This is a genomic window from Mesorhizobium sp. M1E.F.Ca.ET.045.02.1.1 (genome assembly GCF_003952485.1).
Classification (GTDB): Bacteria; Pseudomonadota; Alphaproteobacteria; order Rhizobiales; family Rhizobiaceae; genus Mesorhizobium.
This window is the reverse complement of the sequence record NZ_CP034447.1, coordinates 229,686-287,356: the sequence shown is the minus strand read 5'-3', so window position 1 is coordinate 287,356 and position 57,671 is coordinate 229,686. Positions and strand designations below refer to the sequence as shown.

38 protein-coding genes and 23 pseudogenes are annotated in these 57,671 nt (G+C 59.3%); 37 read left to right on the top strand and 24 right to left on the bottom strand.

Annotated elements, in window-relative coordinates:
- Positions 1–524: 524 nt before the first annotated feature.
- The 3 genes and pseudogenes from EJ070_RS36820 to EJ070_RS01380 all read left to right on the top strand — a co-directional run.
- Positions 525–721: pseudogene (locus EJ070_RS36820) on the top strand (hypothetical protein); the annotation flags it as partial.
- 405 nt (positions 722–1,126) lie between these two features.
- Positions 1,127–2,470 (top strand): MATE family efflux transporter, encoded by a 1,344-nt coding sequence (locus EJ070_RS01385; RefSeq protein ID WP_245455138.1) that lies wholly within the window; start codon positions 1,127–1,129, stop codon positions 2,468–2,470.
- 162 nt (positions 2,471–2,632) lie between these two features.
- Positions 2,633–2,770 (top strand): annotated as a pseudogene (locus EJ070_RS01380) (IS110 family transposase); the annotation flags it as partial.
- Between the two features lie 11 nt (positions 2,771–2,781).
- Here EJ070_RS01380 and EJ070_RS01375 read toward each other — a convergent pair.
- Positions 2,782–3,186, bottom strand: a pseudogene (locus tag EJ070_RS01375) (transposase); the annotation flags it as partial.
- 150 nt (positions 3,187–3,336) lie between these two features.
- Between EJ070_RS01375 and EJ070_RS01370 the strand changes: the two are divergent.
- Positions 3,337–3,544 (top strand): annotated as a pseudogene (locus tag EJ070_RS01370) (IS66 family transposase zinc-finger binding domain-containing protein); the annotation flags it as partial.
- Positions 3,545–3,927: 383 nt separating this feature from the next.
- Here the strand turns inward: EJ070_RS01370 and EJ070_RS01365 are convergent.
- Entirely contained in the window at positions 3,928–4,689 is a 762-nt protein-coding gene (locus EJ070_RS01365) for a class I SAM-dependent methyltransferase (protein ID WP_126038346.1), read from the bottom strand.
- 930 nt (positions 4,690–5,619) lie between these two features.
- Here EJ070_RS01365 and EJ070_RS01360 point away from each other — a divergent pair.
- Both EJ070_RS01360 and EJ070_RS01355 read left to right on the top strand, forming a co-directional pair.
- Positions 5,620–6,918, top strand: coding sequence for a serine hydrolase (locus EJ070_RS01360; RefSeq protein WP_126038349.1), 1,299 nt, complete (start codon positions 5,620–5,622; stop codon positions 6,916–6,918).
- A 53-nt stretch (positions 6,919–6,971) separates the two neighbouring features.
- The gene (locus tag EJ070_RS01355) at positions 6,972–8,162 is read left to right on the top strand and encodes a Xaa-Pro peptidase family protein (protein WP_126038352.1); all 1,191 of its coding nucleotides are present in this window, start codon (positions 6,972–6,974) and stop codon (positions 8,160–8,162) included.
- Here EJ070_RS01355 and EJ070_RS01350 read toward each other — a convergent pair.
- Positions 8,159–8,956, bottom strand: a complete 798-nt coding sequence (locus tag EJ070_RS01350; protein ID WP_189350306.1) for a hypothetical protein — start codon at positions 8,954–8,956, stop codon at positions 8,159–8,161. The genes EJ070_RS01355 and EJ070_RS01350 overlap by 4 nt on opposite strands.
- Here EJ070_RS01350 and EJ070_RS36630 point away from each other — a divergent pair.
- Positions 8,919–9,011: pseudogene (locus EJ070_RS36630) on the top strand (AAA family ATPase); the annotation flags it as partial. The gene EJ070_RS01350 and the pseudogene EJ070_RS36630 sit on opposite strands and share 38 nt — an antisense overlap.
- Here EJ070_RS36630 and EJ070_RS01340 read toward each other — a convergent pair.
- Positions 8,981–9,373, bottom strand: a complete 393-nt coding sequence (locus tag EJ070_RS01340; RefSeq protein ID WP_126038358.1) for a hypothetical protein — start codon at positions 9,371–9,373, stop codon at positions 8,981–8,983. The pseudogene EJ070_RS36630 and the gene EJ070_RS01340 overlap by 31 nt on opposite strands.
- A gap of 607 nt (positions 9,374–9,980) precedes the next feature.
- Between EJ070_RS01340 and EJ070_RS01335 the strand changes: the two genes are divergently transcribed.
- Positions 9,981–11,198: an acetyl-CoA carboxylase biotin carboxylase subunit family protein gene (locus EJ070_RS01335; protein ID WP_126038361.1), complete on the top strand. Its 1,218-nt coding sequence runs from the start codon at positions 9,981–9,983 to the stop codon at positions 11,196–11,198.
- A gap of 531 nt (positions 11,199–11,729) precedes the next feature.
- A pseudogene (locus EJ070_RS01330) lies at positions 11,730–12,115 on the top strand (IS21 family transposase); the annotation flags it as partial.
- Between the two features lie 370 nt (positions 12,116–12,485).
- On the opposite strand, the gene EJ070_RS01325 reads toward EJ070_RS01330, so the two are convergent.
- From EJ070_RS01325 to EJ070_RS01315, 3 genes are all read right to left on the bottom strand, one after another.
- Positions 12,486–13,844, bottom strand: coding sequence for an MmgE/PrpD family protein (locus tag EJ070_RS01325; protein ID WP_126038364.1), 1,359 nt, complete (start codon positions 13,842–13,844; stop codon positions 12,486–12,488).
- Between the two features lie 600 nt (positions 13,845–14,444).
- Positions 14,445–15,812, bottom strand: coding sequence for a diaminobutyrate--2-oxoglutarate transaminase (gene ectB / locus EJ070_RS01320; RefSeq protein ID WP_126038367.1), 1,368 nt, complete (start codon positions 15,810–15,812; stop codon positions 14,445–14,447).
- A 20-nt stretch (positions 15,813–15,832) separates the two neighbouring features.
- Positions 15,833–16,831 (bottom strand): L-histidine N(alpha)-methyltransferase, encoded by a 999-nt coding sequence (locus tag EJ070_RS01315; protein ID WP_189350303.1) that lies wholly within the window; start codon positions 16,829–16,831, stop codon positions 15,833–15,835.
- A 463-nt stretch (positions 16,832–17,294) separates the two neighbouring features.
- Between EJ070_RS01315 and EJ070_RS01310 the strand changes: the two are divergent.
- The 3 genes and pseudogenes from EJ070_RS01310 to EJ070_RS36815 all read left to right on the top strand — a co-directional run.
- Positions 17,295–17,531 (top strand): annotated as a pseudogene (locus tag EJ070_RS01310) (transposase domain-containing protein); the annotation flags it as partial.
- Complete coding sequence (locus EJ070_RS01305) at positions 17,504–17,713, top strand: hypothetical protein (RefSeq protein ID WP_245455139.1); 210 nt, start codon at positions 17,504–17,506, stop codon at positions 17,711–17,713. The pseudogene EJ070_RS01310 and the gene EJ070_RS01305, both read left to right, overlap by 28 nt.
- A gap of 63 nt (positions 17,714–17,776) precedes the next feature.
- Positions 17,777–17,941 carry a hypothetical protein gene (locus tag EJ070_RS36815; protein ID WP_245455140.1) on the top strand — a complete coding sequence of 55 codons (165 nt, stop codon included), beginning with the start codon at positions 17,777–17,779 and terminating at the stop codon, positions 17,939–17,941.
- A 124-nt stretch (positions 17,942–18,065) separates the two neighbouring features.
- On the opposite strand, the gene EJ070_RS01295 is transcribed toward EJ070_RS36815, so the two are convergent.
- From EJ070_RS01295 to EJ070_RS01275, 4 genes and pseudogenes are all read right to left on the bottom strand, one after another.
- Positions 18,066–18,521 carry a hypothetical protein gene (locus tag EJ070_RS01295; protein WP_126038373.1) on the bottom strand — a complete coding sequence of 152 codons (456 nt, stop codon included), beginning with the start codon at positions 18,519–18,521 and terminating at the stop codon, positions 18,066–18,068.
- Between the two features lie 371 nt (positions 18,522–18,892).
- On the bottom strand, positions 18,893–19,267 hold the full coding sequence (locus tag EJ070_RS01290) for a hypothetical protein (protein WP_126038376.1): 375 nt from the start codon (positions 19,265–19,267) through the stop codon (positions 18,893–18,895).
- Between the two features lie 67 nt (positions 19,268–19,334).
- The gene (locus tag EJ070_RS01285) at positions 19,335–20,969 is read right to left on the bottom strand and encodes a HAMP domain-containing sensor histidine kinase (RefSeq protein WP_126038379.1); all 1,635 of its coding nucleotides are present in this window, start codon (positions 20,967–20,969) and stop codon (positions 19,335–19,337) included.
- 543 nt (positions 20,970–21,512) lie between these two features.
- Positions 21,513–21,786 (bottom strand): annotated as a pseudogene (locus tag EJ070_RS01275) (site-specific integrase); the annotation flags it as partial.
- Positions 21,787–21,928: 142 nt separating this feature from the next.
- Here EJ070_RS01275 and EJ070_RS01270 point away from each other — a divergent pair.
- Positions 21,929–22,192: pseudogene (locus EJ070_RS01270) on the top strand (nitrilase-related carbon-nitrogen hydrolase); the annotation flags it as partial.
- Positions 22,193–22,205: 13 nt separating this feature from the next.
- Entirely contained in the window at positions 22,206–22,619 is a 414-nt protein-coding gene (locus EJ070_RS01265) for a hypothetical protein (protein WP_126038385.1), read from the top strand.
- A 45-nt stretch (positions 22,620–22,664) separates the two neighbouring features.
- On the opposite strand, the gene EJ070_RS01260 is transcribed toward EJ070_RS01265, so the two are convergent.
- Positions 22,665–23,666: a GlxA family transcriptional regulator gene (locus tag EJ070_RS01260; protein WP_126038388.1), complete on the bottom strand. Its 1,002-nt coding sequence runs from the start codon at positions 23,664–23,666 to the stop codon at positions 22,665–22,667.
- Between the two features lie 126 nt (positions 23,667–23,792).
- Here EJ070_RS01260 and EJ070_RS01255 point away from each other — a divergent pair, with 126 nt between their 5' ends.
- From EJ070_RS01255 to EJ070_RS01220, 10 genes and pseudogenes are all read left to right on the top strand, one after another.
- Complete coding sequence (locus EJ070_RS01255; RefSeq protein WP_126038391.1) at positions 23,793–25,043, top strand: sarcosine oxidase subunit beta family protein; 1,251 nt, start codon at positions 23,793–23,795, stop codon at positions 25,041–25,043.
- 9 nt (positions 25,044–25,052) lie between these two features.
- Positions 25,053–25,343 (top strand): sarcosine oxidase subunit delta, encoded by a 291-nt coding sequence (locus EJ070_RS01250; protein WP_126038394.1) that lies wholly within the window; start codon positions 25,053–25,055, stop codon positions 25,341–25,343.
- On the top strand, positions 25,340–28,273 hold the full coding sequence (locus EJ070_RS01245) for a sarcosine oxidase subunit alpha family protein (protein ID WP_126038397.1): 2,934 nt from the start codon (positions 25,340–25,342) through the stop codon (positions 28,271–28,273). Before EJ070_RS01250 ends, EJ070_RS01245 begins: the two co-directional genes overlap by 4 nt.
- The gene (locus EJ070_RS01240; protein WP_126038400.1) at positions 28,266–28,829 is read left to right on the top strand and encodes a sarcosine oxidase subunit gamma; all 564 of its coding nucleotides are present in this window, start codon (positions 28,266–28,268) and stop codon (positions 28,827–28,829) included. Before EJ070_RS01245 ends, EJ070_RS01240 begins: the two co-directional genes overlap by 8 nt.
- A pseudogene (locus EJ070_RS37570) lies at positions 28,826–29,113 on the top strand (tetrahydrofolate dehydrogenase/cyclohydrolase catalytic domain-containing protein). Before EJ070_RS01240 ends, EJ070_RS37570 begins: the two are co-directional and overlap by 4 nt.
- Before the next feature lie 95 nt (positions 29,114–29,208).
- A pseudogene (locus tag EJ070_RS37565) lies at positions 29,209–29,409 on the top strand (bifunctional methylenetetrahydrofolate dehydrogenase/methenyltetrahydrofolate cyclohydrolase); the annotation flags it as partial.
- Between the two features lie 70 nt (positions 29,410–29,479).
- A complete protein-coding gene (locus tag EJ070_RS37560) occupies positions 29,480–29,683 on the top strand; it encodes a hypothetical protein (RefSeq protein WP_348632936.1) in 204 nt (67 codons plus the stop codon).
- A gap of 71 nt (positions 29,684–29,754) precedes the next feature.
- Positions 29,755–30,639, top strand: a complete 885-nt coding sequence (gene purU, locus EJ070_RS01230; RefSeq protein WP_126038403.1) for a formyltetrahydrofolate deformylase — start codon at positions 29,755–29,757, stop codon at positions 30,637–30,639.
- 75 nt (positions 30,640–30,714) lie between these two features.
- A pseudogene (locus EJ070_RS01225) lies at positions 30,715–32,069 on the top strand (Glu/Leu/Phe/Val dehydrogenase).
- Between the two features lie 371 nt (positions 32,070–32,440).
- Positions 32,441–32,949 (top strand): annotated as a pseudogene (locus tag EJ070_RS01220) (methionine ABC transporter permease); the annotation flags it as partial.
- A gap of 53 nt (positions 32,950–33,002) precedes the next feature.
- Here the strand turns inward: EJ070_RS01220 and EJ070_RS36625 are convergent.
- Positions 33,003–33,740 (bottom strand): annotated as a pseudogene (locus EJ070_RS36625) (zinc-binding dehydrogenase); the annotation flags it as partial.
- Positions 33,741–34,383: 643 nt separating this feature from the next.
- Here EJ070_RS36625 and EJ070_RS36060 point away from each other — a divergent pair.
- Positions 34,384–34,656, top strand: coding sequence for a hypothetical protein (locus EJ070_RS36060; protein ID WP_189350299.1), 273 nt, complete (start codon positions 34,384–34,386; stop codon positions 34,654–34,656).
- A 423-nt stretch (positions 34,657–35,079) separates the two neighbouring features.
- Positions 35,080–36,474: an aminotransferase class III-fold pyridoxal phosphate-dependent enzyme gene (locus EJ070_RS01200; RefSeq protein WP_126038409.1), complete on the top strand. Its 1,395-nt coding sequence runs from the start codon at positions 35,080–35,082 to the stop codon at positions 36,472–36,474.
- 274 nt (positions 36,475–36,748) lie between these two features.
- On the opposite strand, the gene EJ070_RS01195 is transcribed toward EJ070_RS01200, so the two are convergent.
- From EJ070_RS01195 to EJ070_RS37555, 7 genes and pseudogenes are all read right to left on the bottom strand, one after another.
- Complete coding sequence (locus EJ070_RS01195; protein WP_126038412.1) at positions 36,749–37,447, bottom strand: glycoside hydrolase domain-containing protein; 699 nt, start codon at positions 37,445–37,447, stop codon at positions 36,749–36,751.
- Between the two features lie 111 nt (positions 37,448–37,558).
- On the bottom strand, positions 37,559–38,131 hold the full coding sequence (locus EJ070_RS01190; RefSeq protein WP_126038415.1) for a glutamate acetyltransferase: 573 nt from the start codon (positions 38,129–38,131) through the stop codon (positions 37,559–37,561).
- 137 nt (positions 38,132–38,268) lie between these two features.
- The gene (locus EJ070_RS01185; RefSeq protein WP_126038418.1) at positions 38,269–38,511 is read right to left on the bottom strand and encodes a hypothetical protein; all 243 of its coding nucleotides are present in this window, start codon (positions 38,509–38,511) and stop codon (positions 38,269–38,271) included.
- A 7-nt stretch (positions 38,512–38,518) separates the two neighbouring features.
- The gene (locus tag EJ070_RS01180; RefSeq protein ID WP_126038421.1) at positions 38,519–39,253 is read right to left on the bottom strand and encodes an AraC family transcriptional regulator; all 735 of its coding nucleotides are present in this window, start codon (positions 39,251–39,253) and stop codon (positions 38,519–38,521) included.
- Positions 39,254–39,499: 246 nt separating this feature from the next.
- On the bottom strand, positions 39,500–40,453 hold the full coding sequence (locus tag EJ070_RS01175) for a LysR family transcriptional regulator (protein ID WP_245455203.1): 954 nt from the start codon (positions 40,451–40,453) through the stop codon (positions 39,500–39,502).
- Positions 40,454–40,939: 486 nt separating this feature from the next.
- Positions 40,940–42,364 (bottom strand): trehalose-6-phosphate synthase, encoded by a 1,425-nt coding sequence (locus EJ070_RS01170; protein WP_245455141.1) that lies wholly within the window; start codon positions 42,362–42,364, stop codon positions 40,940–40,942.
- 224 nt (positions 42,365–42,588) lie between these two features.
- A pseudogene (locus tag EJ070_RS37555) lies at positions 42,589–42,724 on the bottom strand (LLM class flavin-dependent oxidoreductase); the annotation flags it as partial.
- A 134-nt stretch (positions 42,725–42,858) separates the two neighbouring features.
- Between EJ070_RS37555 and EJ070_RS01165 the strand changes: the two are divergent.
- The 5 genes and pseudogenes from EJ070_RS01165 to EJ070_RS01145 form a co-directional block, all read left to right on the top strand.
- Positions 42,859–43,029 (top strand): annotated as a pseudogene (locus EJ070_RS01165) (Tn3 family transposase); the annotation flags it as partial.
- A 1,773-nt stretch (positions 43,030–44,802) separates the two neighbouring features.
- Positions 44,803–44,994: a hypothetical protein gene (locus EJ070_RS01160; protein ID WP_126038427.1), complete on the top strand. Its 192-nt coding sequence runs from the start codon at positions 44,803–44,805 to the stop codon at positions 44,992–44,994.
- Between the two features lie 680 nt (positions 44,995–45,674).
- Complete coding sequence (locus EJ070_RS01155) at positions 45,675–46,175, top strand: ProQ/FinO family protein (protein ID WP_245464783.1); 501 nt, start codon at positions 45,675–45,677, stop codon at positions 46,173–46,175.
- A gap of 14 nt (positions 46,176–46,189) precedes the next feature.
- Positions 46,190–46,915: pseudogene (locus tag EJ070_RS37380) on the top strand (phosphocholine cytidylyltransferase family protein).
- 25 nt (positions 46,916–46,940) lie between these two features.
- Positions 46,941–47,354 carry a CDP-alcohol phosphatidyltransferase family protein gene (locus tag EJ070_RS01145; protein ID WP_126038430.1) on the top strand — a complete coding sequence of 138 codons (414 nt, stop codon included), beginning with the start codon at positions 46,941–46,943 and terminating at the stop codon, positions 47,352–47,354.
- A gap of 74 nt (positions 47,355–47,428) precedes the next feature.
- On the opposite strand, the pseudogene EJ070_RS01140 reads toward EJ070_RS01145, so the two are convergent.
- Positions 47,429–48,061: pseudogene (locus EJ070_RS01140) on the bottom strand (TCP-1/cpn60 chaperonin family protein); the annotation flags it as partial.
- Between the two features lie 532 nt (positions 48,062–48,593).
- Between EJ070_RS01140 and pmtA the strand changes: the two are divergent.
- A pseudogene (pmtA, locus tag EJ070_RS01135) lies at positions 48,594–49,188 on the top strand (phospholipid N-methyltransferase PmtA).
- Positions 49,189–50,824: 1,636 nt separating this feature from the next.
- Positions 50,825–51,918 (top strand): annotated as a pseudogene (locus EJ070_RS01120) (HPP family protein).
- On the opposite strand, the pseudogene EJ070_RS36800 reads toward EJ070_RS01120, so the two are convergent.
- Positions 51,890–52,702, bottom strand: a pseudogene (locus tag EJ070_RS36800) (transposase family protein); the annotation flags it as partial. The pseudogenes EJ070_RS01120 and EJ070_RS36800 overlap by 29 nt on opposite strands.
- 301 nt (positions 52,703–53,003) lie before the next feature.
- Positions 53,004–53,474, bottom strand: coding sequence for a hypothetical protein (locus tag EJ070_RS36055; RefSeq protein WP_189350296.1), 471 nt, complete (start codon positions 53,472–53,474; stop codon positions 53,004–53,006).
- Between EJ070_RS36055 and EJ070_RS01105 the strand changes: the two genes are divergently transcribed.
- The 4 genes and pseudogenes from EJ070_RS01105 to EJ070_RS36790 all read left to right on the top strand — a co-directional run.
- Positions 53,473–54,003 (top strand): DUF1612 domain-containing protein, encoded by a 531-nt coding sequence (locus EJ070_RS01105; RefSeq protein ID WP_126038438.1) that lies wholly within the window; start codon positions 53,473–53,475, stop codon positions 54,001–54,003. The two genes, EJ070_RS36055 and EJ070_RS01105, sit on opposite strands and share 2 nt — an antisense overlap.
- A gap of 245 nt (positions 54,004–54,248) precedes the next feature.
- Positions 54,249–55,529, top strand: a complete 1,281-nt coding sequence (gene repA, locus EJ070_RS01100) for a plasmid partitioning protein RepA (protein ID WP_126043858.1) — start codon at positions 54,249–54,251, stop codon at positions 55,527–55,529.
- Between the two features lie 542 nt (positions 55,530–56,071).
- Positions 56,072–56,245, top strand: a pseudogene (locus EJ070_RS36795) (IS110 family transposase); the annotation flags it as partial.
- 140 nt (positions 56,246–56,385) lie between these two features.
- Positions 56,386–56,882, top strand: a pseudogene (locus EJ070_RS36790) (IS110 family transposase); the annotation flags it as partial.
- Positions 56,883–57,168: 286 nt separating this feature from the next.
- Here the strand turns inward: EJ070_RS36790 and EJ070_RS37375 are convergent.
- Complete coding sequence (locus EJ070_RS37375; RefSeq protein ID WP_281015622.1) at positions 57,169–57,369, bottom strand: ATP-binding protein; 201 nt, start codon at positions 57,367–57,369, stop codon at positions 57,169–57,171.
- Between the last annotated feature and the right edge of the window lie 302 nt (positions 57,370–57,671).

Genomic DNA, 57,671 nt, shown 5'->3' with positions numbered 1-57,671 from the left:
CCCCAGCCGGACTCTTATGTCAGGCATAAACCACTAGGTCGGGCGCGTTGCGAGTGGCCCCAGCATTCCGAAACACGTAAGAAGCCGCCCATTAACGTAAATCTCGCCCATCGTCCAAGAGGCTACAGAGGCACATGCGTCCTCAATGATTTTGGGCGTTATCAACTTAACTCGCGTTCAGGGTTTGCGGCATAGACCGATGTCATGAACACCGCAACCGTTACAACCGCCATTCGTCCCCGGCTGCTACTCAGGGCGTCCAGAGAGGCTGCTTGTTGGTTGGCCCGTCCTTGATCGACAGGTCAGGCACCACGGCCGCTGGCTCCTTCCTCCTCGTACATTGCCGCCTCACGACATCGTCCTGAGCAGAATTCAGTTGCAATAAAAGCTCAAAATAAAATTGCAGGATTTTTATGAATAAAGCTCATCGGCGATGGTACAGTCTTGGCAGAACTCCCGATTTGACACGGCTAAGGAGTGAAGGAACCGCTCTTGTCTCTGGAAGCGAATATAAATGACAACTTATAGTATCCTGCACGGCTCTAGTGCAAAGTACGATAAAAAATGCGCTGGCGGCCAAGCGTCTCGGTCTTTATCCGCAACTGATCCGGCCCTGTACGACTACCTCTCGGGAATTGAGGCAAGCCGTTTCGATAAAGACGATGCCGATGCGCTGATCCGCGAATGTTCGCCGCCACGGATGACCTATGATCTTGCTGGGACTACCATCGATACTAGGACAGGGTTCGGCTGGCCACGACTCTTCCGCATCCGGCAAAACAAGTGCTCGGCTGTTGCCAAATCGCGGCACTCAGCAGCGAGAACTCGGCCGCTTCGCCAACGCTGTGGTAGTGGGATGCAGATAGATCCACGGGCCATGAGCCTTGTAAGAGACTTCGTCAATGGGGGCATCTGCCGGTAGCGCGATCGACCAAAGTACCTCGCCCGGCCATCTCTTCGAGACCGGCAGTCCGATGTTACAGGCGAAATAACAGGGACGCAAAAAGTGTCACAGACCCGTCAAACTCGCGTCCCTTAGACATCTCAATCTCCCAAGTTTGGCCTGGGGCTGCGTGCCATGCCACTGGCAGACAAGAGGTCGCAGCAGATCCAGTAGGAGACGACCGTGCAAGGAAAAGCGCCGCCTGTCGGCTCCAGGCCATTCCAGGTCACCAACCGGCAGGTCCTGACGATCGCTATTCCCATGGCGCTCGCCTGCCTCACTACCCCGATGATCGGCTTCATCGACACGATTGTCGTCGGCCAATTCGGCGATGCACGGCTGATTGGAGGTCTTGCGGCCGGAGGCGTGGTTTTCGATATCATCTTAACGAGTTTTAGTTTCCTGCTCTCCGGTACGACCGGATTAGTCGCCCAAGCTTTGGGCAGGGGCGACGCTCTGGAAGCAAGGGCAGTCCTTTGGCGGGCAATTGTCATCGCCGCGGGTTCAGGGTTGGCATTGGGCCTGCTCGCCCCGCTCATTGCGGTGATCGGCGAATGGTTCATGAACGCGGACCAGCCCGTGACCACCACGATGGGCCTATACATCCGCATCCGCCTAATCTCGGCGCCTGCCTCTCTTATCAACTATGCGATTCTCGGATACTTTCTGGGCTGCGGCAATGCAGCCATCGGACTTATCCTGCAGCTTCTCCTCAGCGGGGTGAGTACCGCGTCATCCATCTTCCTGGGTCTTTACCTCGGGTGGGGCGTTGCAGGCGTCGCCTGGGGAACTGTGTGTGGAGAGGCCGCCGCCGCGATGGCCGGCATCACCATCCTCTTTGGGCGCTTCCGCGCGATGCCAAAAATGGCGCGGCCGCACACGTTCAAGATGGGGGCAATGAGGCAATTGCTTCGCCTCAACGGCGACATGATGATCCGTTCCTTTGTGCTATCGGGAGCATACGTCCTGTTCGCGCGGCAGGGCGCCCAATTTGGCACGTTGACCTTGGCCGCCAACGCGGTGCTGATGCACTTTTTCCTGGTTGCGTGTTATTTCCTCGAGGGGTTCGCAGCGGCCGCCCAGCAACTCGCCGGTCGGGCTTTTGGAGCCCGTGATCAGCGGGCGTTCTTGCGCACCGTCAAGCTGACAACCGGCTGGGGATTCGCACTCGCTAGCCTTCCCTGCGTCTTAGCCTTCACATTCGGCGAACAGTTACTGGGCACGATAACGAAGTCACCGGATGTGTATGCGGAGGCAGTTATTTATCTTCCTTGGGCTGCCTTCGGGAGCTTGAGCGGCGCGCTGGCCATGCAGATGAACGCCATCTTCATCGGCGCCACCTGGTCGCGCGACATACGCAACATGATGCTCATATCTTTCGCCGCCTTTATCGCCGCTTCGCTCGCGTTCAGGCCGGTCTTCGGCAACCACGGACTCTGGGCTGCTCTTCACATTTTTCTGATTGTGCGTGGCGTAAGCTTACTATCGGTTATACGTCGCCGTGTCCGCTCTGCGTTCGCAGGATGATTGTCGATCGGCTACTTAGCAATGTCAGAGCTCGGTTGCAGGAGCTGGGCCGCATGGGAGGGCACTGCATTTTCGGGCGCGCGAGCTGTCGGCATGATGTGCGGCTGATGCCGCTGGCCTATGTGAAACCTTACGTCCAGAAGAATGATGCTGCGGACGCAGAAGCGCTTCGTGCCGAAGGCGGGCAATCCGAGATTGCGCACGACGTTGATCCAATTGGCCTGGCTGTTGTTGCGGCGCCAGCGGAATTCGGCATTGGCGGTGGCGCGCAAGCTGCTGGTGGCACTGTGGAAGTATTAAGATCGGTAGTCGCCCAGCCTGGCCGCCGCTGCAAGACTTTCCTGGAGCAGCGCCATCAGCCGCTCTTCCCCCATACGCAGCCGCCAGCGCGTCAGTGAAGTGCGGTCGAAGGGCAAACGGTACTGGAAGAACTCCTCGCCGCAGAACAGCTGGTAGCAGGGATTCTCCAGCCAGCGTTCCCACAGGCTTTCGTCGGACAGCATCGACTTGAGAATGGCCGTCCCGCCATTAGCCGTGTCGGCAAAGGCGGCCGGCCAGGATCGTCGTCATAGACCTCGCCGAGCCGCTCTTCCAGGAAGCGCCAGTCGATCGTCTTGGCCAGCTTCACCAGCGCATGATCCATATTGAGGATGTGATCCGAGCCGGGACCGCAACAGATCCGTCTGGCCGCTCTCGCGCCGTTCCTTCGATCGCATCGCTTCTCTTCCCTCGCTGCTTCGTCAACAAGCGCATCCAATTTGCCGGAAATCGAAGCCTCTAAGCCACGAAATTCGGCAATCTGAAACCTGAAATCAGGGGAAATTGTTAAACAGAATCAAAGCACTCTGAGTTCTTCACGGACGACGATGGAGCTCACCTTTGAAGAACTGGAGAGCACAGCGACGGAAGACGAGATCGCCGCCGAACAGGCCGCGGCCGGACCACCGAGGTGGCGCAAGCTGGGTGAGGAGATCACCGAGACCCTGGAGGTGGTGCGCGGCAATGGAAGGTGATCCAGCACTGCGGGAGAAGTTCACCTGCCGCGACCGCGAGGCGATCAGCCAGGCTCCGGCGTCGTCGGTCATAACCCGCGAGACTTGGTGGAAGGGTTGGCTTCAGCAACCGAATCCTACGTCAAATCAACCGCTTAAAAAACATCCGCCAGCCTCTCCAACACGCTGTCACGCATAAAACGGAGCATGTAACAACTGCGAAAATAACTGTCGCAGTTGCGAACAATTGGCTTTTGCCTCGATCAATCCGACCCACTCCAAGAGGTCCACGATCAGACGTTAGGCGGACAGCGGAGCCGCTTTTCGCTGTACATTCCAAATGAGACAGGCCAAAGATTCAATCGCCGCCATCACGATTAGGCGCGCCTAGCCTTGGCGTAGCACCTGCCTGGATGTCCTTGCCGCCGCAACAGATTTTCCGCATAGTAAGACACGCTACCGGTATTATTTGCGCGCGACAATGACGAGGCGCGGACCATCGGATGTAAACGCTGCGCCTTCCTCCCCATAAGCGTCAACACTTTCGAATCCCGCGCTTCGCAACATGCGAGCGTATTCGGCAAACCCATAGAGTCTGATATAAAGATGCGTTCGTCTAACGCACCCATTACGGACGATGAGCCTGTCGCAATGCCGACGACCGGTTAGCACCTCATTGCTCATCATGTCGATTCTTAGATCGCCCTTTCGCTGCACAACGTAGCAGGTAGGCGCCTCGTGGCTTGGTACAGCGAAACTATTGACGGAATCGATTAGCAGACGCCCGCCTTTTCGAAGTGAAGCAGCGGCTTCACCAAGAACTCTCTCATTGTCCGCGTCACCGAAATAGCCAAATGTGGCGTACCATAGAAAGGCCGCGTCAAACCGATCCCGCCAGGGAAGTGAACGCATGTCGCCTAGAACATACTCGACATCCACCCGGCGTTCAGCCGCATCCGCTACGGCCTCTTTCAGCAAGATCGGCGAGATATCCAATCCGGTTAGCCGCGCTCCTTTTTCCGCCAACCGGTTGGTAATCCGCCCATAACCACATCCGAGTTCAAGAACTGGGCTGCCTTGTACGAGAGAAAGAAGGTTCCAAATTGCGTCTGCTTGCCTGTCACTCGCTTCAGGCGGATTTACGACATCACCAAAATACAAGTAATCTTCATTAAAGTATACATTAGATTCATCCGAGGGCCTACATTTATTTTCTAGGTCGGTCATAAGCGCAGATCTCCACTGTCAATCTCCCGTCACGTGTACATTTAGCATTTAACCGGCGAATCGAAAGTAAAAAGTTGTTATTGTTTTTTTTCGTTTGTTAACTTATCGACTGCTACCAATCAGGAAGCCCGTGATATTTCTGCGGATTGGCTTTTCCAGCTATCAACTTCGCAAGAAACGGCAAGTCGGCGATCTGTTTTCTTGCGACTTCCGATTTGGGTTTTGTTGCGGGCCGAAGCACGATTCACGGCGTCTGTCGCGACAAATCGGAGCCGGCAGATGTCCAGGACTGAACGGAGCGAGGCAGGAAAGCAAGATCTGTTCCGGTTCCGGACGTGTCGTGTAGTCCTTGACCGGTCGGAACGTATGGCAATCCGGGCAAACCCGGCGAAGAAGGGGCATACGTCTCCGCCCATGATTCACGACCACGTTCTGCAGCGCTGCCATGGTCTTCTTTGCTGATGGACTCCTCGAGTCTAACAACCGTGTTTGGCCCCAGAGAAGTTACCGGTCTCTCATGGCCGCTCTTGAATCGCGGCAACCACGTTGCCGTTGTCAGGCGGAAAATCCACTTATCGTTTCTGTCCAGATCCCCCAAGCCAGCTATAAAGTTCCTTCGACATTCGGCGTCCGACCACGATGTGCTGTAACCGGCGATGAAGAGGTCGGCAGTGGTGAGGTTGACTATGACGTCTCTCACATCCGTTTTCCCGGCGATGTGACGCTTCAAGCGATCAGTCGAATGGTTGGCGCCCGTCTTAGTGTTCGACGCGAACGTTCTCTCCGAAAACCTTTTCGTTTTGGAGGCAATCTTCGGCAAACCTTACTTTGCCTGTGGTGCTACTAGATCCAGCCAGACGCACATTCACCACTTACATTTGTGCGAGTGGGCGATTTGGCTGGACGGCTGTAATGGTAAAGCGAAAATCTATGACAGAATACGGATCGAGTGCATCTCTCGGCAACGTAACGGAAGGCATGCTCGATTTCGGCGGACAATGCTATCCCGACGCCCGTGCGAGCGATCCGCGTTCGCTAGGGTGGATGCAAGGTTCTCCGCCGCCCGCGGATAAGCAGATTTCGTTCGAGGGTGGCCGCTTTCTGGATTTTCCAGAAATCCGGTGGAGCCTTTCGCACATGCGGGAGCTCGTGCCGACTGTGTCTGTGCGCCGCGGCGCTAATGCACCGCTCTCCTTTGGCGCGCCATCCGCCGCTGACGCCGCGGCAGTGGAAACGTTGATGTTCAGCGACATCAACGGTCGCGTCCGCCGCTTTGATGAGGCGCTGTTCGACACCTATACTGACGGAATCGTGGTTCTGCACCGCGGACGCCTCGTCTTTGAGCGTTACTTTGGCGCGCTTGAGCCACATCTGCCCCATGCCTGCTTCTCGGTTACCAAGTCTTACGCGGGTACACTCGCCGCAGTTTTGGTGCACGAAGGCGTGCTCGACGACAGTAAGCGAATCCCCTACTACCTGCCCGAACTGCGCGGCACTGCCTGGACAGATGCCACGCTCCGCCAGGTGATGGACATGCAGACCGGTCTGGACTATTGCGAAGACGAGGTCGGTGAGCAGTCCAGCTCCTCAATTTACATGCGAGCCTGCCGCACCCGGCCCCGCCCGGTCGGCTACGATGGCCCGCAGACGTCGTGCGACTATCTGCGCAGCGTGCGCAAGGAAGGCCTGCATGGTGAGGTCTTCGCATATAAAAGTGTAAACACCCAGGTCATGGCTTGGGTGATGTCACGTGTGACTGGCCGGTCATTTGCGCAGTTGCTGCATGATCGCCTTTGGCGCCCGCTCGACTGCGAGGAGAACGGCTATTTGGTCGTCGATCCCGCTGGTATCCCCTCTGCAAGCGGCGGCTTGTACGCAAACCTGCGCGACCTCGCGCGCTTCGGCGAATTGATCCGACACGAAGGTGAATGGGATGGCAAGCAGCTCATTCCTTCCGGTGTCGTGGATGATATCCGTAGCGGCGGAGAGACCGCAAAATTCAAGGACGAGGCATTGCCCGGCTACTCCTACCGCAACATGTGGTGGGTGAGTCACAACGAGCTCGGGGCTATCGAAGCGATGGGTATCCATGGACAGCGACTATACGTCGCGCCCGGAGCGGAGATGGTGATCGCGCGCTTTGCATCGCATCCAATGGCTTCTTCTGTGTTCAGTGATACAATTACCATTCCGCAAATGTTGGAGGTGGGACGGTTGCTGCGAGGCTAATCGCCTACCATCCCTGACGGCTGCTAAGTCCGGGAAGAAGGAAAAAATCCAGTATGGACTACGAGCAATTCCTCCAAGATTACATGAGCCGGCCAGTCGTCAAAGAGATTGCGTTTCCGGAGTCAGAATTTCAGCTCCGAATTGGTGAAGTCAGGAAGGTGATGGATGAGAAGGGCCTTGACGCTCTCCTTGTTACGTACGCTCCCAACGTGAGCTATTTGAGCGGTTACCAAAGCTTCGGCTCGGGCTGGTATTCCTGTCTGATACTGCCTCGTGAAGGTGAGCCCATTCTCCATATGCACGAATTGGAAATCGGGCCCGCCATGCTCACCTCGTGGGTGAACGACATCCGCGTTATTAAATGGTCATACGGAGGAGAAGCGGAAGGGCTCGCAAGCATCCTCAAAGAGCGGAGCTTGGAGGGGTGCCGGATTGGAATCGAGCCCAAAAGGGCCGGTCTCAGCATCGATCTCTACGAAGGATTGAAACGTGCGCTGCCCGATGTGACGTTCATTGACGCGTCAGGGGTGGCTGCGCAACCGCGGATCATCAAATCACCGGCAGAGGTGGATTACATGCGTCAGGCGGCTCAGATCACGAAGAAGGGTGTTGATGCTGTATTGCCGGTGATCAGGCCGGGGGTCACTGACAACCAGATGGCGGCGGTTCTCTATCACACGCTTATCAGCGAGGGTAGCGAGTATTTCAGCACGCAGCCTATCGTGTCAGCAGGTCAAAGGAGCGGCATCTGGCATACCACTTTCAGGCGTACGCCCGTTCAGACTGGGGACACTGTGATCCTAGAGTTTGGCGCTGCTTACCAGCGCTACACTAGCGCGATCATGCACGCAGTCTCCATCGGCAAGCCTTCCTCGGCGGTTGAGAGATCGTCGAAGATCATCAACGAAACGCTTGACCTGCTATTTGAAGCGGTTAAGCCGGGCCGCACCGCGCACGACGTCGCGCGGGAAGTCGGCGTCGGGATGAATGAGATCAGTCCCGTACCAATTGTATTAGGATACTCCATCGGGCTGGGGTTGCCTCCGACGTGGGGCGAAGACCTTTACTTCATCCGCGAAGGGATTGACCTAGAGCTGAAGCCAGGCATGACCTTCCACTCCCCGTTAACGGACCGAACGCCTGGCACGCCGGGGGTAGGTTTCAGTGAGACGTGGGTCGTTACAGAGACAGGATGCGAGATCCTTACCATACATGACCGGCAGTTGACCGTGGTCGAGGTCTAGCTCGGATATCTCACACTGTCTTTCGGCGTAGACTCTGGTGCGGCGACTTTGTGAGCGCGTGAGTTGCAGCCAAGCGTAATCGCCGCGCCGAGCGGTTGTTGTGGTTTGGTGATGTCCTTGCTGTCGACGGGAAGGGGTGGAAGGGCGCTCAAGTGGCTGCCGCGAGCCTGGCATATGTTCTTCCTGAGCATCCGCATGCCCGCGGCGTTGAGTTCGACCACTCTGCTCCGCAGCCGCTCCAGATCAACATAGTCGCCATAGGTGTGGACCCGCCTTTGGAGAGCATGCTCGCTGGTCGCTCCAGTTTGCCACAGGATCTTGCGCCAGACCTGGCCCTGGAAGCGCTTCTGGTCGAGGACGACCTCGCCAATGATTAGGCGCAGGATACCCTTTCGCTCGGCCGATGTTGTGGAAGGGGCGTGCCAGATGCCAGGCAGGTCTTCTCCCAGCTTTTGAAGCGCTTGGCGGTCGGATTCGCTCAACACCAGGGGCTCGTTAGACCGCCTTCGTTCATAATCCTGTTCGATCGCCTCGGCCACGCGCAGCTTCTCTTCCCAGCCGCGCTCCAACGACCGGGCCACCAGGCGATTTTCCAGCTCGACCGCATCATATTGGCGTCGTGCTCTTTCCGCCTCATAGCGTGCCCGCTCGCGCCGTAGCGCCCACTGCCGCTCAAGCTGCCGCGTCTCCTTTTCGATCTGGCCCAGCGCGGCGATGGCGATAGCGATCTGGTCCCCCCGTCGAGAATGGTGGCGGCATTGGATGTTTGGTAACCCAACTTTGGCCGACGCCATTCTGGATCGCCTCGCTCACAACGCCTATCTCGATCTCACCGGTGAAAGCATGTGAAAACAGCGCCCGCCGATCGCAGCCGAAAACACCGAAGCTTGACCTGAAACCAAACCCAACCCAAACATCAACAAGACAGGATCAGACCGAAAAATGGCCGCCTTGAAATCGGAATGGTGGCCGGCTTCATCGGAATACGCACTCATCAGCCGCCGACAGACCTCTTCCTTGCGAACGAGACCGAGAAGCTGCTTCGTCAGGCGGACGAACTCTCCCAGCTTTGTGGCGAGGATCGTTAGCAGCGGCTCCATCAGCGGCATTACAACCGGATCTGTGCCGGCCAACTCGCGCACACGACCGGCGAAGGCGGTTCGCGGACGGCCTGCCCAGCTAGACGGCCCCCGCAGGATCGCCCGGATCACGTTCTCGACATGCGCACTTCATTTAGCACCGTGAGGCGGGCGACGATACGGAAGCTCCGCCCTTGGTACCCGTCCAACTCCGGCCGTCGCGGCGAGCCCAGTTCCATGCTGGGCAGACAGTCCAAGTTCCCATGTTCCGTCCAACCTTCATGCCCGTAGCGGGAGCTTTACCCCAGGCGATGCGGAAGACCAGGGCAATGAGAGCTTCCCCGTCTCGAACGCGTTGTCCGCGCCCTGCAGTGAGGATAGACGAGCCCCACCGCGTCTGCTTCTTACCTCCCACGCCATCGCGCGGCTTGGAGGCGTTACCGGTTGAATCCGAGACTTCCAGCGCTCACTGCGTTATCTCGCCATAGACATTTGCGGCAGCGGCCTGCGGCGGATGGATCCGCACCCGGTACGGTTCAGGCCGATCTGCTTATGACACTCATCCGGGAACGTTTCTGCAACAAAATCTTCGAATAAAGTTAAACAATCTTTGCGGCCGGATTTCGCTTTCAGTGGTATATCCCCTGGAAAATTCGGTTAAGGTATCCGATTTGATGCGAATGTCGAAAAATGGATCCTAATTTACTTCATGTTCACTGCACAGGACGGAGATATATCAATGGCAGTAAGAGCCATAATCCTGCTTGGAGGAGCAAGTAACAGTCCGCTATACGTCCAAGCGGCCAAGCGTCTCGATCTCCATCCAATTACCCTCTCAGCCGATCCAGAGGTATACGAATATCTCGCGGGAATTGAGGCGGTCCGTGTCGACGAACACGACATCGATGCTCTGATCCGCGAATGTTCCCTGCTAGGAGCGACCTATGACATAGCTGGCATTGCCAGCGCCCAGGAGTCGGTCAATGCGGCGGTTGGCAAGCTCTGCCAATACTACGATCTGCCGGGACCGGACCCCGCAGCGATTGAACGGTGCTGCGACAAATTCGTTCAACGTCAGCTACTCGCGGACGCGGCCGTTCCAATACCTGCCTATCGCTTGGCGGCGAATGCGAACGACGTAGAAAGCTGTGCTGCGAAGATCGGTCTGCCGGTGATTGTTAAGCCAGCCGTTGGCATCGGTAGCAGCGGCGTCCGATTGTGCCGCACCGTCGATGAGATTGCTGAACATACTGATTACCTGTTGGGTGGGGAGCACATATGGCGGTCTTCGCCAAAGATACTAGTCGAGGAATTCGCTCAGGGCCCCCATTATAGCATTGAAACAATTGGGAATGAGGTCGTTGGAATTGGGACCATCGACTTCGGCCCCCCCCCGCATTTCGTCAGTCGGGAGTACATCTATCCAGCCCCGCTGACCGATGACGAGCAAAAGCGTATCGTCGGTATTTCGTTGAGCTGTTTGCGAGCTCTCGGCCTTGGCTGGCAACCAACGAACATTGATCTACGGTGGACGAGGTTTGGACCAGTCGTCATTGAAGTCAATCCGCGTCTTGGTGGCACGCCCGTACCCCAACTGGTTCAGCAGGCTTACGGTGTTGATCTCGTTACCGAGCACATCAAGCTTGTCATCGGGAACGAATGGAATTTGCGTAGAAGGTATTCGAATACTGCTGTCGCGCGGTTTCTAGTTCCTGATCGCGATGGCATCCTCGATTGGATCGACGGCGACCGTCGCGCGGCAAACCTATCGGGTGTGGCCGAGGTCAAGTTTTACGTTGAACCCAAGACGCGGATCGTTAGGAAGGGCGATTACCGAGACAAGATTGGACATATCATCGCCGCTTCGCCCACCCTTGCTCAGGCCAAGGTGACACTCCAACGTGCTGTCGACTTAATCGATTGGTCGATCACTCCATATCCGTCACTTGGCGACTAGGAACAATGCCCTATCCCGACCTTGGTGCAATTGCAAATTAGAAGCATGAACGGGCTGAGCTTTGCAGCAAGAAGCTGAATTGGGACGCATGGGAGGATCGGCACGCTACAGATCAGCGGCCGAACTGCGAATGGCGATTTCACGTTGTCTCCATCGACTGCTTGACGCCGCCGCTTCCGAAGACATGCGTCCGGTGTTGATGCTCCACCATGCCATGTTTCTCGGCCATCAGCCAGACACGCTTCAGATTGGACCCGTAGCGGCAAGGCCGTAGATCGGGTCGTTGGCCTTGTGCACGACCTCATCGCATCGTCGAAGCAGATGACCGGAGCCAGCGGCCCAAATGTCTTCTCCTGGGCCATCGTCATGTCTCTCTGGAGTGTCGCCGTCAAACAGAGTGTCCTACTATCTCCATAACAGCGGCTAACCCCCGTGGGTCGGTCAAATCCCCCGGGGTATGGTCTGAAACTCCCCTCTGACGATCACCGGAAGGCTACTGGAGAGAGCGCTAGCCGTTAAGGCAGGACGTTTATTTTTCGCCCCTTTCATACAGCGGGGGGCCAGGAGTTGAACGTCTTGAAGGCACATCTGCAAGCACCGTACTATCATCACTTGATCGCAACACCAGCCAGCGCGAGATTCAAAGGCTGACGGGTGTCGATCGCAAGACGATTCGGCGTTACCGAGCGCAGCGGGCTGGTGCGGAGGCAAATTCCCCCGGGAAGTAACCACCGGCTCGGCAACCTCGGAGGACCGAATTCCTCCACCCCGACCATCGGCTTTTGGGGTCGGGAGGGATGGTCACCAGCAGCCTGGCCCGCTCGGCCTGTGAACCGGATCGGGCGTGGATAAAAGAACAGGTCCGCCTGAAGCGAAATGCCCAGGCGATTTACCGGGACTTGGTCGATCAGTTTGGGACTATCCGTCCCTACACTGCAGAGAGATATTGGGCTTCTGACTCAGCGATGGGCAGTTTACGTTGGGCTGCTTGAACCGCATCCGCCGACCCACACCCGAAAGCATTGCGCGCTCGATGATCGCCAAGTGATCAGTGGCATCATTCGTGCGGGTGGGCCGGCGGACGCCGGGCGGCGTTCCGTCGGTCTGGGATCGCGTAAGAAGATCGGCGCGCATTTTCTTGGGACCGGCGCTCTCTTTGGTCTCCGTCTCTTGCGCCGTTGCTCAGCGGTTCTCCTGACCATTCATAGAGATTCGCGGTATGGATCGAAAAGAACAGCCGGCGGAAAATAATTCCGGCCAACCCCGTAAATCTGGCCGCGGCGAAGATCAGTGATCAAGTGGCGCAACGGTCAAGCCGATCAGACGGCTAAGCCCTTTACTGTCCAATCGATCGAATGACAGCGCCATCGCTTCCATCTCCTCGGCCCTGCCCTCGCTGATCAAACCGTTCGTGAAATTGACGTATTTGCTGTGGAACTCTTCCGCGCTCATAGGATTGTCGCGATCGCCTTTCGGCGTGCGCGGCTCCGACATGATTTGGCGGCCGTCCTTTAGGTAAAGCGTGACGTCGGCCCAGCGCTTGCCCACGCTGATGCGGGTGTAGTGCTCGGTTTCAACAAGCTCGGTGGCATTGGAAATGCGTCGGATTTCTTCATCTTGCAGAACCTCCGGCAAAAGCTCCTGCGGCCCTATTTTGCCACGCACGATCATCGTCGCAACCGGGAACGCGATCGAATAGCTCATTTCGTCCAGCGTCTTCGGGTTGTGACCAGCAAGCCGAACGGCATAGTGAAACGTCTGAATCCGGACGCGCGTGATATCCTTGCTGGAAAGGTAGTTGTCATGCATCAACTCGCGCGCGGCATCGATCGATGGATGCGCCCAGCGACAGACCGGATAGGGTTTGTATGAGGTATCTTCAGCGACACGCCAAGCCTCTCCGAGATCATACCACCACGGCTCGGCGCTGGCCCCCTCGGCCGTGATCGCCGGCGCGCCAGTGAAGCCGAGGTCAGCCAAATAGGCTGCCATGACGCCCGATGGCGCACCCCAGCCGACGCCGTCGCGCAGCATGGTTGGAAAATCGATGCAACGCATCATTTGGCTGCGAGGACCGTGATATTCTGCAATGCCCGCTGCATGGCGCGTCTGCTCCTGGCTGAGCCCCAGCAGTCGGGAGACTCCCGCCGCCACGCCGACCGCTGTCCACGCTCCTGAAGTGTGGTAGTCGGAGACGGTGCCGTGAAGCGTCAGACCCGCGCGGTAGGCAACCTCATAAGCAACGGCCAGCGCAACCATGAATTCCCTTCCAGAAATTGCGGCGCCCGAAGGCCTAAGCGAATCCGCTACAGCAAGCAGCGCAGGAAACACCGCCGAACCGGCGTGACCCTTGCAGGGGCTGTTGTTGTCGTGGCCATCGATCGAATCAATGGTAAAAGCGCCGGCGAATGCCGCTCCCGCCGGGCTGACGGGGCGCCCGTCGAAAATCATCCTGGCCGCGCCGATTTCAGGCGACGAGCGCCATAGGCGATCGGCAATCTCCCTAGTGATCGACGAGATCTGCGTGGTTGCGCCCACCACCGCGACGCCGAGCGTGTCTGCAAAACTACGCCTGAGAATGGCACGGACCTCCTCGGGAATGGCATCGTAGGTCAGGCTACCGGCAAATTCGGAAAAGGTGATCATGTTAAACCTCGCACAATCTCTGATGCGGCCTTCAACGGGCCAATTCCTATGATGACAGTATTTTCTAGGGACGCCCCCATCCTAGATAGTTTCGACACCGCATAACTTGGCAAATTGCGATGCCGTTAGAAGGCGGCTTCACCATCGGTCGACGTGCCGGATCCGCTTGTCGATGAGCCCTGCGCTGGCCTACGATGCGGCGGCGATCTTCGATTGGGGCTGTCCCTGCGGCTACCCCTCGGCGCAGATGTACGAACAACGCGCGGATTAAGGTCACGGCCCTGATTTCGACCCCTCTTCGTCCGGCGCCGACGCGAGGTTGCGATCAAAGCAGAGTCGCCACGTGCCATTCGACATTTTCCTTCTGAATCATGTGGATCCAGAACCCGTCGAAACCGGCCTTACGGATGACGATGATAGGAAAGCATCGTCTAATTCGCGACCGCGCTTTATTCCTGACTGCGAAAACCGCGTCGGCAGCCCAGCGGCATCGCCGCCACGGACCATGCGCTTAGACATCGCTGTCGGTTGCCCGGTGACAGCAACGTGATCAGTAAGGTCGATTGGCTCAACTCCATCGAAACGAATCATTGCCCATGATTAGTACAGATCGGGTTTAATACTTCGACTGGGGTAGACATTTCCACTCTGTCGCGGAACTGGGCGATATCCTCCAATTGGGAACTGACAGTCCCCGCTCCCGCTGCGGCCTACAGCCCTATTCGCTCGTTCGGGGCAGAAAGTAGTGCTGATGGTCGAAAGAAGCACATTAATTCCGGAGACCAATTCTTCATCCAAGATCGTCAGCGGGGGCATTAGCTTGATGATCTCGTCGGATGGCCCGCACAATTCAACGATGAGTTTCCGCTTGTATGCTTCGGCTTTTACCTGAGCAGCCAGCTTCTTATCAACGATGTCAAGCCCAAGCATCAAACCGCATCCCTTAACAAGGTAGCCGAGAGGAGCACCGAATTCCGACAACATTGCTCTGGCAATCCTGCCCTTGCGACGGATCTCGCTTTCAAAGCGTTTGTCAGACCAATACTTTTGTAGGGCAGCAGTGGCCGTGACGAAAGCATGATTATTACCACGGAATGTACCATTGTGTTCACCGGGACCCCAAATGTCGATGTTTGGGGCAATCAAGACTAGAGACATCGGAAGACCGAATCCCGAAATCGATTTCGCCATTAAGACAATATCCGGACGAATGTCGAAGACCTCGAAGGCAAAGAATGGGCCTGTGCGGCCACAACCGGTTTGAATCTCGTCGACTATTAGGAGCGCGCCATGGCGCCGGGCAATCTGTTCTATTTCTTTGACCCAGTGAAGCGTTGGCACATTTATCCCGCCTTCGGCTTGCACAATCTCGAGAATGACTGCGGCTGGTCGGTCTATCCCGCCGGACGGGTCACTCAACTGTTTTCGCAGCAATTCAGCCGTATCGCAGTTGAGCCCGAGATAGCCATCGTACATCGCGCGATGAACGCCGTGGAGCATGGAAGCGGATGCTCCCCGGTGGTAAGAATTCGCCGTAAGGGCTAACGCACCGAGCGAACAGCCATGAAAAGCGTTGGTAAACGCGATGATGTTGCTGCGACCGGTCACCTTGCGTGCGAGCTTGATGGCAGCCTCAACGGCATTGGCGCCGGTGGGGCCGGTGAATTGAATTCGATATTCAAGCGATCTTGGACGCAAGATCAACTGTTCGAATGTGTCGATAAACTCCTGCTTGGCGCGTGTGCGGAGGTCGAGCCCAAGAGCAATGCCATCGTTTGAGATATAGTCTTGAAGGGCAGACTGCATCACTTGGTCGTTGTGTCCATAGTTTAATGACCCACACCCGGCTAAAAAGTCGAGGTATTTGTCACCGGTCTCGGCGATCAGATAACTCCCCTTCGCTCCGACGAATATTGCAGGGTAGAAGCGACAATAGCTCCGCGCTTCCGATTCAATGTCCTCTTTCATCGCATTTTCTCCAGGGGACGTCATGATTCGAGTTCTGTCGGCTCTGCACCGAGTTGAAACAGAGAAACCGCATATTGCTGGCACGAGTCCGTCCAATGCTGAACCGGCCGGAAATTATACAGGCCGAGCAGCTTGTGGAACACATACAATTCAACCTTCCGCATGATCTCCGTCCTAATCATCTCTCCCTTCTCGAGATGCAAGGAGAAATTCAGATTTTTTAGATTGATCATTTGTTCCTGCGTTGCTTCCAGATGGCTCTCCATTCGATAAAGCGATTTATTATGGAATGCCACGTGTCGAAACTGGAATAGATCAAAATCTCCACCGAAACGCCAGTTCAAATGTTGTAGGACACATAAGTTGGTCAGAATAGCCGTTTGATTATTGTAGGCCGCCTCTAGGATTTTCGTTTCTTTGTCCAAATCCATCCCGACCAAAAGATAGTCGCCAGAAGACAAAGCCGATCGCGCCGATAGGAGGAGATCATGCAATTCGTCATCGTGCATGTTCCCCATAGTGCTGCCGAGGCAAACTAAAAGCTTTGGTCCAATTAGATTGGCGACTTGCGCGAGTCCGGTTTGGTAGGTCCCGACAATTCCTAAGAAGTCCAAATCGGTTGTCACGGAGAGAATGTTCTCAGCCGCCCTCTCCAAGATCGAGCGATTGATGTCGATGGCAGCGTAAGAAGTGCGGCCGTGTTCCTTCAAGTATGCGTCAAATAAAAGAGTCGTTTTCTCCGCGTTTCCAGATCCCAGCTCAACGATGAAGATAGGACCTGTGATGTCGGCTATGGACGATGCATGTTGGGATAGTATGTCCTTTTCTGTTCTGAACAGGTAATATGTTTCCTCGTGACAGAGACGTTCAAATAGGCGAGAACCTGCATCATCGTAGTAATAAATGGAGTTCACGCTGCGCGGTGATTCCGATAAGGACGCCACCAATAGGTCGCCCTTGAATAACGTTTCTTCGGGTACATCCGCGCCGAGGATCTCATATTTATTGCGTGTAACCACTGCGGTTGTCCCGGGACGATGTCGAGCCATAGAGATAACTCCATTCAATAACGGTGTACTGGGGATGCGTACGGAACGGCATGCGTATTGACGTTGTCACCAAGGGCATGAATATCGTCGGCAGCTCCCGCCGCTTCATAAAAAGGTAGCTTCAAAAGTCGTGCCAATTTCGCCGATAGAGCGTTGGAATGTCTATTTCTGAGTGTTGTTCAATGACTTAAATGGGGTGCAGTGGGAGCCAAGCCGTTAACATTGTGTCGAGGAGCCGACAGACCCGACAGCAGGTGTCGGTTGTCGGTGTTGGTTGCGTGAATCAAGTGTTGGAAGAATGGGCGGCTCATTAAGCTGCTGATCAGGAAGCCTCGCCATTGCGCTGTATCAGTTCGAGGGCTGGTTGGGGGTTGGTCGCGCTATCGTGACGACCGCCTAGCCCGTTGTCGGGGAGCCGGGAGCTCAAGACGGGTCGTGGCTCTTCGCCGGTTCCGAGCGCGGCGCTGCCCGGGCAGCCGCCATGTCCACGCTCATTACGACGGCAAAGCTCAACGATGTCGATCCGTTGGCCTGGCTGGCCGACGTGCTCGCGCGCATCGCCGGCATCCCACATAGACGGCTTCCTGAATTGCTACCGTGGGAATGGAGAAAGCCCGATCACAAGCGGCAGCCGCCTGAACCATGGCAGCGATCGCCCACGTCTTCATGATCCGGCGCGTCGCTCAAATTCTGGGCCAGGATGAAGACCTGCTGTGGGACCTGTCGGACCAACTCGAGCCTGAGGATGGTAAGCTGTGGGTCTCGATGGAATCGCAACCCCTGCCTTTAGCGACTTCGGCATCGAGGCCCTTCGCAAAATCATTCGAGACCCAGCTCGATCCAACTGGCTAACAGGCGACAGCTAGTTGTCCCTTCAAATCCGGCACGCCGCGGTCACTACCGGGTGCTTACTTTTTGAAGCACTTCGGGCTCGATACACTCCGCGACCTGCCTGATCTGGAGGCGCTTGAGGACGCGGGCTTGCTGAACGGGAACAGCGGTGCGGCCACGACGATGCCAATCGGCGCGATGGCTGAAGACGATTTCGGCAACCATGATGACGAGGGTGTCACCTCATGAAATCGCGGCCAGCCCCGATGCGGGCGGGTTCCCGCGGTCGAACCCAGAAGGGTCTCCGCATAGATGTCAGCAATGAGTTCCGCAGACACGTATCGCTAGTCCGCCGCCGTAGTACTGGGGGGTGTCACAACGGCCTTTTCAACAACGCCAGAGTCCGCGATTGGCGGGGGGCGTTGGCGGCGACGAATACGGAATCGTGCTCGACCTTGATGAGGATTCCGCCATTCTGGTTGTTGTGCTTTGCCTCTGGGTTTCGCGTGATGAAACCCAGCAGAGGTGGTTTTGCGCCGTCCGCAGACTTGTCGGGCGAGCGGATCTCGCTGTATCCACCGGTGAGCTTGCCTAGCGGCAGGCCCCTTTGCAGAAGCCGCGCTAAGGTGTCAGTTGATTTGAGAGCTTTGAGCGGATCCTTGCCTTTCGGCATGACCTTGACTTCGGGAATTGCGGCGATCGCAGCCATCAGCTCATCGATGGCAGCCTCCGTCATGACGAGGCGGGCATTCTCGGCATTGTCCTCGTCTCGTCCGAGGTAACAGACGGCTCCATCCTGAGCGAGCGTCGGCAGGTTGAGCGTCTGCACCGTCTTCGTGTCGTCGAAATACGATGGTGACCGTCACAGGAAACGTCGCCGGCATTTTGGCTGGCAAACCGACTCGGCCAAGGCGCGTAAGCAGCGATTGTTGCAGATCGAGAGCGTAGTTCTCCCGCATTCGCTGAAAGAGGAAATAGGCGACGTCCGCGGCTAGCATCGTTCTGATGGTGGCGCGGCTCTCGGATCGCAAGTCTTTGGCGTCCCATTGTAGCCGAATGGCGCTGCATCCTCTAAGCGGCCGAGAGGCGTGGTGAGGGTATTGCCATAGTCCCACGACGTGTGTGTCAACGGGCTGACATCGCCAGCCAGCAGAAGAATTCGTTTCGTGCCCTCTTCGCGCACAAGATCGCAGGCGGGCGTCATGACGATGAATGCGTCGCGAACGTCTTTGTCCTGATTGGGTGCGGGATAGTCGCGGCGCAGGAAAACATCGCGAAGGCAATCGAGGGCTCGAGCTTGTTGGTCACTACGCCGAGGCGCGCTCGATGCTGCCACACTGTCTGATGAACGAGATGCTGGAGGTCGCTCGTTCCGGCAATATGTGGTGCGGGATAGAGGCTGAGGTCGACATCCTTGAGTGCACGGGCTGCCTCAATGGTGGGGCCATCGGCCTCGATCTCAAACTGCAGGGCGCTGTCGAAGACGTCGACGAGGTAGCTGCCAAGCGGCTGCCCTTCGAAGTTCAGAAGCAGCTGGCTGATCTCACCATAGTCCGAGAGATCGAGCCTTCTCACACTCTTAAAGAAGCGCGCCGTCGCCCCTCGAGGCTCGCTTCGTAGTTGGAGAGGAAGGTTGCGATCTTTAACGCGTCAGCGAGGTGCGTGGCCAAGCGTTCGAGCGTGCGTGGAAGATTATCTGCCTTAAGCAAGTCGTCCTTGCGGTAGAACCTAAACAGGGCGCCAAGCAGCTTCGCCTGGTCGCGGAAATGGGCCCGCTTGTCATTGAGTAGGTTGCTGCGTGACATAAGGGCAACGGGTGGCGGTGACGCTTGGCGTTCAGGGTGCCGCCCAGGTGCTCGGCATTCTCTTTCGCAATGTAGAGTCCGAGGCCGCGCCGCTTCGACTTCTCCTTGAGCGACCAAAAAGGTCGGAAGACTTTTTCGATGTGATCGTGCGCAATTCCGCTGCCATTGTCCTCGAACGTGATGGTGGGCGGGTCGCTCTCGATGGTGACGGTTATGGTGGGAACGAGCCGCGGCTCGCGGTTTTTTCGCACCTGAGTCCAATAGAGTGAGTTGGAAAGCATGTTCTCAATGATCTGAATCAGCATGCCTTTGACAAGGCGCACCCGCACGGGGCTTTTGGGCTTAGTGATCCTGAGCACCACTCCGTGGCGCTCAAACTGTGCGGCATGGCCCTCCTGGATGTCGTCGAAGAGTTCTGCAAGGTCGAAGACTTCGGACCGCTGGCGGCCGGAAACGCTGAGCTGATCAAGCACGCGCAGCCGCTTCGACACGCTCTTCATTTCGGAGCGCAAAGTCTCGAGGCGTGCCTTGATCTCCGATGGCAGGTCTCTGCCCTTTAGTGCTTCCAAAGCTTGCAATGCGCCCTCGGTCGCACGGGCAAGTTCGTGTGCCACGACCTCGACCATCAGCCCGACGCCAGCCATCTGAATCATTTGCTTGCCGTCGGCTTCGACTTCTTCGATGCGTTTCTGGGCGCGCGCCGTGAGGTCTTGGAACTCGACGAGCGCGTGCTGGAGATCGTCGACGACCTCTTGCTCTTCCTTGGGTACGAGCCTTCGGACTCGGGCAATCGCGCCGGACGCGCGCGATTTTAGCTGGTCGATTTGCGATTTCACGTCGCCGAGTTCAATTGGGGTCAGCTTGTGGCGCCGATCCACGTCCTTAAAGAAGTCCCAGAGTAGGTCTTTGACGACATGCCCAAGAATCTGAACGAACGCCGTTTGTTCCGGGTTGACGCGGAGTCCCTCGCGATTGGTTTGATCGAGCAGATGTGGGTTGCCCATACGCGTAATCTGAACGTGGCCGACAAACTGGTTCTTGTTCAGAACATAGCCGGTGCGGCCGAGCGCGCGGCGATCCAAGCCGAGCCAGTCATCCTCCTCGTCGCCATAGGGAAAAACGCGGAAGCCATCGCGAAAGAGCAGAATCCCGCTCCAAATCTTCTGCAGGTCGCGGACCTCGTTGCGATTACCGATGCCGTCTATGGCTGTAAAGTGCCGCCGATTGTACCAGTAGCCTTCAAAGTTGAACGGTCCAATCGAGACGAGTGCGCTCGACGGAATCTCGTCCGAGGTTCCAGTGAGGAGGCCCTCGAGGTCTGGCTCAGTGAGTGTAATGACGTCCGCCTCTCTCGGATGGGTGTAGCCGAGGTTGACGGCATCCAGTCGTACGAACAGCTCGGGCTTCCCGTCCTTGATCTCATACTGACCCCTGAATGAGGCGTGAGCGGCTTCCAGAAGTGTCTTGTCCATGAAGTCGATTGGGATAGGCGGGCGCGACGCTGCTCGAACTCACGCTCGATCTCCTCAACCCGCGCGGGCGCGCTGAGTTCGTTGAGCCCTTCGCCCAGACTCCAGGTGAACGGTGAGCCATGGGCACGCGCCGTCTTCTCGTACCCCTTAGCTTCGTGGAATGCTTCGGGGTGCTCGCGCATCAGCCTTGGCCAACGAAGCGGCGGTTTTCTTTGCCCAAGCTGCAGGACTTTGAGGACTCTCATCCGCGAACTGGACGATGACATCGAATGTGCGCAGCGCCCCGGTCGAAAAGTAATGGCTCTTGGCAGCGATCGGTCCCACACCCAATCGTGACGGTAGATCCGCGAGCACATCCGCATCGAGCTTAAACGCGACCTTGGATATGGCCTCGTCGAGGTCGAAATCGCTGCCGGCGAACAGAGCGTAGCCACCGAGCCTGGACTGCCGGATAAGGATCGCCCGGTTGACCAATTCATCGATGGCAGCGGTGACCTCTGCCTTGTTGGCTTCGGGAGCGCACAAGGAAAGGATGTCGTCGGCAGGGATCTCGGCGTGACCCAACGTCACGCCGAAAAAGAACCGCAGTGCGCACACCGTCTGGTTCAGCGCCGGCCACGAGATTCCAGTCGAGACCAGATGCACCTGGAAGGCGCGAACGTCCTCCAGGTCAAGCCGGTCCGGAGATCGGCCACAGTAGCGAGAGAACTTCGCTACCGCGTGCACGTAGGATCGTTGCGTGGCCGGCGACAGATTGCGGATCGTCATGTCCTCGAATCATGCGTCGGCGAAGCGGGCTCAACTCGGCCCATCTCATTGCTCCTGTTCTCAAGGTTGTGCTTCAACAGCAGCAATCCTTCAAAACAGAAGCGTCATTCGCAAACCGGTGCACCAAATGCCGCGTCAGCGGCTTCGTTCAAACCCCTCTCGATTCAACCTGAGGGTCCGACGCTCTAGTGGGGAGCGGCGGCGGCGCGCGGGCGCATCTCTTCGCCAATTCCGTGGTCGAGCTCGCCGGGCGGCGGATTGCGCCGCTCATCTGCTACGAGCAACTCCTCGTCTGGCCTGTCCTGCAGTCGGTGCTGCACGCGCCCGACGCCATCGTCGCCGTCGGCAATGGCTGGTGGGCCACCGGCACCTCTATCGCCGCCATCCAGAACGCGAGCACGATTGCCTGGGCGCGGCTCTTCCGGCTGCCGCTCGTCACTGCCTTCAACAGATGAACAGGGAGCTGCCATGATCGACGCCGCCCTCATCCAGCAATGCGCCGATCCCGGTCTGCAGCCGGCGATCGTCGATAGATTTATCGCCGAGGGCGGCTCACCCGAACCGTTGGCCATCACGGTACAATCTGGCGACCGGCTCCTGCTGGTTCCCCAACCGAGCACGCCGGACGAAGCCATGGCCTTTGGCCGGAAGCATATCGGCAAGGCCGTGGTGCGCGTCGGCGTCACTAAAGGATCATCCAACGTTGTGCTCAGAGCTTCGTCGGATCGCTCGCTGCTCCAAGTCATCCGGGAGGCGACACAGCGCAGTGGCATCGAAACGGACGCCTACTGGGCGACAGCGAGGCGATTCAACGATCTCGAGCGCCTCAACTTCAACAAGACGAAGATCTCCGGCAGCCCCGTTGCGGTTAAGAGTGAGTAGCTCTTCTATTGATATAGGAAATTAAGCAAGGGCAACACTCTTATCTCACGAAGCGGCACTGCCTCGAAGATTTTCGCCGTTGCGGCGCTGTTTGCGTCGGGTGCCGGGACCCATGCCGAAATGCGCCTGAAACGCGCGTGAGAAATGGCTGCGGTTGGAAAACCCCGTGGCAAGCGCCACCTCGACGAGCGGAAGGTTCGACTGCTGCAGGATCTCGTCGGCTTTCTCCAACCGCAAAGACCGATAGAACTGCATTACGCTCTGTCCCAGTTGTTCCTTTGTCAGCCGCTCCAATTGCCGCTCCCCTATACCGCTCAGATGGGCCAGGTCATTCAGGTTCAGCGGGTCCGCGATATGGCTCGTCATCAGTTCCACCATGGCGACTAGCGCGGGATGATGCAGATCATACCTGCGCACCGGGTCCAGTTGCTGCGGGGCCTCGGCCTGCCGGATGCCGGTATGGATGAACCAATCGCTTACCGCGCGGGCTAATTCCACACCGTGATCTGAAGCGATCAGGGCGTGGGCCATGTCCAGCGGAGCCATGCCGCCCGCGCAGGTGAAGCGGTCACGATCAATGACGAACAGGCGCCGTTCGATGAGCGCGTCGGGATACATCTCCCGCATCGCATCAATGTGCTGCCAGTGAATTGTAAACCGGCGTGACGACATCACACCCGCCGCGGCCAGGATTGCCGCCCCGCCTGAGATCCCGCCCAGTGGCACCCCCGAACGGGCAAGACGGCGCAGCCAGCCCAGAATCCTGTCGTCCCGATAGGTCAGCGGATTGCCGCCAGCCACGACAAAGAGAATGTCGAGATCAGTGCCTGCCTCTGAAACAGGCACTGTTTCGAACGCGCCCGAGACGGAACTGCGCATCCAGCCGCCCTGGTCCGAGACGAAGCTGAGATCGTAGAGCCGCCGCTCGCTGAGCAGATTGGCGGCGCGCAGCGGTTCCACCGCCGAGGCCGCGGACATCAGGCCATAGCCTTCGATCAGCAGGAAACCGTATCGCTGCGGTCTGCCGTGACGATACCCGTCAATCATCCCATGGGAATCCTTCCGTCCCATTCATCCTGTTGTATGTCCGACAGGCGCACGCGGATGTCAATTTCAGAAACAACTCTTCGCCCTTGCCGTGACATAGTCTCGGCAGTCCAAGGAGTTCTCGCTATGAGGTTTTCGGGCTTCCGCGTCTTTGCCGAAGCAATCAAGGGGCATACAGGTTGGCGGTCGCTGTGGCGCAATCCCGACCCAAAGCCCGCCTACGATTACGTGATCGTCGGCGGGGGCGGTCACGGTCTGTCGACGGCGTATTACCTGGCCAGGACATTCAGGCAATCTCGTATCGCCGTATTGGAGAAGGGTTGGCTCGGGTCCGGAAATGTCGGGCGAAACACGACGATTATCCGGTCGAACTACCTGCTTGCCGGCAACGAGCCGTTTTATGAGTTCTCGATGAAGCTCTGGGAAGGACTGGAGCAGGAACTCAACTTCAATGCAATGGTCTCGCAGCGCGGCATCATTAACCTGTTTCATACGGATGCACAGCGAGATGCCTTTCGGCGCCGCGGCAACGCAATGATGCTGGCGGGTGCGGACGGCCGCCTGTTGAGCCGTGAGGAACTGCGCGCCATGGTGCCGTTCCTGAACTACAACAACGCGCGCTTCCCGGTCAAAGGCGGCCTGATGCAGCCGCGTGCCGGCACTGCGCGGCACGATGGCGTGGCCTGGGGCTATGCCCGCGGCGCCGACAGCCACGGCGTAGACCTGATCCAGAATTGCGAGGTGAAGGGCTTCCGGGTCGATCGCGAGAAGGTGCGTGGCGTGGAGACCTCGCGCGGCTACATTGCCGCTGAGAAGGTCGGCGTGGCGGTGGCGGGCTCTTCGGGCCGGGTCATGGCGATGGCCGGAATGCGGCTTCCGATCGAAACCCATGTCCTGCAGGCCTTCGTCACGGAGGGGCTCAAGCCCACCATTCCGGGCGTTATCACCTTCGGGGCAGGCCATTTCTACATCAGCCAGTCCGATAAGGGCGGGCTTGTCTTCGGCGGCGATATCGACGGCTACAATTCCTATGCCCAACGCGGCAATTTGCCGGTAGTCGAGGGCGTCGCCGAAAACGGCATAGCAATGATGCCCATGATAGGGCGGGCGCGGCTCCTGCGCATGTGGGGCGGCCTTGTGGACATGTCGATGGACGGTTCGCCGATCATTGACCGCACGCATATTGATGGCCTCTATTTCAACGGCGGCTGGTGCTATGGCGGCTTCAAGGCGACGCCAGCCAGCGGCTATGCCTTTGCCCATCTTCTTGCCACCGGCTCACCTCACGAGACCGCGCGCGCCTACCGGTTCGACCGGTTCGCTCGGGGCTATGTGATCGACGAACGCGGTGCCGGTGCCCAGCCCAATCTCCACTGAGGCGGTCCAATGCTAATCCCCCATCCACTTCTGGGCCTGCGCGATGCTCAGGAATTCACCTATCTGGGCGACGCGCGGCTCATCGACCGTCCAGACCCAACTGCGCCCGATGCCGAGGCCGCCTTTTGCGATTACGTCTTCCTGCGCGACAACCAGGCGGGCGCGCACCGCGAGTTGTGGTTCCACGAGCAGGGTGATCGGTCATGGCTGGTGGTGACGCGCGACACGGTCACCCATGAAGTCCTCTGTGCGGAACTGGCTCGCGATGTCGCCCTTTCGCGGGCGAGGTGCAGCAAATGACACGGCTTGCCGGAGGGCTAATCAACCGCTCGCAGAGCTTGAACTTCACTTTCGACGGCAGGCGGTATCAGGGCCATCCCGGCGACACGCTCGCCTCGGCGCTCCTGGCCAATGGCGTGCGTCTTGTGGGCCGCAGCTTCAAGTATCACCGTCCCCGCGGGGTGCTCTCGGCCGGTTCGGAGGAACCGAACGCTCTCGTCGAACTGCGAACGGGGGCACGGCAGGAGCCAAACACGCGTGCCACGGTGGTGGAGTTGTTCGAGGGCCTGGAGGCACGAAGCCAGAACCGCTGGCCCTCGCTCGGCTTCGACGCGTTGGCTATCAATGATCTGCTGTCGCCCTTCTTCACCGCCGGCTTCTACTACAAGACGTTCATGTGGCCGAAAGGCTTGTGGGAAAAGCTCTACGAGCCGGCGATCCGCAAGGCGGCGGGCCTCGGGCGCCTCTCGATGGAGGCCGACCCGGATACCTATGACAAGGGGTTCCTCCATTGCGACCTGCTGGTTATCGGCGGGGGGGCGGCCGGGCTTGCGGCGGCGCTTACGGCGGCGCGCTCAGGCGCGCGTGCGATCCTCGCCGACGAGGATTTCCGTTTGGGCGGGCGGCTTCTGTGCGAGCTGGAAACGCTGGACGGAGCGCCGGCCACCGACTGGATCGCCGCGCTGGAAACTGAGTTCGACAGCCTGCCGAATCTGCGCGTGATGCGCCGCACCACGGTGTTCGGGATCTATGATCACGGCATCTATGGCGCGGTGGAGCGGGTTTCGGATCACTTGGCGCAGCCGGGTGCCCGCGTCCGCCAGACACTCTGGCGCATCACGGCGAAGCGCGCGGTCCTCGCTGCCGGCGCGACAGAGCGCCCCATCGCCTTTGCCGACAATGACCGTCCGGGAATCATGTTGGCGGGCGCAATGCGGGCTTACGCTAATCGCTGGGCGGCGTGTCCGTCCGAGACGGTCGCTGTCTTCACAAATAATGACGACGGTCATCGCACCGCGCGCGATCTTGCCTCCAAGGGCGTCCATATTGCTGCCGTTATCGACGCGCGCCCCAAGGCAACAGCCTTGGCCGACTACCGCGTTATTACCGGTGGCATGGTCACCGCCTCACGCGGCCGGCTTGGCCTGAAATCGATCGAGGTTCACGCAAACGGCAGGTCCGAATGGATCGAGTGCGGCGCGCTGGGAGTCTCGGGCGGCTGGAACCCGAATGTGCATCTGGCCTCGCACAATTGTGGCCGGCCGATTTGGAATGATGTATTGCAGGCGTTCCTGCCGGGAGAGGATGGTCCCTCGGGAGTGCTTCCGGCGGGCGCGGCGGCGGGGCATTTTTCGACAGCCAAGACACTTCGCTCGGGCGCGGCGGCAGCACTGCGCGCGCTGAACGTACTCGGAATTGCGGCAGCACTGCCCAGTCTGCCGCGCTCGGAGGAGTCGCGCTACGGAGTCGCGCCCATCTTCCACGTGCCGGGCAGGAAACGTGCCTGGGTCGATTTCCAGAACGATGTGACGATGAAGGACATCAAGCTCGCTCACGCCGAGAACATGCGGGCCGTCGAGCATCTGAAACGCTATACGACGCTGGGCATGGCGACGGATCAAGGCAAGACAGCCAATGTAACCGGGCTCGCCGTGATGGCGGAACTCACTGGGAAAACAATCCCGGAAACCGGCACGACGATCTTCCGCCCGCCCTACACGCCCGTAGCACTTTCGGTGCTGGGGGGCGGCGATGCAGGGCCGCATTTCCGACCGCGCCGCCTGACGCCGACCCATCATTGGGCCAAAGCGCAAGGCGCGGTGTTCGTCGAGGCCGGCCAGTGGATGCGTGCGCAATACTATCCGCGTCCGGGCGAAACGCATTGGCGCCAGAGCGTGGACCGTGAGGCCAGGGCCGTGCGCAGCGCGGTGGGCCTGTGTGACGTGACCACGCTCGGCAAGGTCGATGTGCAAGGCGCCGACGCCGGCGAGTTCCTCAACCGGCTATACAGCAACGTGATGGCCACGCTGAAGGTCGGCCGTGTCCGCTACGGGCTGATGCTGCGCGAAGACGGCTTCGCCTATGACGACGGCACCTGCGCCCGGCTGGCCAAGGATCACTATGTGGTCACCACGACGACGGCCAATGCGGGGCTGGTCTACCGCAACATGGAGTTTGCGCGGCAATGCCTCTGGCCGGATCTCGATGTGCAGATCTTTTCCACGACCGAGGCCTGGGCGCAGATCGCCGTCGCCGGGCCGAAATCGCGCGCCCTGCTCGCCCGCATCGTGGGCGGCTTCGATCTGTCGAACGAGGCCTTCCCCTTCATGGCCTGCGCGGAGCTCACCGTGTGCGGCGGGCTGCGCGCGCGGCTCTTCCGCATCTCGTTTTCGGGCGAGCTTGCCTATGAAGTTGCGGTTCCCGCACGATACGGCCACGCATTGATGGAGCGGCTCGTGGAGGTGGGTGCCGATCTCGGAGTGACGCCTTACGGGGTGGAAGCGCTGTCCGTGCTGCGGATCGACAAGGGACACGCCGCCGGCCCCGAGTTGAATGGACAGACGACGGCCGCCATGGTCGGACTCGGCAGTATGGTGTCGCAGAAGAAGGATTCCGTCGGCGCCGTGATGTCGCGGCGCGAGGGCCTTGCGGGCGACAGGCGACGCCTGGTGGGGCTGCGGCCCGTAGATCCGGCCGGGAAGGTGGTCAGCGGCTCGCATCTTTTTGCCGAGGACGCGCCGCAGAGTTTTGACACTGATCAGGGCTGGGTCACGTCGGCCTGCTACAGTCCGCATGTCGGCTCGATGATAGGGCTCGGTTTCCTCGAGAACGGCGATGAACGGCTGGGCGAGGTGATCGTGGCCGCGAACCCGCTCGAAGGCGAAAGCGCGCGCCTGCGCGTCGTCCCTGCCTGTTTCGTCGACCCCGAGGGAGAACGTCTGCGTGACTGACCTGAGACCTATCACCGCGCTCGGCACCGTGACACCCGGATACGCATCCTTCGGAGCGCTCGACCTGCGGGAGAATGCCGGTCTCGCGCTTGCCTCTCTGGCGCTGCGCCGGGGAACTCTTGAGCCGACACCCTTTGGGCTCACTCTTCCCGAACCAGGCCGCTGGGTTGCATGGCAGGGGGTTGCCGCGCTGTGTACCGGACCGGATCAGTGGATGATCGAGGCCGAAGGCCGCGCCGAGCTGGATTTTTCCGCCGAGCTCAAGCAGGTCGCCCCCGGCTGCTCGGTGACCGAGCAGACCGATGGCTGGGTGGCGATCGAGATTGTCTCGCGGGCAGGCACAGGGCTCGAGGCGTTGCTGTCGAAGCTCGTCAATATCGATCTCGCGAATTTTGGTCCGGGCGGTGCGACACGGACCGGCCTTGAGCATATGAGCTGTTTCGTCATCCGCCGTGGCGACGTCCATGCCGCCGTGCTGGGCGCGCGCTCGTCCGCCGGATCGCTCTGGCATGCGCTGGAAACGGCTGCAAAGCGGCTCGAGGAGAAGGTGGCGTGACTGCCCAGATCATCGACGGAAAGGTGTCCGCGGCGCAGCTGCGTTCGAGAGTGGCTGGGCATGTAGCGTGGCTCAAGAAGGACCACGGCATCACGCCGGGCCTGGCTGTCGTTCTGGTAGGCGCTGATCCGGCGTCGGAAGTCTATGTGCGTAACAAAGGACGGCAGACCATCGAAGCTGGCATGAGGAGCCTCGAGTACAAGCTGCCCACTGAAACGAGCGGCTGAATGCCGATCCTGAGATTCACGGTATTCTCGTCCAACTGCCTCTACCCAAACATCTGAACGCGGATCTGGTGATCAATGCGATCGATCCGGCAAAGGATGTCGATGGGTTTCACGTCACGAATGTCGGGCTTCTGGGCACGGGACAAAACGCGATGGTCCCGTGTACCCCGTTGGGATGTCTGATGATGCTGCGCGGCCATCTAGGCGATCTGTCCGGGCTCGAAGCGGTGGTCGTGGGGCGCTCGAACATCGTCGGAAAACCGATGGCGCAACTTCTGCTCGGCGACAACTGCACTGTAACCATCGCTCATTCGCGTACACGCGATCTGGCCTCAATCTGCCGCCGCGCCGACATCCTTGTCGCTGCCGTCGGCCGCCCCGAGATGATCCCCGGCGACTGGGTCAGGCGCGACGGTAATCGATGTGGGCATCAATCGGATCGCACAGGACGGCAAGCAACACTTGGTAGGCGACGTGGATTTCAGCAGCGCGGCCGAGATTGCGGGCACCATAACGCCAGTGCCGGGAGGTGTCGGTCCCATGACCATCGCCAGTCTGCTCGCTAACACGGTCACTGCCTGCTGCCGTGCCCACGGGCTACAAGCGCCCGAGGGGCTGGCCGTATGAGCCTTGTTCATGTCCGGCAGCCTACCTGAAACGCCGAACGAATCTGTTCTGCACACCCCGAGAAAATCGATATGGAAAAATACTGCCTGACCGTCACCTGCAAGTCGAAACGCGGGATCGTGGCCGCCATCGCAGGTTACCTCGCCGAGAACGGCTGCAACATCACCGACAGTTCGCAATTCGACGATGCGCAGACCGGCAATTTCTTCATGCGCGTGAGCTTCGTCTCGGAAGATGGCGTTGGCCTTGATGCGCTGCGCAGCGGTTTTGCCGACACCGCCCAAGCGTTCGGAATGGATTTTGCCTTCCACGACGAGAGCCACAGGATGAAGGTGATCATCATGGTTTCGCGCTTCGGCCATTGTCTCAACGACATCCTATATCGCTGGCGCATCGGGGCGCTACCCTTCGACATCGTTGCGGTGATCTCGAACCATCTGGACTGTCAGAAGCTCGTCGTGAACCACGACATCCCGTTCCACTACGTCAAAGTGACGAAGGAGAACAGGCGCGAAGCCGAAGCGCAGCAGATGCGAATTGTCGAGGAGACCGGCGCGGAGCTGATCGCGCTTGCCCGCTACATGCAGGTGCTCTCGGATGAGATGTGCGAAAAGATGTCCGGCCGCATCATCAACATCCACCACTCTTTCCTGCCCTCCTTCAAGGGGGCGAACCCCTATAAGCAGGCTTTCGAGCGCGGCGTGAAACTCATCGGCGCGACCTCGCACTATGTCACCGCCGATCTCGACGAGGGGCCGATCATTGAGCAGGACATCGTGCGCGTCACGCACGCCCAGAGCCCGTCAGACTACGTCTCGCTCGGGCGCGACGTCGAAAGCCAGGTCCTCGCACGCGCCATCCACGCCCATATCCACCGGCGTGTCTTCCTCAATGGAAACAAGACGGTGGTCTTCCCCGCTTCGCCAGGCTCGCTCGCTTCGGAACGGATGGGTTGATGAGCCATGTGCACCTCAGTCCCGAACACAGCTTTGAGCTTTCTCCAAAACGTCGATCTCAACTTCAGACACGCTATGTCGTTTCTCGATCTACCCGAGGGATTGGCCGAGCGGATCATCCAGTGCAATTAGACATATACGGTGCGCTTTGGGGTAAGGCTGCGAGGACGCATGTATAGCTTCGCCGGCTAGCGATCGGTGCACAGCGAGCATTGCGAGCCGGTAAAAGGCGGCATCCGCTTTGCACCTGACGCTGCTGCCGAAGAGGTGGAGGCGCTGGCGGCACTGATGACGCTTAAATGCGCGCTGGTCGATGTCCCCTTTGGAGGTTCGAAAGGCGCGCTCAGGATCGACCCGCGTGAATGGACACCGCAGGAGCTCGAGCGCATTACCCGGCGCTTCCCCAGGAACTCACCAAGCGCGGCCTGATCGGCCCCAGGGCTAAACGTGCCGGCTCCGGACGTGGGCACGAGTGAGCGGGAGATGGCCTGGATGGTAGATGAGTTCCGTCGTGCCAATCCTACCGATGTGATCAACGCACGCGCGTGCGTGACGGGAAAGCCGCTCTCAAAAGGCGGCATCGCAGGACGAACGGAGGCGACAGGCCGAGGCGTGCAGTTCGCCATCCAGAGCTATCTGCGTGATCCCCGCACGCCGGGAATTGCGGGACGGCGCGACCTCAAGGGAACGTCTGTGATCGCGCAGGGGTTCGGCAATGTGGGTTACCACGCCGCAAAGTTTCTCTCCCAGGAGGATGGCGCGCGGATCCGGTCGTTACCGAACGCGACGGATATGTCGCCAATCCCGAAGGCCTCGCGATAGAGGCGCTGAAGCAGCATCAGTTGCGTACCGGCAGCATTATCAGCTTTGCCGGGGCCAAGTCGTTCGCCGGCGACACGACAGGTCCGGAACAGCCTTGCGACATTCTGATCCCGGCGGCGATGGAAAACTCGATCCACATCGACAATGCCGAGCGCATCAAAGCCTATCTCCTTGTAGAGGCCGCCAATGGCCCGGTCACCTTCGAGGCCGACCAGATGCTGCGCTCCCGAGGTGTGACGATCCTCCCGGACCTCTATGTCAACGCAGGAGGCGTAGTGGTCAGCCATTTCGAATGGGTGAAGAACCTGACCCACATCCCGTTCGGCTTGATGGAAAGACGGCGGCGGGAGCGGCGCAACCAGACAATCGCCAGGGCGCTCGAGCGGATGACGGGCAAGCCGTTCCCCGACGACATGCGCGATGAATTTCTTGAAGGGGGAGCCGAGATTGATCTGGTTCGCTCCGGCCTCGAGGATGTGATGCGCAGCACTTGGACACGTATCGCCAGCCTCCTGGAGGAACATCCGGAACTGTGTGACTACAGGACGGCGGCATATGTCGCATCCATCCGGAAGGTTGCTGACGCATATGAGGCCATTGGCATTTGAGTTCCCAGTTTGAGAACAGCAGGAAGGCGTAGGGAGCGATGACGGAAGTTGGCCATCCATTGAGAAGCATTTACTCAGTTCCAACAGGCGACCGCCTATGCTTTCCGTATCGGCTGGCGCAGCCCGAAGCGTCCGCGGCGGCGGCAACCGGCTATCGGCGTCTACTCTGTAACACCCGGCTGGCCCCCCTATTGGGCGCGAGTTGCCGAAATCGGCCCTGCCGAAGCGATAGACTGCCGCCGCTGTCCCGTCGTCACGAGACCGAGACCTGTGCGCGGCTCGCCCTGCCGGTGTCCTCCCTACCGGGCAGGGCGCCATTTCCAAGCGCTGGATGGGGGCATTTGCAGCGGGTTGGGGATTGAGGGGTTTGACTTTGGGTGAATCGCGTCGTCGGCGCCGTGATCAACGGCTTCCGGTCGGTTCCCTTTATTATCCTGCTCGTCGCACTCATCCCGGTGACGCGCCTGGTTGTTGGCACTTCGATTGGCACCTGGGCGGCGATCGTCCCACTATCGATCGCGGCGACCCCCTACTACGCGCGCATCGCGGAGGTCTCACTGCGCGAAGTGGATCGCGGGCTGATCGAGGCGGCCCGCGCCATGGGCGGCAACCGATGGACGATCGTGCGCGAGGTGTTGGTGCCTGAAGCGCTACCTGGCATCTTGGCGGGCTTCACCGTGACGCTGGTGACGCTTGTGGGGCTTCGGCCATGGCGGGCGCGATCGGCGCCGGCGGGCTGGGCGATCTCGCCATCCGCTACGGGTACCAGCGCTTCGAGACCGCCGTTATGGTCGCGGTGGTGATCGTGCTGATCATCCTCGTCTGCGGCATCCAGTGGATAGGCGACAGGCTCGTCGCTCGGCTCGACCACCGGGTATGATCCAGCTGAGATCGCGCCTCGGGCTGACGGCTGGCCCGGCGCCCCGCTGCCGCTCACTCGAGCCGCACGATGAGTTTGCCGAAATTTGCGTCCTTCCAGGAGGCCCATGAACGCCTTCGGCGCATTCTCGAGCCCCACGATGATATCCTCGCGGTAGCGGACCTCGCCGGTGGCTATCAATTCCGCCATCTCGTGATAGTAGGTCGACCGCTGATCGGCAAACTCACGCTGGATGAAGCCGCGGCTGGTGAGGCTGCGCGACAGGACGGCCCGCATGATCACCGGAAGCTGGTTGGGACCAGGATGCTCCACGGCGTTGTATTGCGAGATCAGGCCGCACACGGGAACGCGCGCGAACTCGTTCAGCAGCGGAAAGACCGCATCCCAAACGTGCCCACCGACATTCTCGAAATAAACGTCGATCCCGTCTGGGCACGCGTTCCGCCAGCTGCTGCGCGAAACCCGTTGCGTGATGGTCGATAGCGACGTCGAAGCCGAGATCCTCGCGCACGAAGGCGCATTTTGCAGGCCCGCCGGCGATGCCGACCGCACGCGCCCCTTTATCCTGGCTATCTGGCCGACGGCTGAGCTACCGGGCCTGAAGCGGCCGCCACGACGACGGTTTCGCCCGCCCTCGGCTTGCCAATAGTGAGCAGCCCCGCATAGGCGGTGAAACCCGGCATGCCGAGCACGCCAAGCTGTTGTGAGGGGCGCGGCGCCGGGGTTGAGCTTGCGAAGACCTGCGCATCCGAAAGCGCATGGCTCTGCCAGCCCCAATGTGACAGCACTAGACTAGGAAGCCAATACGTCGGCCAAGGGCCAAATTGCCGCTCATACAAAGAAAAAGCAGCGCGGGAGGAGGTGCACCGCCATTCAGCGCCGGCATCCAATCTGGGAGGAGTAGATGGCCGACAAGAGGATTGTCGCTTGGCAGTTAATGGTGAGAATGCGGTCGTTTCGGTTGGGTTTGGCAGTTAATTGCGAGAATGGGGTAGCTCGGTTCTTAATTTAACTGCAATCGCATCAGCGTGAAGGTCATGAATTCTTTGAATTTTATATACCGTCTTCGGGAAATTCGATCCCGTTGCGTTGCCGACGCTGCTTCTCACATTAAATGCCAATGGCCGGGTATGATTATCAAATTAGGTGCACGTTCTCAAATTAAGTGCACAGCTAAACAACTGAAATCATTGACAAGCGATTCTCATAATTAACTGCAAAGCGACACTTCCATCTCCACTCACGCAACATTGAGCATCGAGTGCTCGACGGGGTGGTTCCGATCTAATCGCGAGCGGGAACTACAGCCTCGGAGCTGATTATGGGGGTCACGGATGGAGCGAGCGTCGTTGCCGTCGCCGACCTGCTCGATCAGCTATACGCGGCTGGGGTTATCGAAGAGGACCTCGACGACATTTCGCTTGGCAGAACGGGATGACGGGCGCGGCCGCGGGCTTTTTTGTCCGCAACGCCACTGCCCTGCGTCCCACTCGGGTGAAGCGGGCTATCGCGGCCTTCCTCGACGAAATCGAGGTGCTCGCCGAGGCTTCGCCGCTGACAATGGCGCCAAGCTTACCGGACCCTCTATGCCGACGGTTGGCATTGAAGTCATTGGCCAGCCAGGCCGGCGTGGTGTTCCCCTCACGGATCATCTTGTCCCACCTCCAGGTCATCGAACGCGTTGTTGCCCGCTCGGCTCGCGGATGAAGGCGTGAAGCGGCTGATGACATTCCCGGCGGGGCGGCGAAGCCCCTGAGCCACGCGACCGAAAGCGGCGCAACAGGGCAGCTGGTCTGCGAAGAGTTCGCGGTCGAGCCGTCGGCGGCAGGCGGTGTAATAGATCCTTCAAAGAAATTCATAGACTCTTAGCAACTCCAAACCGGTGCCAATGCTAACAACATAGACTCATTAAACGCCGTCTCGTTGGCCTTCTTTGTTGCAGGAGCTGACTTGGGAAGCATCCCGATCCGTGTTGATGGTATAGCCATCCATATGAAGCGCGCCGTCCACCCCCACCACGCAATCACAACGATCGGGCAAGCCGCCATGACAAAGGCTTAGTTAATCCATTGAGCATCTCACGCTTCCTCAAATTATAAGAGCCGACGCCAACAACGGAATTGCGGCTTCATAGCGCCTCGCCATCTCCACAAAGTCAAGGAATTCGGACATGCAGCGCATTTCAAGACTAGGCCACAACCGGGGAGAGGTCGTTGGACCGAGATCTCGCGACGAGTTTCAACGGTCGCTAAAGATCACGCCAGGCGGAAGCATGCGTGCTGCGCCTTTCTTCGCTCCACACCCGCCCTATGCTGTGTCAGTGCGGGTTGCTGGATCACCGACGCGGACGGCAGGAAGGTCTTCGACTGCGAAAACAATTTCTTCTCGCTCGTTCACGGCCATGCCATTCCGCCGGTGATCGAGGCGCTGCACAAGGTCCTGGACGACGGCACCGCATTCGGGCTTCTGACCACCAGCGAGACCAGGCTTGCGGAAGCAATCACGACGCATTCGCCGAAGCTTCAGCAAGTCCGCTTTACGAGCTCCGGCACCGAGGCTGTTATGTTCGCTGTCAAGGCCGCTCGCGCTATTGCAGGGCGCCCGATGAATGCCAAGTTCGAGGGCGCATATCACGGCGCCTATGATTATGTGGAAGTGAGCCTTGATTCTGCACCAAATAACTGGGGCGATTCGTCGCCTAGCAGTGTGCTCTATGCCAGTGGAACTTCCGCCTCCACCGCCGCGGATGTCCTTGTCCTTCCTTACAACGAGCCCAAGTCGTGCAGAGAGCTCATCCGTAAACACCATGAGCGTCTCGCCGCGATTCTTCTCGATCCAGTTGCTTCCCGCGTGGGCATGGTTCCGATAGAGGTGGATTTGCGGGATGTGATCCAGGATTGCTGTAACCGCTACGGTATCCTGCTTGTGGTTGACGAGGTCGTTTCATACCGCGTCGGTTTCCGCGGAGCCCATGACGTCTTCGGCTTTGAGCCTGATCTGGTCGCTTTGGGCAAGATCATCGGCGGAGGTTTGCCCGTTGCGGCCGTAGCGGGGCCTGCGTCGCACATGGCGGTCTTCGATCACACCAAGGGTAAACCAGCCGTCTCCCACGGCGGCACGTTCAGCGCCAACCCGCTCAGCATGACAGCTGGGCTGGCGGCACTGCAATCATACACGAAGGATGCCGTGGCCCGCCTTAACCAGATGGGCGACACGCTTCGCAGTGAAGACACCGAGCAACTCAGAAGGCGCGAACTCCCCGCGCAAGTTACCGGCATGAGCTCCCTCTTTCGGCTCCACCTGAAGGCTGAAGTTGTCCGAAACTACCGGACCTCGTTCCCAAGCGTCTTGCAGAAGGCTGCGCTGGCAAAGGTGCACCGTGCAATGCTGGAACGGGGTTTTCTGATGACGCCGAATTGCTCTGGCGCGCTGTCGACCCCGATGAGCGAGACCGATATCCAAGATTTAGCCGCAGCGCTCGTGGATGCCGTCCATGAAGTTTGGAAGCAATCTCCGTGGGACTAATGGAACAAGCGGTGGAAAACGCAGTCGCCGCAGCGCTCGCTCGGCATCCTCGCCGACATGGGACGAGGTCCGAGGGGAAATGAATGAACACCCAAGCAAATAGCCGGCGATGTCGTTGGTCCCGAAGCAACTTCGCGGACCATCTGCTTTACGCTCGCCGGTTCGAGGAAAAGACACGACACCGGTCCGGCAGTTGACTTCGGAGACCTCTACGAACATAAAATTCGACAACTTTTTCAGCTTGCCGCGTCTACGAGCCGGCGTCCCTCGCCATCTAGGCCCGCGAGCCTTCGCCCGACTCATCAACTTGGAAGGCCCCGATCTCCCTCCGAGGAACCCGAACGATATTGCGATCATAGCCCACCCCAGAGGAGCCATGGGCAACCTCTGGGGGTACCTGCCGCATCGACCATCGGTTGGAATAAAAGAACTGCTCGGTTCCAAGAAACAGTGGCGACATAGATATCCATGGAACCGTGATCAGTCCCTCCGCCAATAATTTTGAGAGCACGGCACCGCTACCATACGCGCCGATTACGAAAGTGCCGTTGATCTCCTGTTTAATCGCGTGGAAGTAGGCGAGGATGGGGCCGTCGATCTGCGTAGCCGGATAGTCCAAATCGACGGCGAAAAAAATCGTACTGCCTCTATCTTTCGGCTGGCCGACGCGCTTTGCGAACCCCATAGCACTCTTTGCATTTGCAGTACCGATCGAGCTCGAGAAATTGGAAATATGGCGGCTGCTGTCCTGGAAAATCGGTAGAATTCCGAAACCGTGCCCAAATAGTAGTTTGGCCTCCACTGGTGTGATGGTTTTTGGCCTCGCGGAACTCGCGTAATACCTAATGACCGTGGTCACCCCCGATCTTCGCAAGAAAGTGAGAAATTTCCGGGCTGCCGCATTGTTGAGACGGACGCTGACATCCGCTGCGGACCATCCGTCCGCCTTCGCGAAGTCTTCATGATAGGGCATGGGCTTTCCCGCTACAAAGCGCACCACCGACTTCGCTCCACAATGTGCGGTATTCACATACTCAACGAGCGTGCTGCTCCTTCTGGCTGAACGTAAAGTCAGGCATACGGATCAGGGCAAGACGCGCAGGTAATAAGGTGAGTCGCTCGGCGGGCCGAAGCGGCCGAAAACCTGCGCGATAGTGGACTGCGTATCCTTGCTTGACAGATTCAGGCTCGCTTTCAGCAATGTTGAGGTGACGGCGAAAATGCCAGGGCTCCCGCCATCGAAAACGGCAAGGCAGGTTAAAGACAAATAGATTTTCGCGGAGTCGGATTGATCCAGGATGAAGCAATTGAATGCAGTCGGTTCGCCGTATCTGCTCAGATAGACACTGATGGGCTTCGCCAGATCGACGCCTGCTTTGTCGCCGTCGGCAGCATCGGCGCAAATTGACGCAAGGGTACTTGGCAAATCCGCAACGGCCATCGTGCGGTTCAGGGTCTTCGAAGCCGTGGCGGCGTCCACCTGGTTCGGCACCATTTGCATGGCATTCTGCCACATACTAGGATCCAAGTTCAGAATTGAGCCTTCGGACAGTTTCTGGATCAAGCCTGAGCAAATCCTCTCCGCTTCGAGGGGGCCGCTGCTCTGGGCGCCGATTACCAGGAAGAGGCCCGCAGTTGTTTCTGCGATGGGGTTCATAGTTGCTTTCTTATAGAAGCGGGGCCGGAGTTCGTCGGCACCGCTGTCAGCCGGACCTGATCTATGACGCTGGCGAGGTTTCTTCGAATTGACACCGTCGGTTGGTGCGCTGCTGCTTTCGAGACCAATCATTAGGATCAGACCTGGGGCGTGATGTCTTGTTGCGGGGTCGAGCCGCCGTTAAAGAAGTTCTTGGCATTCATAAACTGCTCGGTGGCGTTCTTATCCACGATCTCCTGGAAGTTTTTGTAATCGGGGCCGCCGCCTTTTCTGAGCGTTGCTGTAAAAGCCGCAAAGTGCCTGGAGTGCGTAAACGCTTGAGTATCAGGTGATCTTTGCGTGTCTTCACTGGCTGTATACCAGTTTCTTCCGATCCCCACCTTTGCGTCAGGCAGACCTTTCTCTGCGCGCCGCCATTTTGCGATAGCGCAGCGGCGAGAGCCCATGGATCGCCTTGAACGCCGTGGAGAAATTGTTGCTGTTTTCGTAGCCTAAGGATTCAGCGACCTCGGCCACGCTTTCATGCCCGCTTCGCAAGCGGGCGGCAGCCTCCATCATCCGGTAGTGCCGTAACCAGGTCATAGGCCCGCAGCCAAAGGCAGCCTCGAAGCGGTTGACGAGCGTTGTCTTGTTGGTCCCGGCTATGCGCGCCAGTTCGCTGAGGGCGATCTGCTGATCGACTCGCTGTGCCAGCAGATCGCACGCCTTCTGAACGAAGGGGTCGGCTGAGAAGAATAGCGGTGCAGAACGCCGCGCGATCTGAGCGACGCAGGCGGTTAGTCTGCTCACAACTTCCTGCTCGATCAGTGGCCACAACAGGTAATCGGAATACCCGTCGGAGAAAACCGCCTCTCGGTCCAGCCTGTCTTCGGAAACCAGGGCTAGTTGCACCAGTCCGGAAGAGAGCTTCGCATGACCGTACCCATGTTGCTCCCATTCGCGGGAATGGATGATGACGATTTGCGCGCAGCGCCCCGGCCGCAACAAACGGTGCTCAAGGATATCGATCTGCCGCACTTCGTTGGGCAGATTGCCGAAGATCCGAGAACTCGCAATTTGTGCCAAACACTTACCTGCCAAAGGGTCCGGGCCAAGATACGCGGCCAGAATCGATGCATGCACCTCGGTAACACCCTGAGAACATGGCCTGCGAAAGCCTTGACGCGGCCGAACGGCGGTCGAAGAAGGTGGGTCTTGGTTTGTGTAGTTGGCTGTAAGTGTGAATGCCTTCTTCACAGCAGATGCTCGCTCGAAGTCAGCGCGCGTCGGTTTCACTGAGTTGGGACAGCGGAACCAGCATCGCGTCCCGATGGACTAGGGGGTAATGAACTGGCTCGGTCCTGAAGATAGTGCCAGACTTCGATCGCATCACGCTTCTTCCCTTGGCGAAGCATCAGCCGTTTGCCCTCTCATTTTCGATGGATGCGCCAGCTCTGTTCCCGCCGCCGCTGCGGCGGCAATCTTGTGGCGCAGCCAGTGATGCTCTGGGTCGCGATGGCAACGCTCGTGCCAAATCAGCCCAACCTCGTAAGGCGACAGTTCCACCGGCGGATCGACAATCGCTAGGGGGAGCAGGGCGGCGATCCGTGTCGCCACGCGGTGTGGTACAATCAGCACCAGATCGGTCGCCGCGATGGCTACAGCGGCCGTCAGGAGGTTGGAAACCAGCACCGGATCGCGATCTTGGAGGTGTAAATTTGCCAGATCGTCATGCACCCGTCCGAAGCCGCCCTTAGAATCCGAGCCAATGGCAGCGTGGCGCAGGGCAGCGAAGGCCTCGATCGTCCATTCCTGCGCCAGGGCTGGGTGGTCGCAACGTAGCAGGCAGGCGAAGCGGTCAGTATAGAGCCTGCGCCGAAAGAAGCCCGGTGGAGTGCCACCGGTCTGCCCAACGGCCAGATCGATCTCGCCTTGCTCAAGCCGCCGGAGCGCGCCGGTTAGAAACGAGCCGGTGACGATGTCGAGATTGGGCGCGTGCTCGCGCAGCAGGGGTAGGAGAGGCGGCAGCAAGATCAGGGCTTGATGGTCGGGTATCGCCATTATCGTCTTTGATCGCCATTCCCCCTGGCGGTTCACCATCCCGCAGAGCGCATCCAATACCGGCGGCAGCATTCGGGCCAACCGTTCGGCCTGCGGCGTCGGGACCAAGCCGCTCGAGCCGCAAACCAAAAGATCGTCATTGAAAATGCCACGCAGCCTTGTCAACGCTCGGCTCATCGACGGTTGGCTCAAGCGCACGTGCCGAGCCGCATGCGTGACGTTGCGGTGCTCCAGCAGCGCCTCAAGAGACAACAGTAAATTCAGGTCAATGGATGCCAGCATTTGCTGTTGCCGTGGGGCGCGAGCGCCCTCGACAATCAGTCGTGGCCGCTCACGCGTGTTTGAAGAAATCTGCCGACTGCAAGAGAGCTCACCCATGTCTTTTTCCTCTTGTTTTAATATGGAATGTGCTCAAGCTAACGTCTTGAGATCTGGCGTGCGGTGTAGGTCGATGCTGCTTAGCACATCAGCAATGTCGCCAACCGGGTTGGTCGACATATTCAATACACGGGGTCTCGATCAGCGAAGCGATGACAGTCGAATGCTCGACACCGACGGATCCGGCGACGAGAGCCCTTATTGCGGATCGGCTCAACTAGTTTGATGAGTGGCCGCAGCAGCGAGTTCTTCGCTCCCATGCCAGCACAATCGGCTACAACCCAACTGGGTAGTTGGCCTGCGGTCATCGCCATCGGGGTTACCACAGCACATTAACCACGCCTCGGCGAGGCCGGAATGCTGCCCTGATTCACTTGGTCGCGATCAGCCTCATACTGGCAAGTCCGCCGCCTCGAGCTTGGCGAGAAAGCCGTGGCACCATCGATAGACATCGTGGCCGTTGAGACTGTTCTTCATTGCGCTCCAACGGTCTTTCCGTTCCTCTGGCGACATGCGAAATGCCTTTTCCGTGGAGGCCGCCACAGCCTCTGGGTCATAGGGATTGACAAGCACCGCTCCCTCCAACTTGCCAGCGGTGCCGGCAAATTGCGAGAGCACGAGGACGCCCGGATTGCTTGGGTCTTGCGCAGCCACGTATTCCTTCGCCACCAGATTCATGCCGTCGCGGAGCGGCGTCACTAGACCAACGCGTGCCAGTCGGTAGAGGCCGGCCAATTGCAGCGGGCCATGGGAACGATTGGTGTAGTGTACTGGTACCCAATCGATGGTTCCGAGTTCCCCATTTACACTTCCCACCAGTTCGGCAATGTGCTTTTGCAGCGCCAGATAGGCCGGTATTTCCCCGCGGGATTTCGGGGTAATCTGCAGCAGTAGCGTCTTGCGGACGCGATGGCTGTTACGATCAAGGAAATGCCGAAACGCCACGATGCGCTGATCGATGCCCTTGGAATAATCCAATCGGTCGACACCAATGGCGACGTCACAGCCAGCAGTCCTCTTGTAAACTTCCTGCAGATCCCCGTCGCGCGTCGCTAGATCTGCGAGGCTCTCGAACTTGGCCGTGTCGATACCGATTGGAAAAACCCCGCAGCGAAACTCCCGCCCTTTGACTAGGCAGCTACGGTCTTTCATAAGACGCCCTAAGTTTCGGCGGCGTAGACATTCGGCGAAGTTGTCAAGATCGTCGTCGGTTTGAAAGCCGACAAGGTCATAGAACGAAAGCGCTTCCAGTAATTGTTCGCAGAGCGGCACGGTGGCGAGGATGTCCGCCGGCGGCCAGGGTATGTGCAGGAAAAAGCCGATCCGGTTGCGGCAGCCGCGCTCGCGTAGTTCTTTCCCTAGAGGGATCAGGTGATAATCCTGCACCCATATGACGTCGTCCTCGCGGTGGAGCGGCATCAAAGACTCTGCGAAGAGTCGGTTGACGCGGTAGTATCCTGACTTTCTCGCGTCGTTGTATTCGGCGAGGTCGACACGGCAGTGGAAGACCGGCCAAAGAACCCTATTGGCGAAGCCGTAGTAATATTCGTCCAGATCCTTCTGCGAGAGATCGGCAAGGGCATAGGTGATGCCGTTGGCCTCCTGCATCGTCGGTGACACCTGGTTCTTCTCGGTTTTCACCTTCCCCGACCAGCCCATCCAAAGGCCGCCCCGTTGCTGGAGCGCTGCGTTCAGCGCAATGGCCATTCCGCCCGGGGGCAGTGACCCGTGCTCGTCGGGCAGCGCAACCCTGTTTGACACGATGACCAGTCTACCATCGCCACCGTCCCCACCGACACTCATAATGTTCTTCATGGTCACTCCCGTTGCCTGCTAGCTTTTGGCTTGGATCACAGCCAAGTTAGGGACGGTCATCAGGAGGGACAATCTCATTAGGCGTATGGCAGAATAGCGCACACAAATAGGCACTAAGCGGGGCAGGAACTGAGCTCCCGAAGCTTCGGTTTTTGGATCATGTTTCTCCTGATTTAACTGAGAGCGTGGGCCGGTTCCCTACGACCAATAGTCTGGCAGACCGGCGCCTCCGGGTTCGCGATGAGCGCATCATCCTCCCAACTGTCCCAGAGCTTTGTCACCACGTCTACGAATTCGCCCGAGCTCTTGTAAACGGTCGGCGTGGGTTGGATATCGGTCAAAGCCGAAATTCAACGCCGCGACCCCGACCATTGGCCAGACACGCTTTCATTGGCTGCGATCGGCGCCGGATGCGCCTGGTACGTCAAACCTGGTCGGGCTGACCGAACGGATTGCCTTCCTGCGCAAGCTGGAAATCGACCTTCATCTGGGCGGCATCGATCAACACCGGTGCGGTTGTGCCCTCGACGACCGTGGAGAAGCTCTCGGCATCACCGAAGGAAAGCCAACTGGCCAAAGCTCTTCGGGAACTCGGCCGCATCGAGCGGTCGCTCTCCATGATCGAATGGTATTCGAGTCCGGCATTGCGCCGGCGATGTCAGGCCCGGTCGTCCCTGATGGCGCTGAGAGCAACGATTATGTGAAACGCGGTCGCAAACACGGCAGGCCGCCTGGTTCCACCCGGCTTGAGCAAGCGCCCACTGAGGCGCCCGGACCGGAGGTCGGGCGGGCATTCGTCGAGGTCGATCTGCGGCTGACGGAGAGTGACAAGAATCGTAGCGCTGATGTCGTCACGATGCTGAGCGAGTATCGTGATCCCGCTGCGGCCGACGCCGGCCAACGATCTAGTTCTGAGCGGCGGCTCTCTAGTCTAAGCCGAGGGATGCCTGACTGAACGGCACCCGATCGGGCTGGCAATCCCGACCAGCTGACGCCCGATCGGGCGCTCTCGTTGTAGCCGTCCCCACCGCTATGCGACATTTCTTTGCTGGCGCCCCGACATTAGGACATCGGCCGGCGCTAGCCGCCCTGCGTCGAACTGCGCCTGGTCAAGACCAGCGCGGCCTCGCGCGGAAGCGGGTCACAGGGTCGGGCACCTCGCGATGCGTTCGCAGATAGTGCAGTGTTCTGCAAGTCAACAGCTCCTATATCGAGATGGCAGCGCCTCACGGTAGCGCGGGTTCTGCCGGCCGCATCGACCGCCGCCTCCGCCAGATCGAGCGGCGTAGAGCCTCCAACATCGGATTCGCGGTGCCGCTGTCCTAGCCAGCGAAGGTCGTGTTCGTCATCCCCGCGGTTCGCGTGCATCCGCCGCTGACCCATCTGATGCGCGCTTCGCCCTGCGGACAGCAGACAGCGAAGCCGCCATGGCCGCGAAAATCTCGCAATGTCGGCTCGATTCCAGGTCCCGCCCGCCACTTTTGCGAGGTGATCCGTGCAGGTGCCGGTGGATCATGCAATCCATCCCGTGACCGCATCATTGCCATCGTCCTCCTTCAGGCGGCCGAGCCTTCCGACGCCGAATCGATTATGACGATACTCTCTTGAAGAACAGTCTCTTTTAGAGAGCGTGACGGTCTGCGCCGTCTTACCGAGGTTCAGCCTTTGCCATCGCCTCCTGCCCTCCCTGCCGCGCGTCACTCTACCCTGCTCGCATCGCCTCACCTCACGCGGGAAAGAGTGTCGTTAAAGTCATCCTGTGCGGCAAATGTCACAGCGATAAGACAGAACGCAGAAACGCCATAATGGCGTCCTGCCAAGCAATGGGCATCGAGGATGCCGAGGCCTCAGTCATCCATGAGTTCGATTCCTGCAAGCGGGCCGGCTCTTTAACCGGCCTTCCCTGGCGCTTAGCGCGCAGGCACTTCGCCACGGTTACCTCCGATTGTGGAGAAGCTGTCATGTCGCAATCCGCTGTCGGTCAGGGACTGGCACACGGCCAACAAGGCGCGTTCGGGGCCGACACCGTCAAGCTCGGAGGGCATTCCTAGTCAAGTCGTTGCAGCTCCCGTCGCCTTTATGAAGTCGGCGACCGGCTTAAGAAGGTTCCTGATCGCCGTACTGGGACATTATTCCTGACCCGCTCAATGGATCAGGCTACCCTAACGACACAAAAAGACTCGGCACAATCTGGGTGCCGGGTCTTAAGGTCACATGTGATTGGGCAGGTGCTGTGATGCTTTTCTTGGCTACGCCCCGCATGATTAACGAGCCGTTAACTGCGGGGATATTCCTCAGCTTCTATTCGGCGACAAGAGCCGGCGTTTTGGTTTTTCCCGGATCATCCGCGATTTAAATCAAATCCGCCTGTGAATATTGACGATTGCGCGACCCTCACCTCGTAGACGGCTAATGCGGGCGGTAACTAAGAGGGTCATATGACTAGCGATTTTTCCGCCGCGCGAGTGCATTTAGATCGAGCGTATCATTACCTGCGAGGCGATGACCCGATGAGCCGGAGGGGGCGCGAAGCCTTGGATTTGCTGATCGAGGCGGTTGCCGTCGAGGAGTTCAAGCAGCCGCGCCAAAACGCGGAGGTGCTAGCATTTCCGATTAAGCGCCGCTTCTGAGGCGATCTCCATAGTGGCAACCATGAACACGGTGTGCAAACACCCTCAGAATACTGCCCGTCCAGGCATGAGCCGGGTCGGGCAATCGAATGGGGTCCGAAGCGCGTCGCTCACAACCATTCGAATTGAGCTGCCTTGGCTGAAGGCTATTCCGGAATGGCCACCGCCTGGAGTTGCTCCGCGCCCGACGCAGGGCTGCGGCGAACCGTTTAGCCAGCCATTCGCCTGCTTTCCTGTCCCAGGACGGCGTCGATCCGGCCGAGATCGCGAAACGGTCGCGTGAGCGGCTTTCGCGCTACGAGAAGCTCACCTGGTACGACGGAACGGCCGAACGGGTGAGGGGTGCCGCGACGCTTTCGGCGTCCTACTCGTCAAGGGGCGCTTGGCGGTGGGCCATCGAGTCTTTTTCGCTACCGGCGTTTCAGATACGCTGCCGAGGGCTAATGGGCTGGCGGAGATATGGGGCAAGAGACCGCTGACCCTACTGCTATGAACTCGATCGGGGACGGCTCGGCGTGATTGGTGCCGATCCTGCTCGGTCCACAAGGCACTTCGTCTGCCCGAATGAGGAGGCCCTGCTGCTTTGCCCTGCGGGACGAATGCCCATTTTTCCATAATCATTGCGTATATTCAGTGCTAGGAAGGTCCGATTCGAAAACGAAAACAATCGGGCGAGGCTTATGATGTTGAGCGCTAGCCGAGGCAAATCGCCGGCACAGCTTTTCCGCTATCTATCGGCCAAGTGGCCTGCGGCGTTCAATCCAAAAGCGCCCAGGCCGCTCAAGATCGGCATCCATCATGACATTCGGGTGCTTGACGGCGAACTGTCTGATGATGAATTGAGGAGAGCCCTGCTGGCCTATACCAGGATGGCCAAATACTTGGCGAGACTGGATGCCGCCGCCGCACGGGTCGATCTCGATGGCAAGCCGGCCGGCGTGGTCTCGGATGCGGACGCGGCGACCGCCAGGGCTTTGCTTTGCACCCGCAAGGACAAGCAAGAGACCAAGCAAACGCCGGAGCCAAGGGCAGAGCCTCAAGCGCCACCCAAACCAAAACCGAAGCGAACCGCCGTGTACAAGGCGAAGAATACCGCCGACAGCCGGACCGGAATAGTCATTGAGACGAAACGTCGCCGGTCCTTCCGAAAGCCGATGGCATCGTCGCAACAACCAAAATAGAGGCGCTTAGACCCATCACTGCAATTGCTCCGAGAGAGGCGGTGATCCTTGCCGCCGGGTTTGGCTCGCGCCTGCGTCCACTCACGGATGTGCGGCCGAAGCCGCTGGTCGAAGTCAACGGCACGCCGATCCTTCACAACGCCTTGCAGAACCTCGAGGATCCAATATTCCTGCGGCCGACGCTTCGGTGATCTCGGCATCGACTATGTCGATTCCGACGTCTTCGACCGGACGGGTAGCGCATAATCGCTGTGGCTAGCGCGCGACGCGCTTTTGACCGGGGACATCTATCTGCTCGAAGGCGACGTGTTTTTCGAGCCGGATGCGCTTCGCTGCCTGACGCTGGGCGACGCGGACAATGTCGCGGCCGTCGCGCCGTTCAGCCCGGCGATGGAAGGTTCCGCCGTCGTCCTGACGAACAACGGCTACATCGCCGATGTAAGGATGAAGCAGACGGCAGCGAACCTCAATGATGGTTCGCCGCCTCTCTTCAAAACGATGAACCTGATCCGCTTTTCCGGAGGTCTGCGCCGGACGATCGTTCCGCATCTCAATGACACCATCAACGCCGGGGCCGTCAAATCCTCCCCGAAGAGCTTCTGTCGAACCTCGTACGGCAGAAAGGGCTGCAGATCGCCGCCGCCCGGTGCGACGGGCTCAAAGGGTACGAGATTGACAACGAGGCGGACCTTCGTTTCGCCGAGGCAATGTTCATGACGGCACGGGAAATCGCATGCTGACGACCAAGCTTGGGAGAGTGAAAGAATGCTTCGCTACCTCGTTGATCCCGCCAATGCCATCACCACGGTCGGGCTATTGTGCTCCTCGATTGCTCCCTATTTTGCGTTGGCGGGGCAGATCGAGCTGGCGGTCGGCGCTGCTTTGTGGGCCGTCCTCGCGGATCACCTGGACGGGGTAGTCGCTAGGAGAACCCGAAACCGCTCGCCGGACATGGCGAAAATGGGCAAGAGCCTCGACGGGTTCGGCTACACCATCTACGGAGCCATCCTTTCCGCGATCATCCTCGTGCAGCTGAATAGCGCATCTCTCGTGCGTGCCGCTGTCCTACGACATTCCATTGATGGCCGCCCTGGTTCTCGTCCAGCCCCTTATGTCCGCGTCGTCTTGAGCATAAGCACCAACCTTGGCGGGCATATACCCCGGCTTGCGAGTCACTGACAACTGGCGGAATGGGCACGAAGAAGGGGCGGCATTGCTTGCCGCCCTTTCCAAATTGTCGAAATGCGCGGACCTTAGAAATCCATACCGCCCATACCGCCCATGCCACCCATGCCGCCGCCGGGCATGCCGGCAGGCATGCCGCCGCCAGCCGACTCCTTCTTCGGAGCCTCCGCGATCATGGCTTCGGTGGTGACCAGCAGGCCGGCGACCGAGGCCGCGTCCGGGAGAGCTGTGCGCACGACCTTGACCGGATCGACGATACCCATGGCGATCATGTCGCCATATTCGCCGGTCTGGGCATTGAAGCCGAAGGTCGGACCCTTGTTCTCGAGGATCTTGCCGGCAACGATCGATGCTTCCGCACCGGCGTTGGCCGCGATCTGACGGGCCGGAGCCTGCAGCGCGCGACGCACGATGGCGATGCCAGCGGTCTGGTCGGAGTTGGCGCCGACAGCCTTGATGCTCAGCGAAGCGCGCAGCAGTGCGACGCCGCCGCCGGGAACGATGCCTTCTTCGACGGCCGCACGGGTCGCGTTGAGGGCGTCATCGACGCGGTCCTTCTTTTCCTTGACTTCCACTTCGGTCGCACCGCCGACGCGGATGACGGCAACGCCGCCCGCCAGCTTGGCGAGACGTTCCTGCAGCTTCTCCTTGTCGTAGTCCGAGGTGGTCTCCTCGATCTGCTGCTTGATCTGGGCGACGCGGTCTTGTCGGCGATCTGTTCAGGCGTCCCGGCCTGGACCCAATGGCCGCGCGCCCCGGTTGAAAAGAGGACGTTGGCAATGGGGCGGCCACGAGATAGCTGGGGTGATCCACGCCACGCACTTGCACGGATCACCTGCCAAAAATGGCGGATCGGTCCCGGAATCGAGCCGCCGCCGCGGGTTTTTTGCGGCCGTAGCAGCCTCGCTGTCTGCTGTGCACCTGGCGAACCCCGCAGCAGATGAGAAACCCTGCGTGCGTCGCGCTGGCGCTGATGGTGCAGCCGGAGACACGGCTGCTCGACGAGCCGTGAGGGCCTCTCGAGGCCATGACCAAGATTTCCATACAGGAAGAACTGGCGCGCATCTGAGCGAGAAAAACGTCATCCTGGTGGACTGGTGGACAAGGGCTTGCCAGCCGGCGCGGGCGTTTCGCGCCTCCGGCGCGGCATTCATCCCTGTGAGTCAGGCTTGTTTCTATAGCGAAACTTCGACAAAAAGGCGCTCCGACTCGGATCGGGAGAAGGGAGCGGATATGGTCTTTCGATTGAAAGAGCGACTTGGCAAGAAACTTGAGGAAGAAGTGCAATTCTTCAAATGTTGGCAGAAGGATAAGAAAGGTGTGGGCGCACTCATGCCCACGTCGATCCATGCGGCGCGCCGCATGGCTAGTGTGGTCAACCCTCATTCTGGATTGCCGGTTTTTGGAGCTTGGTGCCGGGACTGGTGTCATCACCAGGGCCATCCTGGAAAGAGGCATCAAACCGCATCGGTTGACTTCGGTCGAATATTCCAAGGATTTCTATGACGGCCTGGTGCGAGGCTTTCCGGGAGTGGATTTCCGCTTGGGCAATGCGTTTGCCCTGGAAGAAACCCTGGGGGAGCGCCGGGAAAAGTTCGATTGTGTCATAAGCGCAGTGCCGATGTTGAGCTTTCCGATGCAACAGCGCCTCACACTGCTGGAGGATTTGCTTGCACGAATCCCCGCCGGGCGACCTGTGATCCAAATCACCTACGGTCTTCTGTCACCGGTGCTCAAAATGCCCGACCGTTACATCGTTTCTCACTATGATTTCGTCATTCGCAATGTTCCCCCCGCACAACTCTGGACCTATCGACGAGCAGTGTGAAACCCCAGTGGACGCGAGCGACAGGTGGCTTTCGGAATCCTTGTACAGGACTGCAAAGCCGGCTGAACTTGGTGATGGGGCCAGCCATTCGCGCTTTGGCGGGACCGCCTTCCATTCCGCATTTTCTGAGGCTCGATTTGATCGCCGCGGAGAGATGATGTTCGGCTACAAGCATTGAGAGCGACGAAGCTTCCGCTAACGCCTGTGTTTCTCCGGTATTTCGGAGATGCATTCCTTGAGACGCGCCAGGCGAAACTTCGCATTGCGAAGTTCATGTCCGGCTTCGAAACGTCGATGGCGTCCTTGAGGTGTGGGCGCTATGAGGTCGCGCCCAGTTCCGCAATGCGCGCAAGCACCTGCCGAGCCTCGTCTTGACGCAACGCCTTGATCCATCCACGCCCGCGCATCGGTCTTCCTGCCAGCACCCCAAAAGCCATGGGTTTATCCACCGAGACCCTAATTTCCGGCAAGCCGAAACGCTCGAAATTTAACTTCGGCTATTTTAGCGAAGACAAAGAGGGCTCATTGGAAAAAAGGCGGCGCTTGGAAGGACGAATGAAGCGATAGAAGGCGTCCGTCCTATCGGCCATCTTCGGCTCTGATGTCATGCGCAACCTGTTTATCTGTTTGAGGAGCGCTGAATCTGCAACGGTTTGGGCATGCCGCGGACAAGCGAGACGCCGGCCAAGAGCGAAGTTGCGATCGAGGCATTGGGAGGCGGTTGGTGTGTGGGTAGTCAACCCTAGCCTATCGCGCTGATTGGCTCAGTGGCGCGCACTTTCGCAGCCATGCTGCCGCAGCACGTCGAATTGGGGTTGTTTGAGCAGTCACTCGGCAAAGGCGAGGGCCTGCATCGACGGTTCTGTGATCGTGTGGCTGACGCCGCGGAGAAAACAGCAGGCCCTGTTTCTAGCCCGCTGAGCGCCGCCTGCTTGCGGGCCAAAGCAGCGGAGAGATGATGTTCGGCTGCAAGTGTGCTTGGCGTGCAACTACTCAATTCACCGGCTACGTCAACATTCACCGGCTACGACAACGTTTTAAGCAGATGGCCTGCTCGCCAGCGGCAGCCTCTCCCCGGTAAGACCCGGCTTCGTGGCCGTCCAAACGGGAGAGCGGCTGATCAAAGATGCTGCCGGCCTGTCATGGACAGTTCGACAGGGCAGCTTCAATCCTGGCGCAGTTGACCTACCGCGCAGCTCGGTTATGGCGGAGCACCCATGGCAGGCGCCGCTCCATCGTTCATCTGGCCGCAGAGAAACGTCTTTCTGCCAGCGCTTCTTCTTGCGAGTCCGTCTGCCTTCAGCCGGTGCGTTCGATCCTCCGGAATCGGCGCATCTACCGATACGTCGGGCATGACCATGTCCTTGTCATCGGGTACTGCTTCACCAATGGCGGCCATGGGCTCAGAACGGATATCTTCACAAGGAAAAATCGGCGCTTCAGCGATAGCTTCAATAACTCCGCGCCCAGGCTCTGACGCGATTTGAAAAGCACCAGACGCTGGCGGCGAACGCACAAACCGGTGCCGCAATAATATTCTCCCCGGCCGCAGATATTCGAATTGGTTTGACTTTCAAATCCGTGGCTTCGGCGGCATTGCGAACAGCGCAGAGTTCCTCTCGTTCCAAGGCTTAGCATGGCGTTTCGCCTCTTCGTCCCAATCCTCGCCGGCGCGACCTTGCGCGAGCGGTTGTTCGCCTGCATCGGCGCCACGATCAGCATTGCGCTGACCAGTGTGATCAGCGGGCTTGCCATAGGCGGCGGGCCACATGTGGCGCTGCTGGTGGCCCCTTTCGGCGCATCCGCCGTGCTGCTCTTTGCTGTGCCGTCGAGCCCGCTCGCGCAGCCCTGGCCGATCGTCGGCGGCAATTCGATCTCGGCACTGGTCGGCGTGACCGTGGCGCTTTTCGTGCACGACCCGGTAATCGCGTCGGGCGTCGCTGTGGCGCTGGCGATCGCCGCCATGTCATTCACGCGTAGCCTGCATCCGCCAGGCGGTGCCGCGGCGCTGACGGCCGTGCTCGGCGGACCGGCCGTGCTCAGCTTCGGCTTCCTGTTCCCGTTGGTGCCGGTGGCGCTGAACTCGACAATTTTGGTGGCGCTCGGCTTGCTCTTCCACCGGCTGTCGCGGCGCAACTATCCGCATGTCCATGTACCCGCGGCCAGCACCCACGGCACCGCCGATCCACCGGCCACGAAGCGCGTCGGCTTCCGTCCCGAGGATGTCGATACGGCACTCGCCGTTTGGACGAAACATTCGACATCGGCCGCGACGACCTCGAAAGGCTGCTGCGCCAGGTCGAGCTGCAGGCCATGGTGCGCTCGCACCAAACGCTGCTTTGCCGGGACATCATGTCCCGTGACGTGATTTCGGTGCCGGAAAATGCCACCGCCGACGAGGCCCAAAAGCAGCTTCTCGACCACAACATCCGCACCTTGCCAGTGGTCGATTCGAACGGCCAACTGGCCGGTGCCCTGGGGTTGCGCGAGCTGACGCAGACGACCGAAACGGTGAAGGACGTGATCTCGAAGGCGGGCACCGGCTCGCCCGAGACGCCGGCGATGAGCCTGCTTCCCGTGCTCACCGACGGCCGCAGCCATGCCGTAGTCATCGTCGATGCCGAGCGGCGCATCCAGACCGACCTGCTGGCAGCGGCGGCGCGCGTGCAGGTGGCAGACAAGTCGCCGCTCAAAGCCCGCCGCACCCGCGCTGGAAGGCATGTCCTTTGAACTGCTTGGCTGAGTCGGTGACGAGCGACCGTGGTCGACCGAACACGATGCCGCGCGCGGCCAACCATGCCTCCTTGGACACATGGCGTGCGCCAGGCAGAGCGCGACCGACAGCGCCGACGGCTTCTCGAGGGTGAGGCAGAAGCCAAGAATGCAGCGGGTGGCCACGTCGGTGACGATCGTGAGATATGCCCGACCGATGAACGTTCCGCCGCCGTCGACGACCTCCACGAAGTTGATGTCGGTAGGGCGTGTGATCGATCTGGCAGACATCGAGCGGAGGCGCCGCATGGATGTATCCCGGCCGCGGTTTGAGCCGCTGGAGATGCTTCGGATTGGCGGACCGTTTCCTCGCGATCTCCTCGGGGCTGAACAGCCCGGTATCCGGCCGGCGACCGTGAGATAGGACGGAGCGGCCAAGCCGGCCTCTTCGCAGCGAGCGCGGATCTCGGCCACGACGGGAGCGAGCGGCGGAGCCTCCAGCACGAGCCACCGCTCTCGCAACGTCGTCGCAATGATCGCCTCGATGCCTTGATCAAGGCGCTTCTTGTGGCTGCCATCCGACTGGGGCAGCAGCGACGTCACGGTCCGATCGTTGCGGTAGCGCGCCAGCAGATTGTAGACTTGGCGGGTCGAGAGGCGCAGCTCGGCCGCGGCCCGGTTGATTGCCGCGCGTCTTGGCCCGAACCGTCGAGAATCCTGTCGAGCTCGCGAGCGAGACGACGTGCGCCGACCATGCTTCGTCGGAATGCGACGTGCCGGGTGCGGCTTTCCGGTTGTGCAATCGGTGCGGCAAATCGAGCAGTCAGTGAAATCGTTAGCGAAAAATCGGGGCTGTCGTAGCGCCTAAACCTAACCAACACCTGACTTTTCCCTGTTTGAAATCGGGAAGTAAAAGCGACAGCCGAAGACCGTCTCGCCCGCCTCGACGAGCGCGTGGCCCGATCGCCGGTTCGTGGCGGCTGGATCGAGCCCCAGAACTTTGCCGACGCCGCTGCTGTGCTGTGGCTGGACGGGGAGTCGTTCATGTCGAAGATCTCGTGCTGCACGATGCCCACATAGACATCCGCACCCGACCCACGAACTCACCCGCGCGCATGCCGTGCCGCGCGTCCGGCGCCGGATTCTTGCGCACAAACCCCGCCTGGGCGCTGTCGCGACCCGGCCTTTTGGCGCTGCGCGGCCGCGAAGGGCAGGGCGACGGCCGCAATGGGGCGGACGCGGGGCGGACTGCCACCGGTGCCGCGGCAGCCGCCGCCGGGCTGGACGACGACGCCGGCGACAGCGTGCTGGCCGATGAAACCGAACAAATGGATGCGCTGAGCGAAGAGCTGGCGGAGATCGATGCCGTGCTGGCCCGCTCCAGCCGGCTGCTGGCGGGCGAAGATTTGGTGCCGCGGAGTGCGGACGGCCTGGCTGTCGACACGGCAGGGCAGGGGGGCAAACGCGCGCGAGGCCTTGCCGGACAGCTTCGGGCCGCTGATCCGCGATCTCGACTCGACGAGGACCGGCGGCTTGCCGACTGGCTCGCCGTCGTCGACCAGGTGAAAAAACATGCCGGCCATCCTGGCCGCGGCGATCGCCTGGGACGCGTGGCAGCACATAGAGCCGCTGCAGCACCAGCATTGGCTCGGGCCGCTGCTGGTTGCAGCGCTGCTCAGGCAGCGCGGCAAGGTCGGTTCGCATCTGTTTTGCCTCAATGCCGGACTGCGCATCGTGCCGCGGGATCGGCGGCGCGCGCGGGAAAAGACCATCCGGCTGCTGGCAGTGCTCGATGCGTTTGCAGAGGCCGCGGCTGGGCTCAAGGAGCTCGACCGTCTGGCGCTGGCCAAAGTACAGATGGAACGCCGGCTGAGGAACCGGCGCAAGAACTCCACACATGTTTATTCGGTCCCGACCGGGAAAGCTGAGGTTGTCGAAGCTTCTGTGATTCTCGGAGGACCGAATGAACATCCACAGGAATGCGCGTTTGACGGCCGGCGTCGAGAGGAGATGGCTCGCGACGTCATTGAGGGCCGTTGTTCCAAATGTTGCGGGGGACATAACGGGGTAACGGCGAGGGCCGTGGCGCGTGCTTCTGTGTGAATGCCCCGCCGGCATGGCATCGTTCGTCCCGGCCGAAGACGAGCCCACGCCGGACCCCGGAGCGGATCGCCAGGAAATGTCACTGCGCCCCCACTAAGAGGAAACAATCACAAGAATTCAATGATGCTGACGAAAGGCCTGCTCCGATGGCGCCGGCGGCAAGCTGGTTGACCGTTGACTGAAGTGAGTTTAAGCCGTGACGGAACAAATCGACATGCAAGAAAAAAACCGTTGTGATGCCCATTATGCCACAACCTGTAAGTTCTCCGTATGAAAAGGAGACAACGTCGGAGCGCATTCAGCGTCAGGGCGGAGAACTCTGGGATCGCGTACGCGCGCGCGGCGCCGCTATCAATTATCCATTTCCAGACCACATGACCTTGCGCTCTTTCTCGTTGGGAGAGGTCGCCGAGATTCTCAGTGTGTCGGACAGTTATCTGCGCCAGTTGTCAATTGATGGTCTGGGGCCAACACCGGAGCTAGGGACCGCAGGGCGACGCTCCTATACGCTTCGACAGATCAACGACCTTCGTGCTTATCTCGCTTCGGCCCGTCCGAAAGAGGCTTTGAAATTTTGCCCGCGGAGGCGCGAGGGTGAGAAACTACAGATCATCTCAGTAGCCGCCGGCCCCGCAAGAACCACTACAGCGTTCTATCTGGTTCAGGGCCTTGCACTTCAAGGATTCCGCGTTCTCGCTGTAGATCTCGATCCGAAGGGCTCATTGTCGGAAATGTTCGGTTACTTCTCGAGTATCATTCCCGTCCACAATGCGAGCATGTATGCCGCGGTGCGCTATGATGACTACCGGGCCAGTATACGTACTGCAATCCGATCGACCCATTTTGATGGTCTTGATCTCGTGCCGGGCTCTTTCGAGCTCGGCGAGTTCGAGCAGGAAAGTTCGCGGCGCTACAGAAGCGAGGGCTTGAGGCTCCCAGATGCTAGCGTCAGAATGGTGTCTGCGATCAAGGACGTCGAGGCGGATTACGACGTCGTCGTGATCCACTGTGCACCTGAATACAGCTTCTTGACCGTGGGTGCGTTTGAAGCAGCGACCGGCGTGCTGGTGATGGTCCGCCCGCAATTGGCTGATATTGCGTCAATGGCCATGTTCCTCAACGTTTTCTCGCATTCCGTCTCCTTGATCGAAAAAGCTGGGAGGTCCGTAAATTATGATTTTATCAAATTCTTGGTAACAAGACACGACCCGCGCGACGTCTCAGAGCAGGAGACGGTCGCACTACTGCGGGACTCCCTGGGGGATGATCTCTTGACTGCGACCGTCTGGGAATCGAACGCGATCCGGGAAGCGCGGCTCAAAAACCGATCGTTGTATGAGCTGTCAGCGGGAGCGGTAGGCCGATCGGCATACGAGCAAGCGATAGAATCGCTGAATTCCACCAATGCGGAGGTAATGGACATCATATCCGAGGTTTGGGGCCGTCCCCCGATTTATGTGTCGCAGGCTTCGCGCTCGACGACTGCAGGTAAGGCGAAACCCCCATCAAGGAGGCTTAGCAAATGAGCCCACGCACGCAGCGCATGCGCTCGATGTTGTACGAACCAGCTGAGCTCTTGAAGGAGGCCAACGCCATGGCGGACGCTTTTATGAGATCGCACTCTCGCGATTTGCGGGAGCTACAAATAACCTCGCGATGGAGTGCCTCCATCGTATGTTTGATGCACAGAGCTTGGGGCCGGTGATGTCCAGAAAAAGTCGCCTGACATCCGCTGAACGCAAGTTGACCACAAACCCATCCGTCAGAGAGGGCAAGATGCCCTCAGGGGCCGCATTTCTGCCTGGACGCTGCGCCGGCGCGCCTGGAACTGCGCTGCGTCTGAGGATCTGGCACTGTCCATCGCCGCGGAGGAGGTCGTCTACATGCCTTCTGACGTCATTCGCTGCCTGCAGTGCCTGCCCGTCACCTTCCGCCCTTCCATTGTGGAGAATCTAATCCAAGTGCAACAATGACGAGTGGAGGGTAGAGGATTACCCGCAATCGCGCATGCCCCATGAACACCTCGGCTGGCGTCCGATAGCCAAGGCACTTCCTGGGCAGCGCTGACATTGTCCGCAAACACGCGCCGCACGCCAAGCGCGTCGTCTTCAAAGCGGGCCGCTGTCGACGTGGTTCTATCATGCGCTAACGGCCGAAGGGGCTCCGGCGATCTGCATTGAAGCCCGGCACGCGCAAAAGGTATTTGAACGAGACACTCAACAAGACCGACTCCAATGATGCCTCGCATTTCGCATAAGCCGGACAGGGATTCCGCTAAGTCGGCGGACACTTGTTTCACTAAGATCCCATGGGAAGTGAATAGCGGCCGGCGCTCTGCAAAGTGAGGCTGCGATAACGCACTCACTCATAGGAGACGCCGTCATGGAAGCTGTAACTTCCCAAGCGCATATACCAACCGCTATCCGCACTGATCTTGTGCAATTTTCGTTTCGTTGGAACTGAGCCGTTCCACCTGGTTGATCACTTCGTTGTCGCCGCGAAACGGTGAGAAGATGTCGAAACACGCGGTGAGCGGCGGTGATGTGGCCGCATTGCTGGATAGTTTTCTCAACTTTAAGAGAAGGCGCGATTGCGTACGGGCGATCAGTTTTGTGACCATCCGGGAAGCCGGACTTGACGGCTTCTGGATCGATCGTGTTCTCAAGGCGAACGGCTTTGAAAGCTATGTCGTTGATCCGGCTTCGATAGCAACATCGCGCAGACGGCGGCGCGCGAAGACGGACAGGCTGGATGGTGAAGCGTTGGTTCGCGCGCTATTGGCCCTCAAGCGTGGAGAGCCGCGCGTATGCGCTATGGTCAATGCACCGAGCCCCGAGGAGGAGGATCGCTGTCGCGTCTGCCGGGAGCGGAAGGTTCTGTGCGGATTTCGCAAAAGCCGGACAAGAGTTCCGTTATATAGCAGTTTCACCAATGCCGGGACAGTTTGGCGGTGTCAGTCCTTGGGTGCCTTGTCTGGTTCATATATGATTGATTTCGCCGTTTTGAGTGCCGGTCAAGAGGGGCGCGGCTTTTTGCTTTCGCATGCTGTCGCCCTGGAGCACTGCGGTGGGCGTTGTGAACGATCCTGTCGAGAATGGCGGCGGCCTCTGATGTTTGGTTCGGCGATCAGGTCATGCCATCTGGCCACCGGGACCTGGGCGGTGATCAGGGTGGTTTGCGCCGATAGCGTTCCTCAACGATTTCGAACAGATGGAAGCGCTGCTGGTCAGTGAGGGAGTGGGTTCCGAAGTCGTCGAGGATGAGGAGCTGCACGCGCGTGAGCTTGTCGATGAGGCGGGGGTAGCGGCCATCAAGGCGGGCGAGCGCCAGGTCCTCGAAGAGCCGTGGAACGCGCAGGTAGAGCACGGAATGATCGAGCCGTGCTGCCTGACGGCCGAAGGCACAGGCCAGCCATGACTTTCGGTGCCGGTCTGGCCGGTGACAAGTTCTCGTGCGCCTAAGCGGGACTCAACAAAACACGAACGATGCCGATGGCCTGGCGAAGCTCGCTGAAGTCGGCTTTTGTAAAGCGGTTCGCTTTGGCTACACCGTTTGATGTGGCGGCGAGATTGAAATGTCCGCCGTGGGGCAAAGTTAAAATGTCACTTGTGCGCAGGAGGATCAGCCCCGATCTAACCGGCTGGTCCGGGTTGTAAGGGCAGATCGGG

Coding starts and splice junctions, on each gene's coding strand:
- EJ070_RS01365 (WP_126038346.1), bottom strand. CDS start 4,689: ATGACCGACCTAGAAAATAAATGTAGGCCCTCGGATGAATCTAATGTA.
- EJ070_RS01360 (WP_126038349.1), top strand. CDS start 5,620: ATGACAGAATACGGATCGAGTGCATCTCTCGGCAACGTAACGGAAGGC.
- EJ070_RS01355 (WP_126038352.1), top strand. CDS start 6,972: ATGGACTACGAGCAATTCCTCCAAGATTACATGAGCCGGCCAGTCGTC.
- EJ070_RS01350 (WP_189350306.1), bottom strand. CDS start 8,956: ATGGCGTCGGCCAAAGTTGGGTTACCAAACATCCAATGCCGCCACCAT.
- EJ070_RS01335 (WP_126038361.1), top strand. CDS start 9,981: ATGGCAGTAAGAGCCATAATCCTGCTTGGAGGAGCAAGTAACAGTCCG.
- EJ070_RS01325 (WP_126038364.1), bottom strand. CDS start 13,844: ATGATCACCTTTTCCGAATTTGCCGGTAGCCTGACCTACGATGCCATT.
- ectB (WP_126038367.1), bottom strand. CDS start 15,812: ATGAAAGAGGACATTGAATCGGAAGCGCGGAGCTATTGTCGCTTCTAC.
- EJ070_RS01305 (WP_245455139.1), top strand. CDS start 17,504: ATGGCAGCGATCGCCCACGTCTTCATGATCCGGCGCGTCGCTCAAATT.
- EJ070_RS01285 (WP_126038379.1), bottom strand. CDS start 20,969: ATGGACAAGACACTTCTGGAAGCCGCTCACGCCTCATTCAGGGGTCAG.
- EJ070_RS01265 (WP_126038385.1), top strand. CDS start 22,206: ATGATCGACGCCGCCCTCATCCAGCAATGCGCCGATCCCGGTCTGCAG.
- EJ070_RS01260 (WP_126038388.1), bottom strand. CDS start 23,666: ATGATTGACGGGTATCGTCACGGCAGACCGCAGCGATACGGTTTCCTG.
- EJ070_RS01255 (WP_126038391.1), top strand. CDS start 23,793: ATGAGGTTTTCGGGCTTCCGCGTCTTTGCCGAAGCAATCAAGGGGCAT.
- EJ070_RS01250 (WP_126038394.1), top strand. CDS start 25,053: ATGCTAATCCCCCATCCACTTCTGGGCCTGCGCGATGCTCAGGAATTC.
- EJ070_RS01245 (WP_126038397.1), top strand. CDS start 25,340: ATGACACGGCTTGCCGGAGGGCTAATCAACCGCTCGCAGAGCTTGAAC.
- purU (WP_126038403.1), top strand. CDS start 29,755: ATGGAAAAATACTGCCTGACCGTCACCTGCAAGTCGAAACGCGGGATC.
- EJ070_RS36060 (WP_189350299.1), top strand. CDS start 34,384: ATGACGGGCGCGGCCGCGGGCTTTTTTGTCCGCAACGCCACTGCCCTG.
- EJ070_RS01195 (WP_126038412.1), bottom strand. CDS start 37,447: ATGCCCTATCATGAAGACTTCGCGAAGGCGGACGGATGGTCCGCAGCG.
- EJ070_RS01190 (WP_126038415.1), bottom strand. CDS start 38,131: ATGAACCCCATCGCAGAAACAACTGCGGGCCTCTTCCTGGTAATCGGC.
- EJ070_RS01175 (WP_245455203.1), bottom strand. CDS start 40,453: ATGCTGGCATCCATTGACCTGAATTTACTGTTGTCTCTTGAGGCGCTG.
- EJ070_RS01170 (WP_245455141.1), bottom strand. CDS start 42,364: ATGAAGAACATTATGAGTGTCGGTGGGGACGGTGGCGATGGTAGACTG.
- EJ070_RS01160 (WP_126038427.1), top strand. CDS start 44,803: ATGACTAGCGATTTTTCCGCCGCGCGAGTGCATTTAGATCGAGCGTAT.
- EJ070_RS01155 (WP_245464783.1), top strand. CDS start 45,675: ATGATGTTGAGCGCTAGCCGAGGCAAATCGCCGGCACAGCTTTTCCGC.
- EJ070_RS01145 (WP_126038430.1), top strand. CDS start 46,941: ATGCTTCGCTACCTCGTTGATCCCGCCAATGCCATCACCACGGTCGGG.
- EJ070_RS01105 (WP_126038438.1), top strand. CDS start 53,473: ATGCCGGCCATCCTGGCCGCGGCGATCGCCTGGGACGCGTGGCAGCAC.
- EJ070_RS36055 (WP_189350296.1), bottom strand. CDS start 53,474: ATGTTTTTTCACCTGGTCGACGACGGCGAGCCAGTCGGCAAGCCGCCG.
- repA (WP_126043858.1), top strand. CDS start 54,249: ATGCCACAACCTGTAAGTTCTCCGTATGAAAAGGAGACAACGTCGGAG.